Consider the following 55,616-nt stretch of genomic DNA (forward strand, 5'->3'; position numbering starts at 1 on the left):
GTCAAGGTGGTTCCGGCCGCCTGCCAGCCGTCGGCGGTGATGACGCAGCCCACCGCCCGGTCGGTCAGATAGGGCCGATCGTCGGTCCGCAACATCTCCAGGGTGTCGAGGGCGTTCTTGATCACTCCGGAGATCGAGCCGTGATAGCCCGGCGAGGCGACGATCAGCCCGTCGGCGGCGCGCACCGCGTCGGCCAGTTCGATCTGCTCAGGCGTCGGCTCGGCGACCGCCGGATTGTAGATCGGCAGACGGGCCAGGAACGCGCCGCCGAGCAGGCGGGTCTCCCCGCCCCCGGCCTCGACCGCCCGCAGCGCGACGCTCAACGCCCGTTCGGTCGTCGACCCTATCCGGGTGGTGCCGCCGATGCCGACGATCAGCGGCTTGCGCGAACTCATGAGTTCCCCTCGAACAGCTTCTTCAGTTCCGTCTTCACGATCTTGCCGTTGGCGTTGCGGGGCAAGGTCTCGGGCCAGAACCGCACCTCGACCGGCACCTTGAAGGCCGCCAGCCGCTCGCGCACGAAGCCGCGCAGTTCGTCCTCGTCGGCGCGCCCGCCAGGCTTGAGGTGCACCACCGCCACCGGCTCCTCGCCAAGGGTCTTGTGCGGCCGACCGACCAGGGCCGCGTCCATCACGTCGGGATGGTCGTAGAGCACGTTCTCGACCTCGACGCAGTAGATGTTCTCACCGCCGCGGATCAGCATGTCCTTGGCCCGGTCGATGATGAACAGGAAGCCTTCCTCGTCGATCCGCGCCAGGTCGCCGGTGCGCAGCCAGCCGTCGACGAAGGTCTCGGCCGTGGCCTCCGGCTTGTTCCAGTAGCCCTTCACCACCTGCGGGCCCTTGACCCACAGCTCGCCGACGGCGTTCGGCGCGAGCACGCTCACGCCGTCGGCCGGATCGCGGATCTGCATCTCGCCGACCGGGGCGGCGGGCCCCGCGCTGCCCGGCCGGTTCTCGTAATCCTTGCCCAGGTGCGAGGTGAAGGTCGCCGTGGTCTCGGTCATGCCCCAGCCGTTGCCGGGCTGCGAGGCCGGAAACACCTCGACGATCTTGCGCACCAGCTCGGGGGCCGAGGGCGCGCCGCCATAGGCGACCGATTGCAATGAGGACAGGTCGTACTTGCCGCGGGCCGGATGCTCGATCAGCTGCCAGGCGATGGTCGGCACCCCGCCGGTGGAGTTGACCTTTTCCCGCTCGATCAGGGCCATGGCCGGCTCGGTGTCCCAGCGGCGCATCAGCACGATCTTGCCGCCCGCATTCAGGGCCGGCGACAGATTCGCCGACAGGCCGGTGGCGTGGAACATCGGTACGACCAGCAGATTGACCCGCTGCGGCAGCTTGTGCGGGTCGCTCTCGGGCAGCGGCTGACCGGCGCGCAGGAAGTTGCGCGTCGCCGAGATGCCGCTGGCCATGATGTTCGACGTCATGTTGCGATGGGTGCCCAGCGCGCCCTTCGGCTTGCCGGTCGTCCCCGAGGTATAGAGGATGGTGGCGTCGTCCTCCGGCTCCAGCGCCACGTCGGGCAACGGACGGTCGGTCAGTCGGCCCCAATCATTGACCTGGCCGATGACCTCCTCCAGCCGACGGACCTTGTCGTCGGTCGGCGCGGCCGCCAGGCGCGGGACATAGACCTTCTCCAGGTCGGGCAGGTTCGGGAACGAGGCCTGGATGCGCTCCAGCCGCTCGTCGTCGACGATGGCGACCTTGGTTCCGGAATCGGCCAGGCCGTACTCCAGCTCCGGCCCGGTCCACCAGGCGTTCAGCGGGGTGACGATCGCTCCGACCAGGATCCCCGCCCAGAAGGCGACCGGCCACTCGGGGATGTTGCGCATGATGACGGCGACGCGGTCGCCCTTCTTCACGCCGTCGGCCTGCAGCTGGTGGGCCAGCGCGATGGTCGCGCGGGCGAAGCCCTCGAAGGTGGCCCGGTCGTTTTCGTAGACCAGGAATTCGCGGTCCTTGAACGTGCGGCCGTTGAGGAAGATGTCGCGCAGGGTCGGCGGCGCATGCTTCCAGGTGCGGGTCATGATCCCGCGGATCGGCTTTTCTTCGATCTCGAAACGCTGGCCGGGTGCGATAAGCCGGGAATGGGCCTCGGCGAGCGTCATGACGGGCCAGGCGGGCGCCGCAGACGGCGCAGAATCGGTCTGAACGTCGGTCACGAAATCCTCGAAATCGAACAACTGGAATAGGTAGGGCGGCTCCAAATCAGAAGCCGCCCCACACACTAGGCCCTTGCCGTTACGGCGGTATACAGCCGTTAGGCGGTCGCCGCGCTCTTGGCGCGTTCGGCCCGATAGGCTTCCTTCAGCTCCGCCAGCTCCTTGGCGTACTTCTCCTCGGCCGCCTCCTTGAGGCGCGGGATGTGGTAGTTCGGGAACAGGTCGTTGTCGGGCCGGTAGTCCTTCAGCACCTGCTTGGCCAAGGTCACCTTGTGGACCTCGGTGGGGCCGTCGGCGATGCCCATGACCAGCGATGAGGTGACCATGTGCATGAACGGCATCTCGTTGGAGACGCCCAGCGCGCCGTGCAGGTGCGCGGCCTTGGTGGCCACGTCGTTATAGACCTTCGGCATCGCGACCTTGATGGCCGCGATGTCCTTGCGGACCATGTTGTAGTCCTTGTGCTTGTCGATCAGCCAGGCGGTGCGCAGCACCAGCAGGCGGAACTGCTCGACCGCGATCCAGCTATCGGCGATTTGCTCCTGCACCATCTGCAGGTCGGCCAGCTTACCGTCGCGCGTGGTGCGCGAAACCGCCCGACGGCACATCAGGTCCAGAGCGTGCTTGCAGGCGCCGACCGTGCGCATGGCGTGGTGGACCCGCCCGCCGCCCAGGCGGACCTGGGCGATCACGAAGGCTGCGCCCCGCTCGCCCAGCAGCGCGTCATACGGCACGCGGACATTGTTGTAGCGGACATAGCCCTCGTTGCCGCCGCCGATCTCGCCGCCGCCGCCGACGCCGACATTGCGGATGATCTCGACGCCGGGGGTGTCGGTCGGAACCAGGAAGATCGAGGTCCGGCGATAGGGGTCCTTGGCGTCCGGGTCGGTGACCGCGTAGAGCACCAGGACCTTGGAATAGCGGGCGTTGGTCGAGAACCACTTCTCGCCGTTGATCACCCATTCGTCGCCGTCCAGCACCGCACGCGTCTTGAAGGTCAGCGGGTCGGAACCGCCGGTCGGCTCGCTCATCGAGAACGCCGAACGGATGTCGCCGTTCAGCAGCGGCCAGAGGTACTGCTCCTTCTGCTTGTCGGTGCCGTAGTGGGCGATGATCTCTGCGTTGCCGGTGTCCGGCGCCTGGCAGCCGAAGATGGTCGGCGCCAGGCTGTTGCGGCCGAGCTTCTCGTTCATCAGGCCGAGCTTCAGCTGGCCGTAGCCCTGGCCGCCCAGTTCCGGGCCCAGGTGGCAAGCCCACAGGCCCTGATCCTTCACCTTCTGCTGCAGCGGCTTGATGAACTTCTCGCGGCCGAGCGAGCCGCGGACCGCCAGCCCCAGCTGCGAGAGCGGCTCGACCTCCTCGCGCATGAAGTCCTCGATCCAGTCGAGCTTCTTCTGGAACTCGGGGTCGGTTTCGAAATCCCACGCCATCCGGCGCCTCCCATCTTTGCCTACAAATCGCAATTTTTCAAAAAATAGGTATGGCGGACTGCGCGGCCGCTCTGAATTGTTTCGCGCGGACAGCCGCTTAGCCGACCACGCGCACCGGCATTATCAAACGCGCGTTTGCATGACGCAACGGCGCCGATACGGCTCAGGCGTGTTTTTTCAGGCTCGGCCCTACTCGGCCGGGGTCTTGGCCGGAACCGCGTGCCGGGCCGCGTCGTCGAGCGCCTCGGTCTCCTCGGCCACGGCCGGCGGGCTCATGCCGGTGTCGGGGGCTGCGCCCATCGGAATGCCCTCCATGAGCTTGGCCTTGCGCCAGCCGCCCCAGCGATAGTAGCCGGCGGCCAGCACCAGCGACATGATCGACCCGAGCGGGAAGCTCCACCACACCGCGTCCTGACCGAGAACCGGTTCCAGGAAGTGCGCGAACGGAATCCGCACCAGCCACATCGAGATCAGCAGTCCCAGCAGCGGCGGCCAGACCGCGCCGGTGGCGCGGATGATGCCGTTCAGCACGAAGGCCATCCCGAACGGAATGAAGCCCCAGAGCGCAAAGGCGTTGATGTGCATGGCGATCGCCGTCGACGGGCTGCCCGGCGGCAGGAAGGCCATCAGCACCCAGGGCTCGACGAGATAGATCAGCGCCACCGGGATCCCGGTCATGAAGGCGGCGATCAGCACGCCCTGGCGCGCCACCTGTCCCACCCGGTCCATCTTGCCGGCGCCGACGTTCTGGGCCGCCATCGACGACACCGCCGCGCCCAGCGCCATGGCCGGCATCTGGATATAGGTCCAGAGCTGGATCGCCGCCCCGTAGCCGGCCGCCGTGGCCGATCCGTAGGCGTTGACGAAGCGGATCATCATCACCGCCGCCCCGGAGATGACCAGCATCTGCAGGGCCATCGGAAAGCCCTTCACGACCAGGGTCCGGATGATCGCCAGCTCGGGCAAGAACAGCTTCCAGTCGCCGCGCTTGAGGATCAGCACGCTGTCGGTGCGGTAGAGGTAGACGATCATCGCCGCCAGGGTGAGCGTCTGACTGATCAGGGTGGCGGTGGCCGACCCGGCGATGCCCAGCTGCGGGAACGGGCCGAATCCGGTGATCAGCAGGGGGTTCAGGATCACGTCCATCCCGACCGCAGCCACCGAGAACCAGAACGGGGTCTTGGAGTCGCCCGCCCCGCGCTGGGCCATCATCACGAACGAGAAGAAGTACATGAACGGCATCGCCGCGAAGATCACCCGCAGATAGGTGATCGCATCGCGCGTCGCGTCCGGCGGCGTCTGCATGACCCTCAGGATCGCCGGGGTCAGCAGGTAGCCGGCCACCCCGACCGACAGCGACAGCAGCAGGAAGAAGGTCGAGGCCGACCCCACCACCCGCTTGACCGTGGCCACATCCTTGGCGCCCACCGACTGCGAGATCAGCAGGTTGGCGGCCATGGTCATGCCGAACACCGCGCCCAGCATCAGGAAGAAGATGTTGTTGGCGTTGACCGTCGCGGTCAGGGCCGCCTCGCCCAGCACGTGACTGACCCAGATGGCGTTTGCCGAACCGTTCAGCGATTGCAGGATGTTGGAGCCCAGCACCGGCAGCGCGAACACGATCAGCGTCTTGCCGATCGGACCTGTGGTGAGGTCCTGCATTCCGCCGGGACGGCCGGCCCGGGCCGCAGGGGCCTTGTCTACCGCTGAATTCACATCGCTCCCCAGGGCGCTGAAGAATAGGCGCCGTCCGGCCCCCCGACCTCACCCTTGAAATTAGGGCGCTGCTTTGCTTACGCCCCGGGAAGCAGGCGAGGCGACTGTAGGCGTGGGCCTGCGCCGCCTCAAGCACGTGGAGTGAGCTTTCGATGGAAGAGTTGCGCCGCGCGGTGGAAGCGGACGTCCCGGCCCTCAACGCCTTGATGCATGCGTCGCGCGCCTACGACGGCGACTACCGCGCGATGCTGGACGGTTACTTCGTCACGCCGGCCCAGGTCGCCAGGGACCTCGTCGTACTGGCCGAACGCGGCGGCGAGACGCTCGGCTTCTACAGCCTGATCGTGGAGGGCGAGCCCGAACTCGACCTCATGTTCGTGGCCGACGCCGCCCAGGGCCGAGACCTCGGGCGGCGCTTGTTCGACGACATGCGCGACCAGGCCCGCGCGCGCGGCTTCACGAGCGTACGAATCGTCTGCCATCCGCCAGCCCTCGGCTTCTATCGACGGATGGGCGCCGTGCAGGTCGGCGCCACCGAGCCGACCGGGCGCGTCACCTGGGCGCGCCCGATCCTGCAGCTGGCGCCCTAGGCGCTCGCCAGCCGGCTCTTGACCCGGCCATAGGCCAGGTAGGCGACGACGCCGATCGCGTTCCAGATCAGGAAATTGATCAGAGTCGATACCGGCAGGGTGGTGAACAGGTAGAGGCAGCCGGCCACCGCCGCCGGGCCGACGAACCACCACAGCGGCGTGCGGAACGGCCGCGGCAGGTCCGGCGCGCGCCGGCGCATCAGCATCATGGCGATGGCGGTGGCGATGAACGCCAGCAGCGTCCCCGCGTTGGCCAGGGCGGCGATCTCGTCCAGCGGCAGGAAGCCGGCGATGCTGGCGGCCACCACCCCGGTCAGGACGATCACCGGCGCCGGCACCCCGCGCGCCCCGACCTTCGAAAGCCCGCGCGGCAGCAGGCCGTCGCGGGCCATGGCGAAGAAGATCCGGCTCTGGCCGAACATGAACACCATGATCACGGTGGGCAGGGCGACGACCGCCGCGCCGGCGACCACCGCGGCCACCTGCGGGTGGCCGAGGCCGCGCAGGATGGAGGCCAGCGGCTCGGGGCTCTTGGAGAAGACCTCGAACGGCGAGGCGCCCAGCGCCGCCGCCGCCACGATCATGTAGATGGCCGTGCAGATGAACATCGAGCCGATGATGCCAATGGTCAGATCGCGGCCGGGGTTCTTGGTTTCCTCCGCCGCGGTCGAGATCGCATCGAAGCCGTAGAAGGCGAAGAAGATGATGCCGGCCGCCGCCGCCACGCCGCGCTTGACGCCGTCGGCGTCGATCGTCGCGCCGAAGCCGAACGGGGCGAAGGGCTCGAAATGGGCGGCGTCGAACGCCGGGATCGTCAGGGCGACGAAGGCGGTCAGGGCGACGATCTTCACGATCACCAGGATGAAGTTGACGGTGGCGCTCTCGCGGGTGCCGACCAGCAGCAGGGCGCTGACCACCAGGGTGATGAAGATGGCCGGGAGGTTGATGATCCCGCCCGCATGCGGACCGGCCAGCAGCGCCTGGGGCACGGCCCATCCGGCCTGCTGCATCAGCCCGCTGGCATAGCCCGACCAGCCGACCGCCACGGTCGAGCAGACGACGGTGTATTCGAGGATCAGGCTCCAGCCGACGACCCAGGCCGCCAGCTCGCCCATGCCGACATAGGAATAGGTGTAGGCGCTGCCCGCCTGGGGCATCATCGTCGACATTTCGGCGTAGCAGAGCGCGGCGAAGGCGCAGACCGCCCCGGCCAATGCGAAGGACAGGATCACCGCCGGGCCGGCCAGCCCGGCGGCGACGCCGGTCAGGGTGTAGATGCCCGTGCCGATGATCGCGCCGACGCCGAGCGCCACCAGATGCGGCCAGCCGAGCGTCGGGACCAGGCTGTGCCCGTCCTGGGCCGGCGGCTCCATCGACTTGCGGCGCGTCACGAAACTCATGGAACTCCCCCGAGGGCTTTTCTCGCCACGCGACCATCACCCGCCGCGCCCGAGCCTTGAATTGGGATGATTCTTCGCCGCTCGGCGAGCGGTGTTGGCTGAAAATGCCTTGGCGGCCGGCCAGGCAGGCGCCAGCTTTCCTGATCTCATTGTGAAGGTGGACTGATCATGCGTCTTGCGCCCTTGGCTCTCGTTCTCGCCCTGGGCGCCACGCCGGCCATCGCCGACGACACGGCGCTGGATCGGCTGATCGCCGACTACGAGCTCTACGCCCTCGCGCAGAACCCGATCGAGGGCGGGCAACAAGGCGACCGCGGCGCGCTCTCGCGCCTGCCGGACAACTCGCCCGCGGCCGACGCGGCCCGGACGAGCGCCCTGAAGGCCTTCGCTGTGCGCACCAAGGCCATCGCGCCGGCCGAATTGTCTGACGAGGGGCGAATCAACCGCGAATTCCTGGGCTGGACGCTCGAACGCCAGCTGCAGAGCCTGGCCTTCGACGAGGCGCGCATGCCGTTCTCCTCGGACGGCGGGTTTCACTGGACGCTCGGCTATCTCGCCGCCTCGACGCCGATGCGCAGCCTCGCCGACGGCCGCGCCTGGATCAACCGCCTGAACGCCGCGCCGGCCTACTACGCCACCGAGATCGCCAACGCCCGGCGCGGCGTTCGGACCGGCTTCACCCAGCCGCGCGCCACCGTCGAGCAGGTGCTGGCCCGGGCCCGCGAGCAGGCGGCCGTCCCCATCGACAGCGATCCCCTGCTGACGCCGCTCGACCAGCTGCCCGCCTCGATCCCGCCGGCCGACCGCCAGGCCCTGCGCGCCCAGGCGATCGCTGCTATCGGCGAGCGCGTCCGCCCGACCCAGGCCCAGTTCGTGTCCTTCCTTGAGACCGAATACCTACCCAAGGCCCGCCGGAGCCTGGCCGCCCGCAGCCTGCCGGACGGCGAGCGCTACTACGCCTGGCTGGTCGCCGACCACACGACGACCTCGCTGACCCCCGACCAGATTCACGAAAACGGCCTGGCCGAGGTCGCCCGCATCCGCCGCGAGATGGACGCGGTCATCGCCGAGACCGGCTTCAAGGGCGACTTCGCCGAGTTCCAGGCCCACCTGCGCAGCGACCCGCAGTTCTATGCGACCAGCCGCCAGGCCCTGCTTGAAAAGGCCTCGGAGATCGCCAAGCGGATCGACGACCAGCTGCCGAGCTGGTTCGCCACCCTGCCGCGTCTGACCTATGGCGTTCGCCCGGTGCCGGCCGATATCGAGAAGACCTACACCACTGGCCGCTACTTCCCGGGCAATCCCAAGCTGGGCGTCGCCGGCGGCTACATGGTCAACACCTACGACTTGGCGGAGCGGCCGCTCTACGAACTGCCGGCCCTGACCCTGCACGAGGCCGTGCCCGGCCATCACCTGCAGATCGCGCTCGGCCAGGAAGCCGAAGGCCTGCCGTACTTCCGGCGCGAGGCGAACGTCACCGCCTTCAACGAGGGCTGGGGCCTCTACGCCGAGAAGCTGGGCGGCGAGATGGGGATCTATCGCGCCCCCTACGAGCGGTTCGGCCGACTGTCCTACGAGATGTGGCGCGCCTGCCGGCTGGTCGCCGACACCGGCCTGCACTGGAAGGGCTGGAGCCTGGACCAGGCCCGCGAGTGCTTCGCCAGGAACTCGGCCCTGTCGCCGCTGAACATCGAGATCGAACTGGCGCGCTACGTGTCCTGGCCGGGCCAGGCCCTGGCCTACAAGACCGGAGAGATGCAGATCGTCGCCATCCGCGAGAAGGCCAAGGCCCAGCTGGGCGAACGGTTCGACATCCGCCGCTTCCACGACGCCATGCTGCTGGGCGGTCCGATGCCGCTCGACATGCTGGAGCGGCGGATGGACGCCTGGATCGCTGAGCAGAAAGGGCGGTAGGCACACTCAATTCCTCCCCCGCTGGGGGAGGTGGCGCGCGAAGCGCGACGGAGGGGGCCTACTGACCCAGCTATCCCCCTACGTCAGCCATGCGGCTGACAGCTCTCCCGGTGGGGGAGCAATTGACGGTCAGTCCGGCCACAGCTCCTGGACGTCGCCCTTGCGGTTCAGCACCCGCACGGCCCGCTTGACCACCGCCAGCAGCCGCTCCTTGCGGGCCGGCTCGTCATAGGTCATCGCGCCGCGGGCCATGCCCTCGAGCAGGAAGCGACCGAGGTCGCGGCTGGTCTGAAAGCGCGGATCCACGCCGGCCTGGGCCAGGGCCAGGAACCGGTCGCCGACCTGGTTGCGGTCGAAGGCGCTCTGGGCGTCGGCCAGGCGCACACGCAGCATCGCGTCGGTGCGCGCGGCGGCCTCGAGCTCGGCGAAGGCGATGAACGGGATTTCGTGCAGCAGCGCCCAATAGGCGTCGATGGCGTGTTCGGCGGCGTCCACGCCGGGCGCCGTCGGGCCGGATGCCGCCTGTTCAAATAGCCGCGCTCGTTCCACCTCGATGTGGGCGATAGCGGCCTCGACCAGCTCCTCGCGGCTGGCGAAATGATAGAGCATCGCGCCGCGGGTCAGGTTCGCGGCGTCGGCGATCATGGCGTTGGTGGCCGCGTGATAGCCGGTTTCAGCGAACAGCCTCATGGCCGCATCGAGAATGCGCGCACGGGTCCGCCGAGACTTCGGCGTCTCCTTCGCAGGATAGGTTCGGGCGTCCATCGGACCTTGTTTCGGAAGACCTGGGGAGGGTCGGCCTCGACCAAACCCTTAATTCAAAAGGCGCCGCGACAAAAGGGGCGCGGGCGGTTTCATGAGAATGACATGCAAGCAGCCTAACCGATGAGCAGTTCTGGCCGGCCAAGGGGGCACGGAATGGCAGATCTGGCGATCCGCAACTACCGCGCGGTGTTCATCTCCGACGTTCACCTGGGCACCAAGGGGTGCCAGGCCGAGCTGTTGCTCGACTTCATCCGCCACATCGAGTGCGAAAGCCTCTACCTCGTCGGCGACATCGTCGACGGCTGGAAGCTGCGCTCGGGCTGGCACTGGCCGCAGGCCCACAACGATGTGGTGCAGAAGATCCTGCGCCTGGCCCGCAAGGGCGTGAACGTCATCTACGTGCCCGGCAACCACGACGACCGGGTGCGCGAGTTCGTCGGGGTCCACTTCGGCGGCGTGGTGGTGGTCCGCGACGCGATCCATGAGACCGCCGACGGCCGCCGCTTCCTGGTGCTGCACGGCGACGAATTCGACGGCGTGGTCCAGCACGCCCGCTGGCTGGCCTTCGTCGGCGACTACGCCTACCGGGCCCTGATCGCCGCCAACACCCTGTTCAACCGGCTCCGGCGGCGCATGGGCTTCGGCTACTGGAGCCTCTCGGCCTTCCTGAAGACCAAGGTCAAGAACGCCCTGCAGTTCGTGGAGAATTTCGAGTCCGCGGTCGCCGACGAGGCCCGCCGCCGCGGGGTCGACGGCGTCATCTGCGGTCACATTCACAAAGCCGAGATGCGTGACATCGACGGGATCGCCTATATCAATGACGGCGATTGGGTGGAGAGCTGCTCGGCCCTGGTCGAGCATCACGACGGCACGCTGGAAATCCTCCACTGGGCCAAGCTGCGCTCCTGGTCGGCCATCGACCGGACCATCCGGCTGGTCGAACCGGTCGAGCCGCTGCCCACCCCGGCGGCGGCCTGAGCCGCGGATCACCCCTGATTGACAGCCCTGCTGATTTGGTGACAGTCCCGCTGTCATGTTGCCGCCGACCCGCTACGCTTCGAGCCTGCGCGACCGCCAGAAACAGGCGACCCGCGACCAGATCATGCACGCCGTGGCGCGCAAGCTGGAATCCGGCCCGCTCGAGGACCTGAGCTTCGCCGAGATCGCCGCCGAGGCCGAGGTCGGCGAGCGCACTGTCTACCGCCACTTCCCGACCAAGGAAGCGCTGCTCGGCGCCTTCTGGGCCTGGCTGCAGACCCAGGCCCTGGCCCCGACGCGGCCCGCCGCCCGCATCCGCGACGCCATCACCGCCCCGCGCGAGAACGGCCACAAGCCGATGCGCATCCTACTGGTCACCGACGCCTGGGAGCCGCAGGTCAATGGCGTCGTTCGCACGCTCTCGCGCGTGGTCGGCGAGCTCCGGGAGCTCGGCCATTCGGTCGAGGTGATCAGCCCCGACCAGTTCAAGACCTTCCCACTGCCGACCTACCCGGAGATCAAGGTCGCCCTGGCCGCCCACGAACCGGTGCAGGAGCGCTTCAAGGCGTTCGAACCGGAGGCGATCCATATCGCCACCGAGGGCCCGCTCGGCCTGGCCGCGCGCCGCATCTGCGTGGAATGGAAGCTGCCGTTCACCACCAGCTACCACACCCGGTTCCCGGAATACGTCTCGGCCCGGCTGCCTTTGCCGCTGGCCGCCGGCTACGCCTACATGAAGTGGTTCCACAAGCCGTCCGGCCGCATGATGGTCACCACCCCGACCATGAAGGACGAACTGGAACGCCACGGCTTCGGCAACATCTCGGTCTGGTCGCGCGGCGTCGACACCGTGATGTTCCACCCCAGGCGCGAGGACGAGCCCGACGTCTTTGCCGGCTTGGCCCGGCCGATCTTTCTGTCGGTCGGCCGCGTGGCTGTGGAGAAGAACATCGAGGCCTTCCTCGGCCTCGACCTGCCGGGAACCAAGGTCGTGGTCGGCGACGGCCCGCAGCGCGACGAGCTGATGGAGCGCTATCCGAACGCGGTGTTCACCGGCGCCAAGTTCGGCGACGATCTGGCTGCGCACTTCTCCTGCGCCGACGTCTTCGTGTTCCCCTCGCTGACCGACACCTTCGGCCTGGTGATCCTTGAGGCGATGGCCGCCGGCACGCCCGTCGCCGCCTACCCCGCCCCCGGCCCGATCGACATCATCCCCGGCTCGGGCGCCGGCGTGCTGGCCCACAGCGCCACCGAAGGCCTGCGCGAGGCGTGCCTGGAAGCCCTGAAGCTCGACCGCAAGCAGGTCCGCGCCTTCGCCGAGGGCTTCTCCTGGAAGGCCTGCGCCGAGGATTTCGTGAAAAATCTCCAGCCCTATCCTGAGCCGGAGAAGACCCGCTTCTGGCGCAAGCTGCGCCGTCTGGCCCGCGTGCGCCGGCGCCGGCCGGAGGCCGCATAGGGAACCGCCCATGTCCGTCAGCGTCGAACGCGTCGAATTCCCCGGCCATTCGGGGGCGACGCTCGCCGCCCGCCTGGACCGTCCGAACGGGCCGATCCGCGCCTACGCCCTGTTCGCCCACTGCTTCGCCTGCTCCAAGGACCTGCTCGGCGCGCGCCGCATCGCCGCCGACCTGGCGCGCATCGGCGTGGCGGTGCTGCGCTTCGACTTCACCGGCCTCGGCTCCAGCCAGGGCGAGTTCGCCTCGACCAACTTCACCTCCAACATCGAGGACCTGCGCGCCGCCGCCGACTATCTGCGCCGCCATCATCGCGCCCCCTCGGTCCTGATCGGCCACTCGCTGGGCGGCGCGGCCGTCCTCGCCGTCGCCAAGGACATCCCCGAAGTGCGCGCCGTCGTCACCATCGCCGCGCCGGCCGACCCCGCCCACGCGCTGAAGAACCTCGGCGCCAGCCTCGAGCAGATCGAGGCCGACGGCGAGGCGCAGGTCGAGCTCGGCGGCCGCCGCTTCACCATTCGCCGCCAGTTCGTCGAGGACGTCCGCCGCCACAGCCTCCGCGAGGCGATCGCGGCGATGAAGAAGCCGCTGCTGATCCTGCACTCGCCGATCGACCAGACCGTCGGCATCGAGAACGCCACCCGCATTTTCCTGGCCGCCAAGCATCCCAAGAGCTTCGTCTCGCTCGACAAGGCCGACCACCTGCTCAGCGATCCCGACGACGCGGCCTTCGCCGCGCAGGTGATCGGCGGCTGGCTGCCCCGCTACCTGCCGCCCGATACGCCGCAGGGCGAGGAGGCGTTCGAGCACGTCCGGGTCATGGAGACCGGCGACGGCAAGTTCCAGAACGCCGTCCAGGCTGGCCGCCACCGTCTGTTCGCAGACGAGCCGCAGAGCGTCGGCGGCGGCGACACCGGCCCCTCGCCCTACGACCTGATCTCGGCCGCGCTCGGGGCCTGCACCTCGATGACCCTGCGGCTCTACGCCGACCGCAAGAGCCTCGACCTCGGCCGCATCCAGGTCGAAGTCAGCCACGAGAAGGTCCACGCCCGCGACGGCGTGGGCGGCGGCGATTCGCCGGTCCATCCGAAGATCGACTGCTTCACCCGCACGATCTCGGTCGAGGGCGAACTCACCGACGAACTGACGGAAAAGCTCGTCGAAATCGCCGGCAAATGCCCCGTCCACCGCACCCTGGAGAACGGTTCGGCGGTGCGCACCGAAGTGCGTCGGACGCCAGCCTAGCTGCGCGCCGGCGCTCGGCGCTCGTACCAGGCCTTGCTGGCGTTCACGATCGCCACCACCGACAGCATGACCGGGACCTCGATCAGCACCCCGACCACCGTCGCCAGCGCCGCGCCGGACTTGAAGCCGAACAGGCTGATCGCCGCGGCGACCGCCAGCTCGAAGAAGTTGCTGGCCCCGATCAGCGCCGACGGCCCGGCCACGCAATGCGCTTCGCCGACGGCCCGGTTGAGCAGGTAGGCCAGGCCGGAATTGAAATAGACCTGGATCAGGATGGGGACCGCCAGCATGGCGATCACGGCCGGCTGGGCGATGATCTGCCGCCCCTGGAACCCGAACAGCAGCACCAGGGTCGCCAGCAACGCCGCGAGCGCCGCCGGCGAGAGCCTGGCGAGCGCGGCGCTCACCAGGGCGGCCCCGCCGCGGCGCATCAGCGCCGCGCGCAGGCTCTGCGCCAGGATCACCGGCACGACGATGTAGAGCCCCACCGACAGCAGCAACGTCTCCCAGGGCACGCTGATCGCCGACAGCCCCAGCAGCAGCCCGACGATGGGCGCGAAGGCCACCATCATGATCGCGTCGTTCAAAGCCACCTGGCTGAGGGTGAAGTTCGGCTCGCCCCGGGTCAGGTTGCTCCAGACGAAGACCATGGCCGTGCAGGGCGCCGCCGCCAGGATGATCAGGCCGGCGATGTAGCTGTCGATCTCGCCGGCCGGCAGATAGGGCCGGAACAGCCAACCGATGAAGACCGCTCCCAGCGCCGCCATCGAGAACGGCTTCACAGCCCAGTTGACGAGCAGCGTGACTCCGATCCCGCGCCAATGGCGTCCGACGCTGCGCAGGGCCGCGAAGTCGACCTTCATCAGCATCGGAACGATCATCAGCCAGATCAGCCCGGCCAGCGGCAGGTTGACCTTTGCGACCTCGGCCGCGCCGATGGCCTGGAAGACGCCGGGAAACAGGTGGCCGAGGCCGATCCCTGCAACGATGCAGAGCGCGACCCAGAGCGTCAGGTAGCGCTCGAAAACGGACATCGTCACTCGCCCGGCGTGTCGGCGCGTTCGTGGATCTCGCGCAGCTTGGTCTGCAGCGACAGCTGGTCGATGGTCTCCAGCGGCAGGCTGAGGAACAATCGGATACGCGTCCCGAGCTGTCGCGCCGCCTCGGCGAACGCGGCGGCGATCTGCGCCTGCGAACCCTCGACCGCGGCCGGGTCGGGGATCCCCCAATGGGCGCTGACCGGCCGCCCCGGCCAGACCGGACAGACCTCGCCGGCGGCGTTGTCACAGACGGTGATGACGAAATCGAGCGGCGGCGCGCCGGGCCGCGCGAACTCGTCCCAGGCCTTCGAGCGGAAGTCTGAGGCCGCGAACCCCAGTGATTCCACCAAGGCCAGGGCGTGGGGATTGACTTCACCCTTCGGCGCCGAGCCGGCCGAGTAGGCGCGGAAACGGCCGGCCGCCTCCCTGTTGAGCACCGCCTCGGCGATGATCGAACGCGCCGAGTTGCCGGTGCAGAGGAACAGGATGTTGTAGGTCACGCGGAAGGCTCCGTTCAGGGATCAGGCGGCGCAGCAGCCGCTGGCCAGTCTGGCCAGCGGGGCGCAGATTTCGGGCGACCCGGCGCAGCAGTCCTCGACGAGGTATGCCAGCAGCTCGCCCATGGCCTCGTAGTGGGCGCGATAGATGATCGAGCGCCCTTCGCGCTGCGAGGTCACCAACCCGGCCTGGGCCAGGATGCCGAGATTGGTCGAAAGCGTGTTCGGTAGCACCTCGAGGCGGCGGGCCAGTTCCCCGGCCGCCAGCCCGCCGTCGCCGGCCTGAACCAGCAAGCGGAAGGCGGCGAGACGACCCTCATGGGCGAGGGCGGCGAGGCTTGCGACGGCGCTTGTCATTTCCATATTTCCCGAATAGTCGAATTATGTGACAGATGGAAGACGCCTTCCGCATCCGAGAGCGATCCGTGACCGAGTTCCCAGCCCTTGAACCGCAATTCCTCCGCCAGCCAGACCATGGCCAGCTTGAGCCGACCGCCCGCGCGACCCATCCGCCACGGATCCTCCTGCTCTACGGCTCGCTGCGCGAACGCTCCTACAGCCGCCTGCTGACCGAGGAGGCCGCCCGCATCCTGCAGGCGCTGGGCGCCGAGACCCGCACCTTCGACCCGCATGGCCTGCCGCCGCCCGACGGGGCCGACCCCAGCCACCCCAAGGTCCAGGAACTGCGCGCGCTGTCGCTGTGGTCCGAGGGGCAGGTCTGGTGCAGCCCAGAGCGCCACGGCGCCGTCACCGGGGTCATGAAAAGCCAGATCGACTGGATCCCGCTCGAGGTCGGTAGCGTCCGCCCGACCCAGGGCCGCACCCTGGCGGTGATGCAGGTCAGCGGCGGGTCGCAGTCGTTCAACGCGGTCAACACCCTGCGCCTGCTCGGCCGCTGGATGCGGATGATCACCATTCCCAACCAGTCGTCCGTGGCCATGGCCTGGAAGGAGTTCGACGAGGCCGGACGGATGCGGCCCTCGTCCTACTACGACCGCGTGGTCGACGTGATGGAGGAGCTGGTGAAGTTCACCCTCTTGACCCGCGACCGCGCCGACTACCTGGTCGACCGCTACAGCGAGCGCAAGGCGGCCGGCCCCGTCAGCCCGGCCGAGGCGCTGCGCGCCAACGCCGTGGGCTGAAACGCAAAGCGCCGCGGACCTCGAGGGTCCGCGGCGCTCGCCGTCTCTCCTGGGACTGGTCCTTAGGCGGCCGGGCGCGCCATCGGGGTCAGCTTCTGGGCGACGCCCTTCTGGCCCTCGTGCTGACCGGCCGGCAGCGCGATCAGGCCACGGCTCTGCAGGTAGCCGCCCCGGCCCGTCGCCGCATCGGAGACGAACTCGTTGAGGTATTCCTGCAGGCCCTGGGTCACCCCGATGTTGGCCTTCTTGACGTAGATGTAGAGCGAACGGGCCAGCGGATACGAGCCGTCCGCGATCGTCTGGGCGGTCGGCTTCACGCCGTTGACCGAGGCGCCCTTGATCTTGTCCATGTTCTCTTCGAGGTACGACCAACCGAAGACGCCCAGCGAGCCGGGGGTCTTGGTCAGGGTGCCGACGATGGCGTTGTCGTTCTCGCCGGCGTCGACCCAGCCGTCCTTGCGCATCGGGTCGACCAGTTCCTTGAACTTCTTCTCGTTGTTCGAGCGCAGTTCGTCGGCGGTCGGGAACTTGCGGGCGCCGGCCTCGATGGCCAGCTCAACCCACGCGTCGCGGGTGCCCGAGGTCGGCGGCGGGCCATAGACGTTGATGCGGTTGCCCGGCAGGCCAGTGCCGATCTCATCCCAGGTCGTATAGGGGTTCTTCACGAACTTGCCCTGACGCAGGACGTTGGCGGCCAGGCCAAGGTACAGGTGCTCGGTCTTGAAGTTGTAGTCGGCGCCGTCCTTGTCGGTCGCCACGACGATGCCGTCGAAGCCGATCTTGATCTGGACGATGTCCTTCACGCCCTTGGCGGCGCAGGCGTCGAACTCCGACTTCTTCATCGGGCGCGAAGCGTTGGCGATGTCCGGAAAGGCGTCGCCGACGCCGCCGCAGAACAGCTTGATGCCGCCGCCGGTGCCCAGGCTCTCGATCTTGGGAGCCTTCTTGCCGGTCTTCTTGGCGTAGTTTTCAGCCACGCGGGTGGCGAACGGGAACACGGTCGACGAACCGGCGGCCCAGACGTAGTCGCGGGCGGCGTGCGCCGGCGCAGAGATCGCCATGACGGAGGCTGCGGCGGCGCCGAAGGCCAGGAGTTTCTTCACTTGAGGTTGCTCCTCGATAGAAAGGGGGAGCGGGGCGACCGGCCGGCCGCCCCGCTGGGGAGGTCTTAGAAGTCGAACTGAGCGCGGAACTGCAGGGTTTCGACGTCAACGTCGGCGCCGACGGCCTTGTTGTCGTTCTCGGACTTCGTGTAGTTCGCCATGAAGCGGACGTAGGGGTGCACGTACCAGTTCGCGCCGAGCGTCCAGGCGGAGTACTCGCCGGCCGTGGCCGGGATGTTGAAGTTGGTCAGGTCGGTGTTGTCGTAGCGCACCGCCAGCTCCAGCGCGCCGAGGCCGCCGCTGGTGACCGGGTTCAGGATCTTGGTCCGGCCCCACTCGCCCTTCTTGACGTCGAGGTTCTTCATTTCTCCGGTCACGAACCACGAGCCGGCGACGTAGTAGGTCGTGAAGTCGCTGGAGACGTTGGCCAGGCGATCAACATCGGCCTTGGCCCACTCGGCCTGCACGGCGAACGGCCCCTGGATGAACACCCCTTCCAGGCCGACCATGGTGTCGGCGACGCCGACCGCGCCGGTCGAGATGTAGCGGGCGCCGTAGTTGGTGTTGTTGCGGGCCTGATAGTTGAAGTTGGCCTGGTCCTGGCGATCGCGATAACGCGCCCAGGCGCCGACGTGCAGCTTGGTGGCGTCGCCGTTGATCGGAACCCAGGTCACGCGGCCGTTGACGCCCAGGACTTCGCTGCCGCCGGTGGCGGTGGCGGTCGGGTCGGCGTTGTTGAGCGAGTCGCCGGACACCGCGACGGCGGCGGTCCAGTTCTCGCCGTTCGCCTTGACCTGGACGTTCATCACGCGGCCGATGTCGAGCACGTCGTTGAACGGGCCGCGCTCCATGAAGGTGGTGTAGCGCGACGACGAGATATTCTCGAACGACACGGTCTTGAAGTTACCGGCCATGATCGAGACGCTGTCGGTCGGCTTGTATTCGAGGATCAGGTCTTCCCAGTTGGCCGAGCCGCCGGCCACGGTGAACTCGGCCTTGTACGCCCAGTTGGCGTTCCAGGTGCCCTCCACGCCGAGACGCGCGGTCCGCAGGCGGGTGACGTTGGCGTCGAAGTCGGCGCCGGTCTGGCGATCGACCTCCTGGTGCACGAAGTCTTCGTAGACGCGGCCGCGAACCTTGAAGGTCAGCGTGTCGTTCTGGAATAGCGGCGCGCCCTTCCAGGCAGTGGTGGTGTCTTGCGCCTGGGCGCCGCCGGCGATGGCGAGCGCGATCACGCCGAGCGCCGCCCCGGCGCAAAGCGAGGTGTTGATCTTCATTATCAGGATCCTTGTAGAGCTATCCCCGTGAGCCCTTTCAGAGGCTTGCGAGGCGGCTTAACGAGGTCCCGTGACGCTTCCGCCAAGCTTCAGCGACAGCAGATCGTCAGTTTAGTGACGGATTTGCGATGCCCCTCCCGTAGACGCTCGCTAGCGCCCTCGAAAGGCGATCAATGCCTTACATGGCAACGATTTTGTTGAATCCCGCCGCCGACGGCGGCTGCGCGGCGGGGCGCGCGTTCGGCCCCGCCTGCGACATTCTGGTCACGCCTTAGAGCAGGCGTGCACGGATGGTTTGCGACAGCAGGTCGATCAATGTGACAGCGATCACGATGACGATCGCGATGGCCGCGACTCGCGAGTACGAGAACGAGTTCAGGCTGTCGAACAGGATCTGACCGATGCCGCCGGCGCCGATCAGGCCGAGCACGGTGGCCGCCCGGCTGTTGGATTCGAACCGGTAGAGCGCATACGAGGTCCACAGCGGCGCAACCTGCGGGATCACCCCCCAGACAACCTCCTGCAGCGGCGCCGCGCCGGTGGCCCGCACGCCCTCGACCGGGCCCTTGTCGATCGACTCGACCGCCTCGGAGAACAGCTTGCCCAGAACCCCGCCGGTGTTGAGCGCCAGGGCCATGACCCCGGCGAACGGCCCCAGGCCGACAGCGACGACAAAGATGGTGCCGATGACCAGGTCCGGCACCGAGCGCAGCACGTCCATCAGCCGCCGGATCGGCAGCTGAACATAGGGCGGCGTGACGTTTCGCGCGCCCAGCAGGCCGAGCGGCACGGCGATCAGCACGGCGATGGCCGTACCCCATAGCGCGATCTGGATGGTCAGCCACATCTGGCTGACCAGGAACGTCCAGTCGCTGAAGTCCGGATGCAGGAATTCGCGTCCGAACTGCCGCATGTTGTCCGAGTTCGCGAACAGCTTCGGCAGCTTGCTCATCTCGGCGGGGCCGAAGCTGATCACCAGCAGCACGATGATCCCGCCCCAAAGGCCGAGATCGAACAGCTGCTGGCCCAGGGGCCGCGACGGCGGTTTCAGGAGATCGGAATTGGTCACGCTGGCGGTCACGGAAATATCCTACTGGGCCGCGACCGGCTGGCCGGTCTTGGCTTCCAGCGCCGCGCGCTCGGCGGCGATGGCGTCCAGCGACTTCTGGGCCTGGGCTTCCTTGACCTTGTCGCCGGCGTTGCGCGCTTCCAGCAGCTGCTCGGTCGCCTCCATCTCGCGCACCGGCAGCAGGTGGGAGTTGTCGGCCGGGCGGAAGCCGCCGATCGACAGCGCCGCCAGCAGCTTGCGCTGGCGCTCGGCCTCGGGCCCCTCGCCCTGCGCGTAGGTCAGGAAGAACTGCCGCAGCTTTTCCTTCACCGCCGGGTCGAGGTCCGAGCGCCAGATGATCGGGTCCTCGGGCAGCTTCGGGCTTTCCCAGATCACCCGCACCTGGTCGGCGACCGGCGAGCCGCGCTCGCGCTGCAGACGCAGGGCGGTCGAGTTGTTGGTGGCCACGTCCAGCACGCCCTTGGCCACCGAGAACAGGTTGGCCTGGTGGTTGGCGGCGCGCACCTGCTTGAAGCAGGCTTCCGGGCGAATGCCCTTGGGCGCGAACAGATAGGTCATCGGCGCCAGGGTGCCCGAGGTCGACTTCGCGTCGCCGATCCCGAAGGTCAGCGTCTTGTCGCACTTCAGCACGTCTTCCAGCGTCGTCTTCGAGCTGGCCGGGACGATCAGCAGCGACTTGTAGCCGTCCGACCCGCTGGGATCGAAGGTGCGCGCGAACACTTCGCCGTTCGAGCGGCGCACCGCCTCCAGGCCCGACTGGTTGGAGAACCAGCCGGCGTCGGTCTGCTTGAAGCGCAGCGCCTCGATCAGGGCCGTGTAGTTGGACGCAAAGAACGGCTTCACCGGAATGCCGATCGACTTTTCCATGTCGGCCAGGATCGGCTTCCAGAAGGTCTCCATGCTGGTCGAGTTCTCGGTCGCCAGGATCGAGAAGTTGACCACCTTCGGCGGTCCGCCGGCGGGCGTGGTGGTTTCGGACTTGCCGCAGGCCGCAACACTGAGGGCGGCCAGGCTGCTGCCGATAAGCAGGCGACGGTCGATCATTGCGGGGCTCCTTCCCAGAAGACGTCCTCGAATTCCGGGCCGTAGATGTCGATGAGCTGTTTGCGTTCCAACCCTGAGGCCGGCCCGTCATAGACGACCTTGCCGGCCTTCAGGGCGACCACGCGGTCACAGTAGCGCAGGGCGTAGTCGACCTGGTGCAGGGTGACGACCACGGTCAGGCCGTCCTGCTGGTTCAGGTCGCGCAGGATTTCCATCACCCGGCGCGCCGACACCGGGTCGAGCGAGGCGACCGGCTCGTCGGCCAGGATGATCTTGGCCTTCTGGACCAGGGCTCGGGCGATCGCTCCGCGCTGCTGCTGGCCGCCGGACAGGGTGTTGGCGCGCTGGCCGGCGTACTCGGCCACGCCGACCCGGGCGAGCGCGGCCATGACCGCCTGCTTGGTCTCGTCCGGCCAGAAGCCGAACACCCCGCGCAGGAACGGAATGCGGCCTAGCGAGCCCAACGCCACGTTCGAGAATAGGGTCAGGCGGCCGACCAGGTTGAACTGCTGGAAGATGAAGCCGATGCGGATGCGCGCTTCGCGCACCTTGCCGCTGATCTTGCCGTCCGACTGCACGACGCCGCCGAACGCCTCGATCCGGCCGGCGCCGGCGTCGATCGTCTGCAGGCCGCTGATCGAGCGCAGCAGAGTCGACTTGCCGGACCCTGAGGGGCCGATCAGGGCGATCATCTCGCCCTTGCTGACATTGAGGGACACGGAATCAAGGGCGCGCCGCGAGCCGAAGCTCTTGGAGGCGTTCCGCACGGACAGTACGGCGGCTTCAGACATAGATGGCGAGGCTTCCCCGGATCAGCGCGCGCACGGACTGGCTGTGATCGCCGACCCTTGCGACGGCTTCATGACATAGGGCCACGCTTTCGGTCCAGCGCGCGATAGTATCATCGGCTGTCACATGTCTTCGAATGCACGGCTGCGGTCAGTACCGCCCGTCCCCGATCAGCGCCGAAAGCTCATCCCAGACGAGGACGATATTGTCCGAAGGCCAAAGCGGTCCCGGATCGGTGAAGCCGCCGGCCCGGCGCCCGCCCAGCCGCTCGTAGAACAGCATCGCCGGCGCGTTGCCGACCACCACCGCCAACGCGCAGCCGCCATAGCCCCAGTCGGCGAGTTGGCGCGACAGCGCCGACATCAGCCGCCGGCCGACGCCTCTCCCCTGCGCGGCCGGGTCCACATGCAACCAGCGAACCTCGCCGCGCCCACCGAACACCGCCTCGGTCGGCGCGCAGGCGGTGCCGAAGCCGATGATGCGCCCGCCCTGCTCGGCGACCAGAGTCGTGCGACGCGGATGGTCTTCGCCCAGCACCTCATCCCAGCGCGCGCGACGCACCGCCTCGGTCAGCGCCTCCCACGCCGCCGGAGTCGCCAGGTCGCGATAGGTGGCCCGCCAGACCTCGTCGTGCAGCCTGGCGATGTGCGCCGCATCCCCGCAAACCGCTATGCGCAAAGTGATCGGGGCATCCGTAAAATCCCTCGAAACCATGTTGCGTCCGCCCCCTCGCAAGTCCTGACCCGGCTTGGCTTTGATGACAATTTCTGGGCGAAGGAACAAACCCCTTTACATCGGAGATCATCGCCCCTATTTCGCACGGCTCCGGCGGACCCGATGTCCTCAAAAGCGCTGCTAACGCCGGTCTGGGTTCAACTGCCAATGGGGGCTACGTGAATTGCGCACGTACCATACGCCCCTGGACCTGGTCCGTGAGCGGCCACCGGAACGCCCTGTCGCCATTGCGCGACCGGACGCGGTGGCGGTAGCGGCGCGCTGGTTCCAGGAAAATTTCAAAGGCGACGTCTTCTACGCGGTGAAGGCCAATCCTTCGCCGTGGGTCATCAAGGCCCTCGTTGAAAACGGCGTGACGTCCTTCGATGTGGCCTCGGTCCCCGAGATCGAGCTGGTCGCGCAGCACGCGCCGGGTTCGCGCATGGCGTTCATGCACCCGGTCAAGAGCCGCGCGGCGATCGCCGCCGCCTATTTCGATCATGGCGTGAAGACCTTCTCCCTCGACACGCACGAGGAGCTCGAGAAGATCCTCGCCGCGACCCAGGGCGCCAAGGACCTCAACCTCATCGTCCGCCTCGGCGTCGCCGCCGAGGGCGCGGCCTATTCGCTGGCCGGCAAGTTCGGCGTCGATCAGCACCAGGCTCCGGGCCTGCTGCTGGCCGCGCGCCGTGCGACCCAGGACCTGATGGGCGTCTCGTTCCACGTCGGCAGCCAGTGCATGCGGCCGACCGCCTATCAGGCGGCGATGACCCAGGCCTCGCGGGCGCTGGTCCGCGCCGGCGTGTTCGCCGACGTAGTGGACGTCGGCGGCGGCTTCCCGTCGGTCTATCCCGGCATGGTTCCGCCGGACCTGGCCGACTACGTGGACTCCATCGACCGCGGCTTCGCCGAGATGATGGTGCACGAGACGACCGAGCTGTGGTGCGAACCCGGCCGGGCGCTAGTCGCCGAAGGCTCGTCGATCCTCACCAAGGTCGAACTCAAGAAGGGCGACGCGCTCTATCTGAACGACGGGTCGTACGGCTCGCTGTTCGACGCCGCGCACACTAAATGGCCCTTTCCGGTCAAGCTGCTCCGCAGCGAGAACGGCGAGGCCAAGGAAGTCCAAGGCACGCTGAAGCCGTACCGCTTCTGGGGTCCGACCTGCGACTCGCTCGACCACATGCCCGGCCCGTTCTGGCTGCCTGAGGATGTGCGCGAGGGCGACTATGTCGAGATCGGCATGCTCGGCGCCTATGGCGTGGCGATGAACACCCGCTTCAACGGCTACGGCGACGCCGAAACCGTCGAGGCGTCCGATGCTCCTATGGCCTCGATGTACGGCCTGGCCCGTCGGTCCATTCCGGTTCCCCGCCAGGAGAACCAGAATGTCGTGAAGCTGTCGCGTGCGCGCGGAAAGAAGCGTCGGCGGAAATAAGCCGACCGTTTCGCAGTTCCGACCATTTCCAGCCGAAGAGGCCTCCGGTTCGGCGAAGGAAATGGTCTGATCTCTAGCTTTGAGCGTTTCCCTGATGGGAAACGCTCGGGGCGCGGCCGGTCGCTCCGTCCCGGTCGCGCCTTTTCCATTTTGGACGGGCGCTCAAACCTCAAGGGATCTTGAAGAATGAACGCTGACGTTCAGAAGTCGAACCGCAAGGCCGAGCTGCTGGCCAACACCGTCGAGCACGTGGCCATCGACCAGTACGACGCCCGTCCGGTCATCGACGCCATGCGCAAGATGAGCTTCACCAGCCGCGACACCGCGCGCGCCGCCGACATCTGGTCGATGTCGCTGGAAGACAAGGACTGCTCGACCTGGCTGACCCTCGCGGGCTCGACCAGCGCCGGCGGCTGCATGCACATCTACCGCGACATGGTGAAGTACGGGATGATCGACACGATCGTCGCGACCGGCGCCTCGATCGTCGACATGGACTTCTTCGAAGCCCTCGGTTTCAAGCACTACCAGGCCCAGTCGAACGTCGACGACCGCGACCTGCGCGACCTCTATATCGACCGCATCTACGACACCTATATCGACGAAGAAGAACTCCAGAACTGCGACGGCACGATCTACGAGATCTGCAACCTGCTGGAGCCGCGCCCCTACTCGTCGCGCGAGTTCATCTGGGAGATGGGCAAGTGGCTGGCCGAGGGCAACGCCAAGAAGCCGGACTCGCTGATCGAGACCGCCTATCGCGAAGGCGTGCCGATCTTCTGCCCGGCCTTCGTCGATAGCTCGGCCGGCTTCGGTCTGGTCAAGCACCAGGTCGAAAAGATGAAGGAAGGCAAGCCCTACCTGACCATCGACGCGGTCGCCGACTTCCGCGAACTGACCGACATCAAGCTGGCGGCCGGCACCACCGGCCTGTTCATGGTCGGCGGCGGCGTGCCGAAGAACTTCGCCCAGGACACCGTGGTCTGCGCCGAGATCCTCGGCCACGAAGCCGAGATGCATAAGTACGCGGTGCAGATCACCGTGGCCGACGTGCGCGACGGCGCCTGCTCGTCCTCGACCCTCAAGGAGGCCTGCTCCTGGGGCAAGGTCGACGTGACCTGGGAACAGATGGTGTTCGCCGAAGCCACCACCGTCGTGCCGCTGATCGCCTCGGACGCCTGGCACCGCGGCTCGTGGAAGACGCGCACCAAGCCGCGCTGGAACAAGCTCTTCGAAAAGAAGGCCTAAGACGTCAAACGGCGCCCCTCGGGGCGCCGTTTTTCTTTGCGGCTATTCGCCGGCCATGAAGCGGTCGAAGCGCTCCTTCCAGTCGGGATGCCAGCGCGACAGCGCCGGGCGGTTCTCCACGATGTCGCCGGCGGTCCACAGCACCCGCTTCTCGTCCACCGCGCGCGGGGTCTCGTTGTCCTCGCACCACAGATAGAACTCGCCGCGGGCGATCCCCTCGAACATCCGCTCGACCACCTGTTCGGAGGTCCAGGCCGAGGGCGGTCGCTCGGGGATCCGGCTGGCGACCATCCCGGTATAGGTGAAGCCCGGCACCAGCAGGTGGGCGCTCACTTGGCAGCCGGCCGTGTTGCGCAGCGTGTGCGCCAGCCCCTCGGTCAGCGCCTTCACCCCGGCCTTGGAGACGTTGTAGGCGGTGTCGCCCGGCGGCATGGTCACGCCCTGCTTGGAGCCGGTGTTGACCACCAGTCCCGGCGCGCCGCTGGCCGCCATCGCCGGGACGAAGGCCTGGACGCCGTGCAGCACCCCCATCAGGTTGACGCCCAGCACCCGCGCCCAGCCGTCGGGGTTGGAGAGCGCATCGCCCCCGCCGCCGACCCCGGCGTTGTTCATCAGCACCGAGACCGGCCCCAGCCGATCGGCCACCTCGCGCGCCAGCGCCTCCACCGCGGCGCGGTTGGAGACGTCCAGCGTCACGGCGATCGCCTGGTCGCCGAGATCAGCCTGCACCCGCGCCAGCCGCTCGGCGTCGAAATCGGCCAGGCAGACGCGCATCCCCTCGCCCGCCAGGCGGCGCGCGGCCGCCTCCCCGATGCCATTGGCCGCGCCGGTGACGACGGCGACGTTTCCAGGGGCGATGGCGGGATGCATGGCGTTCTCCAGGGCTGCGGACTTGTCCGCGTCACCTTAGCGGCAAATCTACCGCTTGAACCGCGCACGCGGCTCCGCATGATCGGTCGCCAGTTCGGGAGGGTCGTCATGAACCGCATCGTCGTCAGTCTGGCCGCCGTGGCCGCGCTCGCCGCCGTCGGCGGAACCGCGCTCGCGCAGCAACAGGCCAAGCCCGCGCCGAGCGGCTATCTCGGCGAAGCTGCTCCCGACAGCTACAAGATCCTGCCTCCGGCCCCGACGCCGGGTACGATCCGCTATCAGGCCGACCGTTCGGCCTTCCTCGCCACCCGTTCGTTGAAGGACAGCCCGCGCTGGTCGCTCGCCGCCGCCGACGCCGACGAGGCCGCGATCGTCAAGGACATGAGCTGCGCCATCGGCATGGAGCTGACCCCGCAAGCCGCGCCCAAGCTGACCAAGATCCTGATGACCGCCCGCTACGACGTGCGCCGTGCGGTCAATCACCCGAAGGACATCTACAAGCGCCAGCGCCCCTACCTGATCGACGAGGGCGACATCTGCGTGGCCAAGACCGACGGCCTGGCCAAGAGCCCCGACTACCCCTCCGGCCACACCACCTGGGGCTGGACCGTCGGCCTGATCCTGGCCGAACTGGTTCCCGAACGCTCCACCGAGATCCTCGCCCGCGCCCGCTCGTTCGGCGAAAGCCGGCTGATCTGCGGCGTGCACAACATGAGCGCGGTCGAGGCCGGCCGCACCAACGGCTCGATCGTCGTCGCCGGCCTGCACGGCTCGGCCGCCTTCCGCGCCGACATGGACGCCGCCCGCAAGGAGCTGGCGGCTCTGCGCAAGTCCGCCAAGGCGCCTGACGGCGCAGCCTGTGCAGCCGAGGCCGAGCTGATCGGCGCCTCGCCCTACAACTGAAGCCTAGAACGGAAAGCTGGTCGCCGCCTGCAGGCCGACCAGCGCCAGCATGGCCGCTAGGCTGATCAGGTGATCGCGATAGACGTTCACCGCCAGCCTGGTCTGCACCTCCGGCGTGTCCACCGCCTGCCCCAGCCGCACCGCGCTGCGCCAGGTGCGCCACAGCGCCAGCCCGATGACGACACCCGCCAGCGCCAGCGAGGCGCCGCTGACCCAGATCGGCTGCACCCGCTCGACCGCCTGCACCAGGATGGCCGCCAACGTCAGGGCTAGCACCGACGGCGTCAGCCAGTTCATCGGCCAGGCCCCGGTCGTCACCCGCCGGTAATAGGGCGCGATCGAGGCCAGCACCTCGTCGGGGGCGCGATCCGCCCCCCGGCGCTGCACCTGCACGTCGAACGTCAGGTCGATCCACAGCACCGCGGCGAGAAAGCCGGCGCCTGCAGCGATCACGGCGTTCATGGTCATCGTCCTGCTGGCAGGGCCCGTCCCCGCAAGGCGCAGTTCGGGATTTTCCGGCGCCGATGTCAATTCCGCGGCTCAGATGCCCGCGTACCACTCATAGCCGCGGTCTTCCCAGAACCCGCCCTTGCCGCCGCCGATCCCGGCCAGGTCGGCCACCGCCTCGATGCGCATGACGTACTTGGCGTGCTTGTAGCCGAGCTGGCGCTCGACCCGCAGCCGCACCGGCGCCCCATGCTTCACCGCCAGCGGCGCACCGTTCATGTCGTAGGCCAGGATGCTCTGCGGGTGATAGGCGTCGATCAGGTCGATGCTCTCATAGTAGCGGCCCAAGGCCGCCGGCGCGTTCGGGTCCAGGGTGTCGGCGCAGTGGAAGACGATGAAGCGCGCAGTCTCCTTCAGCCCGGCGCGGTCCAGCAGCGGCCCCAGCCGCGCGCCGCTCCACTCGCCGATCGCCGACCAACCCTCGACGCAGTCGTGGCGGGTGATCTGGGTTCGGGCCGGCTGGGCCCGCAGTTCGGCCAGGCTCAGCGACAGCGGCCGCTCGACCAGTCCGTCGATCACCAGCCGCCAGTCGGCGAACCCGGCCTCGACCAGCGCCCGGTAGTCCGGGTCGCCAGGCGATGTCGAGCCGTTGGCGCGGAAGTCGGGCGAGATCTCGGCGCGGCTGAACTCGCGGGCCAACGCCTTGCGGTCGACCACCAGCCGCTGCGCGCGGCGGGTCAGCCCCTCGGCCCGCGCCAGGCCGCGCTGCACGCCGGCGTTCATGGTGAGCTTGTCGCAGGCCCCGAGCACCGCGCCGGCCGCGGCGACGGCCAGCCCCGAGAGCCATCGGCGGCGGTCCATCATCGCGCGTCCTCCGCCACGGCGTACTTGCCGGTGATCATCGCCCGGAGGCCGTTCAAGGGACCGGAGACCAGCACCATCGCCACGTGCACCAGTACGAACAGCACGATCAGGCTGGCGCTGATGAAGTGCAGCGTACGCGCCGACTGCCGGCCGCCGAACAGCTCCGGCAGCCAGGGGAAGCCGGCGTTCATTCCCGGCGACATCGACAGCCCAGTCAGCACCATCATCGGCAGCAGGACGAAGATCACCGCCAGGTAGGTCAGCTTCTGCAGCAAGTTGTAGCGCCGCGACGCGGCGAACCGCAGCCGTGCATGGTCGGCGATCTCGCGCGCCAGATGGCGCGGCGTCAGCTGATCGCGGGCCGGCAGCAGGTCGCGCCGGACGTGGCCGCCGATCAGGCCCGCGCTCAGATAAACCAGGCCGTTCAGCACGAAGAGCCACGCGAAGGCGAAGTGCCAGCGGCGCCCGTCGGCCAGGCTGCGATAGCTGGGCAGCGTCGCCCAGGCCGGAAACCCGCGCACCTCGTTCCCGGAAAAGCCGAGCACGCCGGTGGTCTCGACATAGGTCGATCCGATCTTGGTGATCCCGACCGCCTCGCCGCCCCGTTCGGCGGCGAACATCGCCACCCACGGGCGGGCGAAGCTCGAGACCTCGCCCCAGTACAGCGCCGGGTGCGCGTTGAAGATCTGCAGTCCGCTGAGCAGCAGTACGATCAGCGCCGCCAGATTGATCCAGTGCGTCGTGCGCGTCACCAGGCCGTGCCGGTGGACGAGCAAGCGGGCGGGCGGCGGCATGCGGCGTTCTCCGGAGACGTTCGACCTTGCCATGCAGTCGTTACGTCGGCCACCGGCGCGCGGATGCCGGAACGCGAAGCCGCCTCGGAGAATTTTCCAGTCAGCCCTGGAGAACCCCGATGTCCCATCCCCGCGACGACCACCTCAAGCCCCAGGCGCACGGCCGCGCCCGCCCCAAGGACGACGCCGCCCACGCCGACGACCGAATGCCCGACGAAAGCCGCAGCTTCGACACCGACGCCCCGCCCGGCGGCCACATGGGCTCGGCGGGCGACCCGGCCGAAGGCAAGCGCGACTAGACCTTGCGGACGAACTCGGCGCGCAGCACCAGGCCCTTGATGGTTTCGTGGCGGCAGTCGATCTCCTGGTCGTCGCCAGTCAGCCGGATCGACCGGATCACCGTGCCCCGCTTCAGGGTCTGGCCCGCGCCCTTGACCTTCAGGTCTTTCACCAGGGTGACGCTGTCGCCGTCAGCCAGCAGGTTGCCGACCGAATCGCGGACCTCGACCTGGCCCGCCGCCTTGGCGTTGGCGGCCGCTTCGGCGGCGCTGACCCATTCGCCGGTGGTTTCGTCATAGACGAACTCGTCGCCGCTCATTTGCGCCTCGCATTGTCTCCGATGCCCCGCCCTAGGGTCTGTACTCAATAGGGTCTAGCGCGGCGTTGGCGTTGCTGATTCAAGGATTCCGGAAGGAGCCTTGGATATGGCGAAGCAGGTTCAGTGGCTTAGCGACGAAGAATGGGCTCGGATCGAGCCGTTGCTTCCGCGAGGTCGTAAGGGCGCCCATCGGGTGGATGATCGCCGGGTGATCTCGGGCATTGTCCATATGCTGAAGAGCGGAGCTCGCTGGCGCGATTGCCCACCGGAGTTCGGGCCCTACACGACCGTCTACAACCGTTTCAACCGCTGGAGCCGCCAGGGGCTCTGGCTGCAGATGTTTGAGGCGCTGACGGGCCACACCGGCATCTATGGCGCGGCGATCGACGCTACCCACGTCAGGGCGCACCGGTCGGCGGCGGGCGCAAAAGGGGGGCCTTCCTCCAAGCCATAGGCCGCTCGCGTGGGGGCCGCACCACCAAGATCCATGGCCTGGTCGACGAGCGCGGCCGGCCCAGGGTGCTGCTGCTCAGCGCCGGAAACATCAACGACATCAGCATGGCTCACGCCCTGATCCAGGCCACAGGCCCCTTCCAGAAGCTCCTGGCTGACAAAGGCTACGACGCCGACCATCTGCGCAGGCGGCTCGCCGAGCGCGGGGCCGAGGCGGTGATCCCTTCCACCACCTCTCGCCGAACTCCAATCCCCTACGACGCCAACGCCTATAAGGACCGAAACCGCGTCGAGCGCATGTGGTGCAGGCTAAAAGACTTCCGACGCATCGCTACCCGCTACGACAAGCTCGCAAGGAACTACCTCTCGGCCGTCCTGCTCGCCGCAACCTACGCATACTGGCTCAATTGAGTCCGGACCCTAGCGCCTCGCGGCCGCCAGGGCCAGCCTCCTGGCGCCCGCGGCCCTCTCCCCCTAAGGTTCGCGCCGTTTTTCGAGTGTCGGGGGAGCGTGCAAGTGTCCGAACAAGGCGTCGAGGTCTGGAGCGGCGGCGTTAACACCTGGGAATGCGACGAGATGGGGCACATGAACGTCCGCTTCTGGGTCGCCAAGGCCCAGGAAGGACTGGCCGGCCTCGCAGCGCGATTGGGCATGCCGCGCGCCTTCGCCCGCGACGGCGAATCGACCCTGGTCGTACGTGAGCAGCACATCCGCTTTCTGCGCGAGGCCGAGGCCGGCGCGGCGCTGCACATGACCGGCGGGGTCGTGGAGCTCGGCGAATGCGACGCGCGGCTGCTGCTGGTCATCCGCCACCTCGACGGCCAGCCGGCCGCGACCTTCCAGCTGGTCGTCGATCACGCCACCGCGCGTGAGTTGCGCCCCTTCCCCTGGCCCCAGCGCCTGCGCGAGGCGGCGCGTGCGCTGACGGTCGAGGTTCCGGGCTTCGCCGCGGCGCGCAGCGTCGACCTCGCGCCGGTCGTGGCCACCGCCTCCCTGGGACGCGCCGACGCACTCGGCCTCCAGCGGATCGGCCTTGGCGTCATCGGGCCGGCCGAATGCGACGTCTTCGGACGGATGCGGCCCGAGATCTTCATAGGCCGCGTCTCGGACGGGGTGGGGCGGCTGTTCGGAGAGGTCCGGCCCGGGCCGGCCGACGGCACCCCCGACGCCCGGATCGGCGGGGCCGTGCTCGAATACCGGGTCCTGCACCTCGACTGGCCGCAGGCCGGCGACGGGATCGAATTGCGCTCCGGGTTCGCCGGCTGCGACGCGCGCACCCGCCGGGTCATGCACTGGATGGTCGACCCGCAGAGCGGCCGGCCCTGGGCCAGCGCCGAGGCGGTCGTCGTCTCGTTCGACCTCGACAAGCGCAAGGTCGTCGACATCTCGGAGGAGGCGCAGGCCGCCTACCGCGCCGCCTCGCCGGCGGGGCTGGCGCTCTAAAATCAAAGTGTCCTGAGCAAAATCCGATCAGATCGGACTTTGCTCTAGGCCCGCGCCGCCCGCAGCTCCGCCTGTACCAGGTCCGGCCGCTCCATCGGCAGGAAGTGGCTCGTGCCCGCGACCGTCTCGACCTGGATGCGGCCGGCGGCCACCAGGGCGTCGAGCTTGGGATCCTCGCGGCAGGTCGAGCCTTCCTCGGCGCGCAGGATCCGAATCGGAACCTTGGCCTGCTCGAACGCACCCCAGGTGTCGTGGGCGTGCGAAGCGAAGTTGGACGCCTCCCACTCCGGCGCGCAGGACAGCTCGACCTGACCGTCGTCGCGCTCGCGGAAGCCGTCTGCGACGTAGTCGGCCAGCATCTCGCCCTGCCAGGTCCGGAACGCGCCGCGGCCGGTGTAGGCGCTCACCACCGTGGCCTTGTCGGGGAACACCGACCGTCGGCGCAGCGCGCCCTGCACCAGCGGCGAGTTGCTCAGCTGCTCGGGATCGACCGGCCCGGCCGCCGGCATCACCACCGGATCAAACAGCACCACGCGGCGCACACGGTCGGCCGCCAGCGCCTGGGCCAGCACGCAGGCGGTGCCGCCCATCGAGTGACCGGCCAGCACGACGTCGTTGAGGTCGAGCGTCTGCAACAGCGCCAGCAGGTCGTCGCGCAGACCGTTCCACGAGGTCCGCCCCACGGTCTCGGCCGGCAAGGTCGAGCGGCCGTGCCCGCGCTGGTCCACGGCCAGGATGCGCAGGTCCTCGGCCAGCGGCTCGAGGATGGTGCGGTATGTTCGCGCATTGAAGCCGTTGGCGTGCACGAAGACGATGTCGACCGGCCGGCCGGGATCGCCGAAGTCGAGCGCCGCCATCGCGCCGCCGCGCGCCTTCAGGTCGATCAGCCGCGCACGCGGCGCCTCCGCCAAAGCCGAATCCATCGCAAAACCCTCCGCCGACCACCGATCCGGGCCGGACCATCCTTCGAAACCACATTGACGCGAGGTTCGACAACACCCGCGAACGCCTTGGTTTTCGGGCGAATGGGGGGAAGGGTTGCAAAAGTGATCACGAGGGCGTGAATTAAAGCCTTGCCCTGAGCGCCAAGCCGGGCATATTCCGAAACAGCACAGCGATGTTCCCCGTCAGGGGCGCCTCGTTGGGCGCCTTCTAAACTCTGTTTCCAGGGGACCCAGACATGACCACCGAAATCCTCCGCAAGCTGCTCGTCGCCGGCGCCGCCGTCGCCGCTCTGTCCGTCGCCGCCTGCGGCAAGCCGGCCGAAAAGGCCGCTGACGCTGCCGAAGCCACCGCCGAAACCGCGACCGACGCCGCCGCCACCGCGACCGACGCCGCCGCCACCGCCGCTGACGCCGCTGCCGACGCCACGAAGGCCGCTGGCGACGCGACCGCCGCTGCCGCCGCCGCTCCGGCCGACGCCGCTGCCGCCGCTGCTGCTCCGGCTGCCGCTCCGGCCGCCGACGCCGCTGCCGCTCCGGCCGCGAAGTAAGTCTTACGAACGCATCCGCGTTCTTAAGCGAAGGGCCGTCCCTCGGGGCGGCCCTTTTCTATTGCGCGTTATAACGGCGCGATGAGCGACGAATCCCCCCTAGCCTGGACCGACGACGGCCAACCGCGGTCGCGCCTGTATGGCGACGTCTACTTCTCGGCCGAAGACGGCCTGGCCGAAACCCGCGCGGTGTTCCTGCAAGGCTGCGGGCTGCCGGAGGCCTGGGCCGGCCGCGACCGATTCACGGTCGGCGAGCTGGGCTTCGGCACCGGCCTCAACATCCTGGCCCTGCTCGACCTCTGGCGCGCCGCCGGCCCGCCCGGCGCCCATCTCCACATCTTCAGCGTCGAGGCCCACCCGATCACCGCCCACGAGGCCGCCCGCGCCCTGTCGCGGTGGCCGGAACTGGCCGACCTGGCGGGGCTGCTGACGGCGCGCTGGCCCGGACGCGCCCGCGGCTTTCATCGCATCGATCTACCCGAGGTCGGCGCGACCATCGACCTGGCGGTGATGGACGTCGAGGCCGCGCTCGCCGAGTGGCCTGGCCCAGCCGACGCCTGGTTCCTCGACGGCTTCTCGCCCGCTCTCAACCCGGCCATGTGGCGCGAGGAGATCCTCGCCCTGGTCGCTGCCCGCTCGGCGCCCGGCGCCCGGGTCGCCACCTTCACCGTCGCCGGGGCGGTCCGCCGTGGCCTGGCCGCCGCCGGCTTCGCCGTCGACAAGCGCCCCGGCTTCGGCCGCAAGCGCGAACGCCTGGAGGCGCGGCTGCCGGGCGAGCTGCAAGCCGCCGGCCGCCCGCGCGTCGCCGTCGTCGGCGCCGGGATCGCCGGGGCCGCCGCCGCCCGCGCCCTGCGCGCGCTCGGCTGCGATCCGGTCGTGCTCGACGCCGAGGGACCAGGGGCCGGCGCCTCCGGCAACCCGGCCGCACTGGTGACGCCGCGCCTCGACGCCGGCCTGGGACCGCTGGCCCGCCTGTTCGCACAGGCCTTCGCTCGCGCGACCCGGCTCTATGAAACCCTGCCCAGCGCCGTCCTGGCCCGCAGCGTGCTGCAGATCGCCGGCGGGGATCGCGACGTCGAGCGCTTCGCCAGGATCGCCGCTTCAGACATCTTCGAGCCGGGCGCCTTGGAGCCGATCGATACGGTGACGGCAAGCGCCCGCCTGGGCGAGCCTGCGCCCGGCCCCGCCCTCGACATGATCCCCGCCCTGGTCGTCGAGCCGGCGAGCATCCTGGCCGCCTGGACCGGCCCCGTGCGCCGCGCGCAGGTCGCCCAGCTTCGCCCCGGCCCAGGCGGCTGGGTGCTGCTCGACGCCGCCGGCGGCACGATCCTGGAAGCCGAGGCGGTAATCCTGACGATAGGGCCAGCTATCGGCGGCTTGCTGGACGGGCTGCCGATAGCCCCGGTCCGCGGCCAGGCCAGCTGGACGGACGCAGCGACCACGCCCCAGGCCGCCGCCTGGGGCGGCTACGCCGTCCCCACCCGCCAGGGCCTGCTGTTCGGCGCCACCCACGACCGCGGCGAGACCGGGACCGACCTGCGTCCGGGCGATCACGACCGCAACCTCGCCGCCCTGGCCGCCGCCCTGCCCCGCCTCGCCGTGCGTGTTGGTGAGGCTGAACTGAATGGCCGCGCCTCGGTCCGCGCCACGACGCCCGACCACCTGCCGCTGGCCGGTCCGGCGCCGGACCTGGACGGCGTCTACGTCCTCGGAGGCCTTGGGTCGCGCGGCTTCTGCCTGGCGCCGCTGCTGGCTGAGCACGTCGCCGCCCAGGCGCTCGGCGCGCCCTCGCCCCTGCCTGCGCCGCTGGCCGAGCTCGTCGCGCCCGACCGATTCCGCAGGCGCGCCGCTCGCAGAGATCGTAGCCTCGTCACCGAGACCGGCAAGGGAGAGTGACCATGATCAAGGCTTTCGTCGGCGTGACGGGCGCGTTCGCCCTGGCCGCCTGCACCACCCCGCCGGCGTCGGACGCCGCTGTCGCCGCCAGCAACTCGGCCCGCAGCTGCTTCTGGGCCAATAGCGCCAACGGCTTCAACGCCGTCGACGAGCGCACGGTCTATGTCCGGGTCGGGGTTCGCGACGTCTACAAGCTCGACCTGTTCGCCCGCTGCCCCGACATCGACTGGAACCAGGCCATCGGCCTGGTGTCACGCGGCGGCAATTCGATCTGCTCGGGCCTCGATGCGACGATCATCACCAAGGGCCCGTTCGGGCCCCAGCGCTGCGAAGTGCGCACGGTGACCAAGCTGACCCCCGAGGAAGCTGCGGCCCTGCCGCCGAAGTCCAAGCCCTGACACAAAAAACGGGCGCCGCCTTCGAGGGGCGACGCCCGCAGTTCGGCTCTACGCGTCGCCGCGTCGGCCGGAGGCCCTGATCAGAAGCGCTTCTTCAGCGCCACTGCGTAGACGCGGCCCAGCGGGTTCCCGCTGCCCGGGTCGTAGTTGTACTGGGTGCCGATCGCGAACGGCGGATCCTCGTCGAAGATGTTTTGGACCGTCAGCGTCGCCGTCGTCTCCCACGGCAGTTCGACCCGATAGGTCAGATCGTGCTGCCAGTACTCCGAGATCTTGATCGGCTTCTTCAGCGCCGCGGCCAGGGCGATGGAGTTGGTCTCCACCTGGGTGGTCGAGGAGATGAACCGCGTCTGCCAGCGCAGGTTATGGATGCCGCTGGACCAGTTCAGATAGCCGTTCGCCCGCAGCTTGTTGTAGCCGGTGAACAGCGAGGCCCGGTAGGTGCCGGCCCGCTCCTGCACGCCCGCCGCGTTCGAGGGGAAGCCCTCGATCATGTAGGGCTCCTCGTCGAACTTCAGCAGGTAGGTCCCGTCGAAGCCCGCCGTGAACACGCCGCCCAGCACTTCGCCCACATCCAGGTTGGCCTGGAAGTCGACGCCCGAGGTCTTCACCCCGCCGCCGTTGATGTACTGGGTCCGGTACGACAGGATGTTGGCGCGGCTGCACGCCCCGGCGAAGGTGAACCGCGCCTGGACCGCGGCATAGGCCGGGTTGCCGCAATTGCCGGTCGCCGAGCCGCCCGGGAACATCACGTTCAGCAGGTCGGCGGTGGCTTCCGAGGTCAGCGGATCCTCGAAGTCGAAGTTCCAGTAGTCGAGCGTCGCCCGGAAGTTCGAGAAGCTGAACGCCGCGCCGAGGTTGTAGGTGAACGCGGTCTCCGGCTCGAGGTCCGGGTTGCCGTACAGGTCGTTGGCCCGGTAGGTGCCGTTGGCGTTGGTCAGGTTGCGCGTGAAGTTGTCCGTGGTGATCGTCGCCGCCGGCGCCCGGTAGGTGGTGCCCACCGAGCCGCGCAGGGCCAGCCAGTCCACGACCTGCCAACGCAGCGAAGCCTTCGGATTGAAGGTCTCGCCCTGGCTCTCGTAGTACTCATAGCGGCCGGCCAGGCTCAGCTCGATGTTCTCGGTGAACGGGATCTTGGTCTCGGCGAAGACCGAGCTGATCTTCCGGTTCACGTCATACGGACGCAGGTTGGCGTTGAACAGGAACGGACCATTCGAGGTGGTCGGACAGTAGGGCGAGCCGTCGCCGTATGGCGGGGAATCGACGCACGGCGTCGCGTTGGCGTCGTAGTACACGTCCGGATCCTGGATCGTGCGGTCATAGCGGTACTGCGCACCGGCCGCCCAGGCGACGTTGCCGCCGCCGAGGTCCCAGGGCAGTTCGCCGTTCACCACCAGGTCGGCGACGAACAGCTCGGACGAGATCTCGTTGCGCTGCTTCTCGTCCATCCAGGCGACCACCGCCCCGCGGTTGGCGGCCGCGTCGTTGAAGCCGGGGATGGTGCTGTTGGCCACGTAGAACGGGTTGGGCCCCACCCGCGCCAGACTCTCGTCGAAGGCGTTGGTGAAGGGGTTGAAGTAGAAGCAACCCATGGCCGCGTTGCCGGCGTTGGTCGTGAAATTGTTGGTTTCCGCGGCCGTGCACTGGTCGGCATTGCCGTCACGGCTGCCGAACCCTCGCAGGGCCAGCTGCAGCCGGTTAACCGACAGATCCTCGAGGTTATAGTTGTAGTCCTGCTTCTGGTAGGTCATCGCCACGTCGAAGCCGATGCCGTTCTCGAACTGGCCCTTGAAGCCGCCCGACACCCGCGCGGTGTCGACCTTGTAGGTGTAGTGGGCGTGCTCGTCGTCGGTGTACGGGTTGCCGCCGAAGCCGATCGGCCGCCAGATGCTCTGGCTCGCCGCCACGCCGTTGGCGGCCGCGCTGGCCACGCCGGCCCGCGCCATCGCCAGTCCCGTCGCGCAGCTGGCCGCATCCACCCCATAGGGCAGGTTCGGCCCCGCGCAGCTCGCCGCGTTGATCTGAGAGATCAACGCCAGCAGGCCGGGGTTGGTGTTGGGAATGTAGAACCGCGACTGCTCGCCGGTGCCCGTGGCCGGGATCGGCGACACCCCGCCGCCGGGCGAGGCGCCCGAGGCCAGCTGCGGCGCCGGGAACTGGTTCGGCCCGGTCACGGCCCAGCTCTGCAGCGGGGTCTCGTGCATGGCGTACAGCACTTCGATGTTGGCGGTGATGTTGTCCGTCACGTCGAAGTTGAACTTGCCGTAGGCCTGGTAGTGGTGCTCGTCCTCCACCAGGTTGTCGAAGCTCGTGTACTGGAAATTGCAGACGCCGGAGTCGGGCACGACCGCCCGCGCCCCGATCAGGGTCGTCAGGCTGTAGGGCGCCCCGCCGTTGGCCGCGCAGCCGATGTCCGGCAAGGCGCCGGTGAAGCTGGCGGAGGTGAAGCCGCTCGTCGGCGAGCCCACCGGCGCGGTGAGCGCATAGTTATAGCCGCCTGGGTTGCCGGTGCCGGCCCAGCCGCCGAGCGGATTTTCCAGGAAGCCGTCGACGCCGGTGCGGATCGCCCAGTCGCGCTCGAAGATCGGCATTTCGGAGCGGGCGCGATAGCCGAGCGTGATCAGCGCGTCGGCCCGTTCCCACTTCTTGCCCCAGGCTAGCGAGGCCTCGTAGTCGCCGTCCGAACCGTCGATGAACTGGTACTGGCCGCTGAACTCGAAGCCGTCCAGATCGGTGCGGGTGATGAAGTTCACGACCCCGCCGATGGCGTCCGAGCCGTAGGTGGCGGCCGCGCCGTCCTTCAGCACCTCGACCCGGCCGATCGCCGCCGACGGCAGCAGGTTGATGTCGACCGAGTTCAGGCCCTGGGGCGAGACCGGCACCCGCCGGCCGTTGAACAGCACCAGGGTCCGCGCCCCCGTGACCGTCGAATTCAGGCTGCGCAGGTTGACCGTCGCCGCGCCGGACCCCGAGCCGAAGCGGTTGTTCTCGCCGATCACCGCCCCGGACGACGGGATGGTCTTGATGAACTGGACCATGGTCGGCGACCCGCGGGCCTCGAGCTCCTTGGAGCCGATAACGTCCACCGGCAGGGCGGCGTCTTCCGGCGTGCCGGCGATGAACGAGCCTGTCACCACCACCTCTTCGACGGTGGAGGCCTGGGCATAGGCTGAACTGTTGGCTGAAATTGCCAGGACGACGGCCAGCAGCGAGCCGCCGCAGAAATATCTGCTCTTCAACATAGGTTTCCTTCCCCCTCGAGAGCCGCCCCCATCTGATGCGGGGGCTTTTGACTCATGAGCAGAAAGATCATCGAACGGGCCTTCGGGCCGCGCCACTATTTTTCAGGCCCGCAATATACTGTTGTCTTGAACCCGGCGGCGCCCGGCCTGCGGTAGTGAACAGCGTTCATAAACCCCTGATACAGCACCCATATTGCCGATCGAAGAACGTCGATCCCTTATGCTGCCAGGGTTTCGTAACATTTCAGGCCGACGCGCGGCGATGGCGGCCAGAACGGCCCGCCCAGGGCCTTGGAGAGCCCCCGCCCAGCTGACGTCACGGCAATTTGAGCCGTAACTGTTGCATGAATGGCCCGGATTGCGGGTGATCCGGGGGCTCTACAGTGACGCGTACCCCATGCAAGACAAAACGCCGCCCCCTCTCGGGGACGGCGCCTGCCTACGCGTACTGAAGCTGAAGCCTAGAAGCGCTTCTTCACGGCCACCGCGAAGACGCGGCCCAGCGGGTTGGCGCTGGAGGGGTCGTAGTTGTACTGGGTGCCGATCGCGAACGGCGGCTCTTCGTCGAAGATGTTCTGCACGGTCGCGGTCAGCGTGGTGTCCCACGGCAGTTCGGCCCGATAGGTCAGGTCGTGCTGCCAGTATTCCGGGATCTTGGTCGTGGTCTTGGTGGCGATCGCCAGACCGATGGAGTTCGACTCCGTCTGGTTGACCGAGCTGATGAAGCGGGTCTGCCAACGCAGGTTGTGGATGCCGCTCGCCCAGTTGACGTAGGCGTTGGCCCGCACCCGGTTGTAGCCGGTGAAGATCGACGCGCGGTAGGTGCCCGCCCGTTCCTGAGTGCCGCGGGTCGGAGCCGGGACGCCTTCGATCAGGTAGGGGTCTTCGTCGTACTGGATCAGGTAGGTGCCGTCGAAGCCGGTGGTCAGTTGGCCGTCGAACAGGTCGCCGACGTCGAGGCTGGCCTGGAAGTCGACGCCCGAGGTCTTCACCTTGCCGCCGTTGATGTACTGCGTGCGGTACGATTGGACGTTGGCGCGGCCGCAGCCCAGGTCGGTGAAGGTGAAGCGCGAACGCAGCGCCACATAGGCCGGGTCCGTGCTGGTGCAGACGTTCGCGCCCGTCGACGGGAACGCGGCGGCCAGCATGTCGGTGGCGCTTTCGAGGATCAGCTGGTCTTCGAAGTCGAAGCTCCAGTAATCGACCGTGGCGCGGAACGCCCCGATCTTGGCCATCGCGCCGACGCTGTAGGTGAAGGCGGTTTCCGGATCGAGGTCTGGGTTGCCGTACTGGTCGTTGGCGCGCCACGTGCCGTTGGCGTTGGTCAGACCGCGGGTGAAGTTCGTGGTCGTGATGATCGCCGACGGGGCACGGTAGGTGGTGCCGACCGAGCCGCGCAGGGCCAGCCAGTCCAGGGCCTGCCAGCGCAGCGACGCCTTCGGATTGAAGGTCTCGCCCTGGCCCGCATAGTACTCGTAGCGGGCGGCCAGGGTCAGTTCGAGGTCGTCGGTGATCGGCAGCAGGGTCTCGGCGAAGACCGAGCTGATTTCACGCGAGACGTCGTACTGGGCCAGGTTGGCGTTGAACAGGTACGGCCCGGTGGGCGTCAGGCAGTAGGGCTGGCCGTCGCCGAACGGCACGGAGTCGACGCACGGCGTGGCGTTGACGTCGTGCAGCACTTCCGGGTTTTGCTTGTACTGGTCGTAGCGGTACTGGGCGCCCGCGGCCCACTTCACCGCACCGCCCCCCAGCTCCCACGGCAGTTCGCCGTTCAGGACGATGTCGGCGACGAACAGGCGGGTCGACATCTTGTTGACCAGCCGCTCATCCATCCAGTCGACCACCTCGTTGCGGGCGGCGACAGCTTCGTTGAAGCCGGGGATGGCGCTCGAGCCGACATAGAACGGGTTGGCCGGGACGTCCGACAGGCTCTGATCGAAGCCATTCGAGAACGGATTGAAGTAGTAGCAGCCCATCGCCGCGTTACCGGCGTTGGTCGTCCAGTTCGCGGTTTCGGCGGCGGTGCACTGATCGGCCGCGCCGGCCCGGCTGGCGAAGCCGCGCAGGCCCTGCTGCAGGCGATTGACCGACAGGTCTTCCTGAACGCGGGTGTAGTCCTGCTGCTGGTAGGTCAGCGCGCCGTCCCAGTTGATCCCGAACGGCAGCTCGCCCTTGAAGCCGCCCGACACGCGGAAGGTGTCGACCTTGTAGGAATAGTGGGCGTGCTTGTCTTCGGTGTACGGGTTGCCGCCGAAGCCGATCGGACGCCAGGCCGTCTGGCTGGCCGCCACGCCGTTGGTCGCCGCCGTGGCCACCGCCGTGCGCGCCGCGTTGAGCGCGGTCTGGCAGCTGGCCGCATCGATTCCGTAGGGCAGCACCGTGCCGTTGCAGTTGGCGCTGTTGACCTGATTGACCAGGGCCATCAGGCCCGGGTTGCTCGCCGGGATGTAGAAGCGGCCCTGATCGGACGGGCTGAGCGCCGGGATCGGCGAGGTGCCGCCGGCCGACAGCGGGGTCGGGAACTGATTCGGCCCGGTCACCGCCCAGCTCTGGTTGGGCGTGTCGTGCATGGCGTAGAGCACTTCCACATTGGCCGACAGGGTGTCGGTGATGTCGAAGTTGAACTTGCCGTAGGCCTGGAAGTGCTCTTCTTCCTCAACGAGGTTGTCGAACACCGTGTACTGGAACTGGCAGGAGTTGGCGTCGGGATTGAGCTGACGCAGGCCGATCACGGCGGAGATGTTGTAGGGCGCGCCGCCGTTGGCCGCGCAGCCGATATCCGGCAGGCCGGCGCCCAGCGTCGCGGAGGTGAAGCCGGTGTTCGGGCTGCCCGCGAACGACGAGATGACATTGTACTGGCCGGGATTGCCGGTGCTGGCCCAGCCGCCGAGCGGATTTTGCAGGAAGCCGTCGACGCCGGTACGCAGCGCCCAGTCGCGCTCCTGGATCGGCAGTTGCGAGCGGTGGCGATAGCCGAGGGTGATCAGCGCGTCAGCATTGTCCCACTTCTTGCCCCAGGCGAGGTTGGCTTCGTAGTCGCCGTCCGATCCGTCGATGAACTGGTACTGGCCGCTGAACTCGAAGCCGTCCAGATCGGTGCGGGTGATGAAGTTCACGACGCCGCCGATGGCGTCCGAGCCGTAGGTGGCGGCCGCGCCGTCCTTCAGCACTTCGACCCGGCCGATCGCGGCCGTCGGCAGCAGGTTCACGTCGACCGAGTTGAGGCTCTGCGGCGAAACCGGCACGCGCCGGCCGTTGAACAGCACCAGGGTGCGCGAGCCGGTGGTCGGCGAGTTGAGGTTACGCAGGTTGATGGTCGCCGCGCCCGACCCCGAGCCGAAGCGGTTGTTTTCGCCGATCACCGCCCCGGACGACGGGATGGTCTTGATCAGCTGGACCATGGTCGGCGACCCGCGCGCCTCCATTTCCTTGGAGCCGATGACATCGACCGGCAGGGCGGCGTCTTCAGGCGTCCCGGCGATGAATGAGCCGGTGACGATCACCTCCTCTACCGTGGCGCCGCCATCCTGGGCGGCGGCCGTACCCGACACGCCGAACGCCAGGGCGACGGCCAATAGCGACCCGCCGCAGAAATATCTGCTCTTCAACATAAGTGTTTCCTTTCCCCCTCGAGCGCGCGCGGCGATTGAAATGCCGCGTTTATCTATGCCCGAGTATGGCGATCATCGACGTAGATGCGCCAAGACGCCAGTGCGTTGTCACCATCATTGCAAACTTGAAATGCGAGACAGATCAGCGCATATTTTTGACAGAACCGAGAGTTTTCAGGTTCAACCACATACCGCGGTGAGTAAATTTTGATCACCCAGGAATAATACTTACTAAGCTATTGGTTTCACGTATTTTCCGGACTTTTGGACCGATCCAAACGACGCCCGGATCAAACCGGAGCTTCGAATAATTCGCCGCGCGCCGGAATCGGCGCTGCGAAGCGCCTGCCGACAGGTGTGGCGCCGGCGCCGCGCCCATAGAAAAAGGCGCCGCGGGGGAAGCCCGCGGCGCCTTCAGGTCACATTCGGAGCCGGCTGCGAGACTCAGTTCGCAGCCGTCCCGTAAGCGTCAGAACTTCTTTTTGACCGCCAACTTGTAGGTCCGCCCCAGCGCATTGCCGGTGAACGGGTCATAGTTCAGGTCGAGGCGGGCGAAAGACGGCTCGGTGTCGAAGAGGTTGTCGATCGACACGTTGACCGTCACGTCCCACGGCAGGAAGACGCGATAGTCGAGCTCGTGCACCCAGCTCTCATCGATCTTCGCCCCGTCCGGCTGGATCGCTCCATTGACCGGGTTCGCCGCGAAGATCGAGGCGCGCTGATCGACATAGGAGTCGATGTAGTTGACCGTCCAACGCAGGTTGTGCGCCCCGTGGGTGTACTCGGCATAGACCGAGCCCTTGAGCTGCGGCAGCGAAGTCGCAGTCAGCTGGTAGTTGAGGTAGCCGGCCGCATCGAACTCCTTCTCGACCGTCACGTCGCCGATCTTGAACGGGTCGACCTTGTATTCCAGCGTATAGGTGACCGAGCCGCCGATCCGCAGGTCGCCGCCCCAGACGTCGCCGGCGTCGTAGTCGGCGAGCACGTCGATGCCCGAGGTCTTCACGCCCGGACCGTTGGTCCAGTTGGTCCGCACCCGCGAGATCGTCGCGATGCTGCAAGCGCCCTGGAACACGAAGCGGGCCTGCAGATCGGCATAGGCCGCCTGGCCGCAGTTGGTCGAAAGACCGCCCGGGAACATCGTGTTGACCATCGAGGCCGAGGGCTCGGCGACGATCGGGTTCTCGAAGTCGAAGTTCCAGTAGTCGACGCTGCCCTTGAAGTTGCCGACGTTGAGGATGGCCCCGACGCTGTAGGTGGTGGCTTTCTCCGGCTCCAGATCCGGGTTGCCGAAGATGTCGATGGCGCGGAAGGCGCCGCCGATGAACGACAGCGCCGTCACGCTCGACGTGGTCAGCTGGGTCAGCGGCGGACCGCGGAAGGTCGAACCAGCCGAGGCGCGGAACGCCAGGGCCTCGGTGGCCTGCCAACGGACGGCGATCTTCGGATTGAGGGTCGAACCGGTCTCGCCGCCGTAGTCCTCATAGCGAGCGGCCAGCTGGACTTGCAGGTCGTCGGTGACCGGCAGCGCCATTTCGGCGAACAGCGCGTAGACGTCGCCCTCGAGATCGGCCTCCTCGCCGGTGCCCAGGAACATCAGCGGCCCGTTGCGCACCGAGCACGAGGTCGAGCCGTTGAACGGCGTATCGATGCAGGGGTTGGCGTCGATGTTGCTGAGGTCGTTGTACGATGAGGTGAACAGGCTGCGGCGGAACTGCGCCCCGGCCGCCCATCCGACCGCGCCGCCGCCCAGCTCCCAGCCGAGCTCGCCGTTGAACACCGCGTCGGCGACGAACAGCTTCGAAGTCTGCTTGGTCGAGACTTCCTGGAAGAACCAGCGCACCAGCTCAGGATTGTTGGCCAACGAGGCGTTGAAGCCCGGATTGGTCTGACCGGTGATGGTGTTGTTGGCGATCGCGTTGGAGAACGGGTTGAAATAGTAGCAGCCAAGCGCGGTGTTGCCGGCGTTGGTCGTGAAGTTGTTGGTTTCGGCCGCCGTACAGCCCCCGGCCGTGCCGTTGTTCAGCGAGCCGTAGCCGCGCAGGGCCATCTGGAAGCGCGACACGATCGTGTCGTAGCCGGTCCGCACCCCGGTCTCCTGGCCGTAGGTCAGGGCGAAGTCATAGCCGATAGCGTCGTTGAACTGCCCCTTGATGCCGCCGCTGACGCGGAAGGCGTCATAGTGACGGCGGCCTTCCGACGGCCCGTAGTCGAAGGCCGGGTTGCCGCCGAACGACAGCGGCCGGTAGCGGACGCCGGGAATGTGGACGCCGGTCGCAAAGGCCGGGATCTGCGTCGGATTGGCGTTGCGATAGGCGATGAAGCCCGGGTTGCTGGCCGGGACGAAATAGCCGGCCAGCACCGAGGCCGGCAGTTGGCCGACGGTCGGATTGGTGGCGGCCGTCGGGGTCTGCAGCGCCAGGTAGGACGGCGACGTCTTCCACTCGGGCACGTCGGTCTCGGAATAGAAGACCTCGACGTGCAGCTGGGCGTTGTCGCCCAGGTCGGCGTTGGCTTCCCCGTAGAGCTGGAAGCGGTCCTCTATCTCGACGAGGTTGTCGTAGGGGATGAAGTTGAAGAAGCATGCCGGCAGCGCGCCGCCCTGGACCACCCCGCCCAGCGGGGCGCAGCCGTTGTCGAGCGCGAAGCCCGCCGCCGGAATGAAGGCGCCCGTCGCCGGGTTGTTGGTGACCGGCAGGAACGGCGCGACGGCGTTGCCCGCCGACCAGCCGCCTTCCGGGTTGTTGAAGTAGGACTGGGCCGCCCAGTCGCGTTCGGTGGTCGGCAGCTCCGAGCGATGCTGGTAGCCGGCGCTCAGCAGGACGTTGCCGTTCTCCCAGGTGTGGCCCCAGATGATGCTGCCGTCATAGTCGCCGTCGGAGCCGTCGATGTAACGGTAGCTGCCGTTCAGCTCGAGACCATCGAAGTCCTTGCGGGTGATGAAGTTCACGACCCCGGCGATAGCGTCCGAGCCGTAGGTGGCGGCCGCGCCGTCCTTCAGCACCTCGATCCGGCCGACCGCGGCCGAAGGAATGATGTTGGTGTCGACGATCCCCGCGCCGCCTTGGCCGAACGGGTTCGGCGCCATGCGGTGGCCGTTGATCAGCACCAGGGTGCGCTGGGCCCCCAGACCCCGCAGGTTGACCGAGCCCGAACCTTCCGAGCCCTGGGCCCGCGGGTCGAACTGGTTGGTGTCGCCCAGCACGCCGCTGGAGACCGGCAGCGCCTTCAGAAGCTCGACGGTGCTCGGCGAGCCCTGTTTAGCCAGGTCGTCGGCGCCGATCACGTCCACGGGCAGAGCCGCGTCCTCAGGCGTGCCACGAATGAAGGACCCGGTGACCACCACCTCCTCGACGGTGCTGGCCTGTTGGGCATAGGCCTGGCCGCCGAGGGCCAGAGCGACGGCCATGACTGAGCCGCCGCAGAGATACCTGCTCTTCAACATCATTTTCCTCCCCCTCGACGGACGCCGTTTTCGATCTGACGCGATGGTCGCCCGTGGGTGAGAGGATCAGACGCGAGTTCGCAGCCCCCGCGCTAGGTGAATTTTGCAGCCCCGCAATAAAGCATTCGAACTGCGTTCAAATCGCAACACCGTTATTCGGCAAGGTTTTTTGACATCCGACAACAAAATCGGACCCTTCGCACGGGTTGACGCAGCGTCCCATGGACATCGGCTTCGACCCGGACCAGCTCCTCGGGGTTTCGCCCCATAGGCGCGGCCGGAAGGCCTCGCTCTACTGCGCCCATGAGGTGGGCGGCATTCTCGCATGAAGTACGGCTGACCGCGGCGCTGGGCGTCGCCCTGGGCGCCGCCAGCGGCGCGGCGCAGGCTCAGGAGCTCCGCGTCGGGGCCGGGTATTCGCCGCACGGGCCGGAAGAGGGCGCCTCGGTGATCGTCGAGTACCTGTTCCCGCCGGTCCAGGCCCTCAAGGCGGTCGGGACGCCGCGGCCGTTCCTCAGCACCCAGCTGAGCCTCGACGGCTACACCAACTACGCCCAGGGCGGACTGATCTGGCGGTTCGAGCGCCAGCAGGCCTATCTGGACCTGGGGGCCGGGGTCGCGGTGCATGACGGCTCGCTCTACCTGGCGCGCCCCGAGCCCGGCCAGCCGCATGAGGAGAACCTGCGTCGGCGGGCGGCGCGCGACGAATATATCGAATTCGACAAGCGCTGGGTGTTCCATGCCACCTTCGCGGTCGGCTACCGGCTCAACGAGCGCTGGGCGGTCGAGTTCGAGGGCCAGCACTGGAGCAACGGCCAGTTCGGCAGCGACACCCACGACGGGGCCGACAGCCTGGGCCTGCGGGCCGCCTATCGCTTCTGATAGCGAACAGGCGTTCGCGCGCAGCAGCTAGGCGGCGAGGGCTTGGAACCAGCTTGTTAGGAGGATGGTGGCGTGGGCAGTGTGTGAGGGACTGGTCTCCACTTTCCAAGCGCCCCGAGCCCTTATTGGCTTAGCTTTACGGGAAGGCCTCTTGTGGGGAGCAATTGATCAGAACGGATAGGGCGCTTCTTCGAGGAAGACGTTGGGAGCCGGCACGCCGAGATAACCGCTAAAGTCACCGAAGAACCCCAAGCGTCCACTTCGATAGAGATCAGAGCCGTAGAGAACCGCAGCCAACCCCTTTAGAGCCAGGGACAGCGCCTGGAGGCTCGTTTCGCCTTGGACATCGAGCAAAGTCTCGATGCCCCCCATGATCTCGAACCGGCATATCCAGGTGCCTGCACCATCATTTTGCCGAGGCGCATAGACCCTCACGACTACCTTTTCGTGGGCGTCCGAAATGTCCAGCGAGTGCTCGGCGATGACAGTCATCGTGGGGCGTCTGGGTGCGTGAATAACCTCGGGTGGCCGACTTCACCCTTGGATTTGATGCAGTAGGTATAACGTTCCATAGCGCTCTCACGACACATTGCTCGCGCGACATTGTTCGGCTGGCGCCCGCAGGTCTCCGTATCATTCCGATGCTGGATGTCACACTGTTTCGGTGGTCCCTTTGGCGGCTCGCCACGAGGAGTGCTCGGTGCATCCCTCATGGGAGGAGGCATTGGCCGAGCGGGCCAAGGAAACACCGGGGGCGGCGGAGGGGCGCGGCCGTGGCAACTCACGCAATCGTGGAGGCCTGGTCTCTGAGGAGCTGGCGCTGTCGCGGCGGAGCGCCATCCGGCCCTCTGACCTCTGAGGGGGCTCACCGCTGCGGCTGCTGGCCGCGCTGCTATTGTTGGCTTCGGCTGCCCGGCGGAGCCGAAATCGTTTCAGATGCAAGGGTGTTAGACGAGCAGGCGGACGTCGTGGCGGCGTCACCGAAATTGGAAATCGCTGATAATTTCGCTGTTGGCAGCGATATCCAGAGTGGCTCGCGGACCGAAACCTACACTTCTGGAATGGCCCTGGAGAAAACCGGGCGAATTGCGAGCGTCGGCGCCGGTTGGCGACTCTCTGAGAGCCAGGCGTAGGGATGCGTGGCCGCCTAACCGGCGGACTTCTCGGAGGTATTCGTGGGGAAGGAATTCACGCCGGTTCAGCGGCTGAAGGAATGGTGGACGTGACAGGGATTGAACCTGTGACCCCCTCGATGTCAACGAGGTGCTCTCCCGCTGAGCTACACGTCCGAACCAGTCGGCTCCCTTTCGGGAACGGGAGGCGGCGGTATAGCGGCGAGGGCGGGCTTACGCAAGCGCCCAAAGCCGCATTTTCACACCTTATGCAGCGGCCATCATCCGCTCCACCTCGGAGACGATCTCGCGCAGGTGAATCGGCTTGGACAGCACCTTGGCGCCGGGAGGCGCGCTCTCGCCCGCGGCCAGCGCCACGGCCGCGAATCCGGTGATGAACATGATGCGCAGACCCGGGTGCCGGGCCGCGGCCAGGCGCGCCACCTCGATCCCGTCCATGCCGGGCATGACGATGTCGGTCAGCAGCAGGTCCCAGTCCTGGTCGAGCACCGCGGCGGCTTCCTCGCCGTCGGCGCAGGAGGTCACCTCATAGCCGGCCCGCTCCAGAGCGCGGGACAGGAAGCCGCGCAGCGAGTCGTCGTCTTCGGCGAGGAGAATTCGGGGCATGGGAGCTCGCAAGGCGTAGTCGTAAGGCTCGATATTAGCTGGGCAGACGTAAATCGCCGATGAACCTACCCCCCAAAAGGCTCTGGGCGCATCGGGGCCAGCGCGCGGCGTGCGATCTGTTTGACCCACGCGGAGACGCACCGTCATATGGCGGCGATGAACGCCTGGGAGCCCCTCGCCGCCGATCGTCCCGCGCCGGCGCTCGCGCCCTTCGAGGTGCGGCGTGCAGCGGCCGACGCCGCCCCTGCGCCGACGCCCCTGGTGTTCGCCTCGCCGCACTCCGGGCGGCTTTATCCCGACGACATGATGGCCGCCGCCGCGCTCGACGCCCTGGCCATTCGCCGCTCCGAGGACGCCTTCGTCGACGAGCTGATCAGCTCGGGCCCGGCCCAGGGCGCGGCGCTGATCTGCGCCAATCTGGCGCGGGCCTATATCGACGTGAACCGCGAAGCGTTCGAGCTGGACCAGGCGATGTTCGCCGACGAGCTGCCGGACTTCGCCCGCGCTCGCACCGCCCGCGTCGCCGCCGGCCTGGGCGCCATCGCCCGGGTGGTCTCCGAGGGCCAGGAGATCTATGCCCGCAAGCTGACCTTCGCCGAAGCCCGGCGGCGGATCGACGGCGTTCACGCGCCCTATCACGCCGCCCTGGCGCGGCTGCTGGGCGAGGCGCACGCCGCCCACGGTTATGCGATCCTGATCGACTGGCATTCGATGCCGGCCGCAGCCGCCAGGGCCGGCGGCCGTGACGGCCCCTGCGACATGGTGCTGGGCGACCGCTTCGGCGCTTCCTGCTCCAGCCTGGTGACCCAGAAGGTCGAGCGCGAGCTGGAAGCCCGCGGCTACAAGGTGGCCCGCAACGCCCCCTATGCCGGCGGCTACACCACCGAGCATTACGGCCGCCCGAACCGGCGCACCCACGCGCTGCAGATCGAGATCAACCGCGGGATCTATCTGAACGAGGGCACGCTGGAGCCGACCAAGGGCTTCCAGCGACTGAAGGCCGACCTCGACGAGGTCATCGCCACGCTCGGCGCCGCCGACTGGTCGGGCCTGAATAGAGCCTAGGCCGGCCGCCGCGCGCGCATGGCCTGGTTGATGGTGCCGTCGTCGAGCCAGTCGAGCTCGCCGCCGACCGGCACGCCCCGCGCCAGCATGGTGACGCTCACCCCCGCCCCTTCGAGCCGTTCGGCCAGGTAATGGGCCGTGGTCTGGCCGTCGACCGTCGCCGGCAGCGCCAGGATGACTTCGCGCACCCCCGCATCGGCGGCGCGGGCGACCAGGGGCCCGATCCGCAGCGCCTCGGGGCCGACGCCGTCCAGCGCCGACAGCAGGCCGCCCAGCACATGATAGCGGCCCCGGAAGGCGGCGGCCCGCTCCATGGCCCACAGCGCGCCGACCTCCTCGACCACGCAGATCAGCGCGCCGTCGCGCTGGGGATCGGTGCAGATCGCGCACGGGTCCTGGGTGTCCAACGAGCCGCAGACGCCGCAAGTCTTCACCCTCGCGGCCGCGGTCGACAGGGCCTCCGACAGCGGCAGCAGCAGCTGGTCGCGACGCTTCAGCAGCGCCAGGGCCGCACGCCGGGCCGAGCGCGGGCCGAGGCCCGGCAGCTTGGAGAGCAGTGAGATCAGCCGTTCGATCTCGGGGCCGGCGGATGCAGCCAAGTGAACTCCGTCCAGGATGGGCGCCACGCCCGAAAAACGACACTCTGCCGCGAAGCAGCAACGCGGGGGAGGATGGAGATACGGCCGTGACAGGACAAGAGGCGCCGCTCTCAGGCCTCGATATCGAACCCATAGTCGATCCCGACGTCGACGCCGTCGTCGCCCTGTGGCGCGCCTGCGGCCTGACCCGGCCCTGGAACGATCCATACGCCGACATCGCCCTGGCCCGCCGCACCGCCAGCGCGACGGTCCTGGTCGGCCGGGCCGCCGGCGAGATCACGGCCACGGCCATGGCCGGCTCGGACGGCCATCGCGGCTGGGTCTATTATGTGGCGGCCGCGCCCGACGCCCGAGGACGCGGCCACGGGCGCGCGATCATGCTCGCGGCGGAGGCCTTCCTGCGGGCTCAAGGCGTGCAGAAGGTCGAACTGATGGTGCGCGCCGACAACCTCTCCGCCCGCGACTTCTATGATCGGCTCGGCTACGTCACGGAGGAGGTCACGGTGATGAGCCGCCGGCTCGTCGACGCCCCCCATTCAGATTCCGAGGAAGCCGCTCGCCATGGTCGTTTCTGATCTTCCTCAAGTCGAGGGCGCGCAACTCGCCCTGATCTCGGGGAGCGCGGTCGCCGAACTGCAGGAACTGCTGGAGCGCTGCGCCGACTTCGAAGTGATGGTCACCGGCTCACCGCCCGACGCGCACGCCGCCGCCGACCTGCTGGTCGAGGTCCCACCGGACCATGCGCTGCGCGACAAGCTGGTGATCGGAGTCTGGACGGACCAGGGACTGACGGCGGCCATCGACCTGCTGCGGGACTTTCCCGATCCGCACGCCTGGTATCTGGGGATGCTGCTGGTCGCGCCCGAAGCGCGCAGCCGCGGACTGGGCGCAGCCATTGTCGCGGCTCTGCGGCGATGGGTGGTGGCCCAGGGCGGCTGGACGATCCGGCTGATCGTCCAGGAGCAGAACCCCGCCGCCTTGCGGTTCTGGAGCCGCCAGGGGTTCGTCGAGGTCGGCGCGGCGGTCCAAGAGCTGGAGGACCGCACCAACCAGGTGCGCCGCCTGGAGCTGCGGCTCTGATCTAGAGGCCTAGAACTTCGGCATGCCCGGCAGGCCCATGGCCGCCAGCGGGCCGGCGGCCTCGCGCATCAGCTCGGACTGCTGGGCGTCGAGCTTGCGCTTGGCGTCGGCGTGAGCGGCCACGATCAGGTCCGAGATCACCTCGCCCTCGCCCGGCGCCAGCAGGCTCTCGTCCAGCTCGACGCCGGCCATCTCGCCGGTGCCTTTCAGGGTCACCTTGACCATGCCGCCGCCCGAGGTGCCCTCGACCACGATCTCGGCGATGCGCGCCTGGGCGTCGGCCAGCTTCTGCTGCATGGCCTGGGCCTGCTTCATGATGGAGCCGAGGTCTTTCATCGCAATCTCACTCTTCGTCTTCGTCGTCTTCCACGCCCTCGGTGATAGGCGCGACATCCGGCTGCGGCAGGTTGCGCACGCCGACGATCTCGGTCCCCGGGAAGGCCTGCATCACCGCCAACACGAAGGGATCGGCCTCGATCTCGGCGCGGACCTCCTGGGCCTCACGCTTCTGACGCTCCCAGGCGCTCTCGGTTCCGCCGCCGCCGCGCGCAGCGATCAGCCAGGGCTGGCCGGTCCACTCCTTGAGCCGCGCCACCAGGCGCTGGGCCAGGTTGTTCGGCGCGCCCTGGACGGGTTCGTACTCGATCGCGCCCTGGCGGAAGCTGATCGGGCGCACGAAGCGCTCGACGTCGAGCTGCAGGACGATGTCCCGCTTGGCCTTGATCAGATTCAGGACGTCGGCGAACGAGTTCAGGGTCGGGACCGCGTCGGCCTGCTCCTGCGGGGCCGCCATGACGCGCGCCTGCGCGGTCACGCCGCCGCCGCCCATCGCCGCAACACCGCCGCCCCCGCCGCCGCCGCCGCCAGGCGCAGGACCGCCCGGAAGCTGGTCGCCGGCCGCCAGGCGCTTGAGCGCCTCCTCAGGACCGGGCAGGTCGGCGGCATAGGCCAGACGGATCAGCGCCATGTCGCAGGCCGCAGCCGCGTCGGGGGCGCGGCGCACCTCCTCGTGGGCCTTCAGCAACAACTGCCAGATGCGCGAGAGATTGCCGGCCGAGACCGAGGCGCCCACCGCCGCCAACCGCGCGGCCTGTTCCTTGGGCAGGGTCAGGGCCTGCGGACCGATCGCCTTGGCGACCGACGCGCCGTGCGTGTGGTCCATCAGGTCCAGCATGATCTGGCCCGGCTCGGCGCCGAAATTGTAAAGCCCGCGGAAGGTCTCGACCGCCGGCCCGGCCTGGCCGCGCATCACCTGCTCGAACAGGCTGATGGTCTGGGCCCGGTCGGCCAGGCCCAGCATGTCGCGGATCGAGGCGGCGGTGACCGACTGGCCGGCCTCGGCCTGGACGATTGCCTGGTCTAGCATCGACTGGGCGTCGCGCATCGAGCCTTCGGCGGCGCGCGCGATCAGCAGCATGCCCTCGGCCTCGACCCGCGCGCCCTCCTTCTCGGCGATCATCTCAAGGTTCTTGATGATGACGTCGGGCTCGACGCGGCGCAGGTCGAAACGCTGGCAGCGCGACAGGATGGTCACCGGGACCTTGCGGATCTCAGTGGTCGCGAAGATGAACTTGGCGTGGGGCGGCGGCTCTTCGAGGGTCTTCAGGAGCGCGTTGAACGCCCCTGTCGAGAGCATGTGCACCTCGTCGATGATGTAGACCTTGTAGCGGGCCTCGACCGGGGCGTAGCGCACCCCGTCCAGCAGCTCGCGCATGTCGTTGACGCCGGTGCGGCTGGCGGCGTCGAGCTCCAGCACATCCATGTGCCGGCCCTCGATGATGGCGCGACAATGCCGCCCCTCTTCCGAGAGATCGAGATTCGGCTCGTGGACGGTGTCGGTGTCGTAGTTGAGGGCCCGGGCCAGCAGGCGCGCGGTGGTGGTCTTTCCGACCCCGCGCACCCCGGTCAGCATGAAGGCGTGGGCGATCCGGCCGCTGGCGAAGGCGTTGCGCAGCGTGCGCACCATCGCCTCCTGACCATAGAGGTCGGCGAAGGTGCGCGGGCGGTACTTGCGCGCGATGACAGTGTAGGCGGCGGATTCTTCGGTCGGCGCAGGCGGCGGCGCCGCAGGCGCGCCGAACATGTCGCTCGTGTTGGGGTCGCGCTCGAGAATCTCGGGTTCGTCGTCTTCTGCCATTGGCGCCCGAGGATGGAGGCTTGAGCCTTGTGGGGCTGGGTGGAGACCGAACGACGACCCGGAGCGAAACTCGTTGTGGCTGCTTCCTTCCGGACCTGACCAGGTTGGCGAGGCGTCCGCCCGTCGCCGATCTCCGCCCCCTATATCGCGACCTTGGCGCTCGCGCGCAAGCGCCAGCGCAGCTACAACTCCGCCCATGCCGCTTTCCGCCCATCAAAACACCTTCGCCGGCAACCCGCTGAACCGCGCCAGCGAAAGGCGCGGCGACGTTTCCTGGCTGGCCGAAAAACTTCTCGCCCAGGACTCGCTGGCCATCGCGCTCTGGAACGGCCAGCCGTTCGTGGAGACCGCTCCGGATGGCGGCGTGCAGATCGCCTACCTGCCCTCGCGCATGGCCGAGGACCTGGCGGGCGGGGCCGAACGCCTGCTGTTCATGGGCCTGTGGCAGGAGACCGCGGTCTTCGCCGTCGACCTCGAGGGTGGCCACGATCCGGCCGACGGCCCGCTGGCCGGGCTCGGGCGATTCGAGGACCTGCGGGCCATGGCCCTGCGGCTGCCGGCCACCGACGCGGCCATCATGGCCACCGCCAAGTCAATGTTTGAATGGCGGCGGCGTCACCGGCACTGCTCGTCCTGCGGCGAACACACCGACGTCGTCGACGGCGGCTGGAAGCGCGCCTGCCCGGCCTGCAAGGCCGAGCACTTCCCGCGCACCGACCCCGTGGTGATCATGCTGGCCGTGCACGGCGACCGCTGCATGCTCGGCCGCCAGGAGATCTGGCCGAAGGGAATGTTCTCGGCCCTGGCCGGCTTCCTGGAGCCGGGCGAATCGATCGAGGAGGCCTGCGCCCGCGAACTGGAAGAAGAGGCCGGGCTGAAGACCCTGTCGGTCGAGTACCACTCGACCCAGCCCTGGCCCTATCCGTCGTCGTTGATGATCGGGCTGATCGCCCAAGTGGCCAGCGACGAGGCGACCCCCGACCAGACCGAGCTGTCGGAAGTGCGCTGGTTCACCAAGGCCGAGGCCCGCGACGTCTTGGCCGGCAAGGTCGAGGGCACGTTCGCCCCCGGGGCCATGGCCATCGCCCACCAGCTGCTGAAGACCTGGGCCGAGAGCCCAGACTAGAAGTCCCTAGGCGCCGACCTTCAGGCTGACCTCGACGTCGTCGCCGCGCCGGCGGCGACGTTCGACCCGCGCCTGGCCGATGGCGTTGGACAGGTCGGCTGCGAAAGCCCGCACCTCCGGCCGCAGGTCGCCCAGTACGACGATCCGGTAGGGCGGCGACAGCTCGCTCATGGTCCCGAACACCATCGAGTCCACGAAGGCCTCGACGCTGGAGCCATGGCCGGGCAGCGCCTGGATGGTCTCCTGCAGCAGCTTGGCGAATTCCTTGCGGTTCCAGCAGCCGCTGGCGTCGATCTCGATGGTGGTCATCAGCCGGCTCGCGAACGGAAGGGGTCGGCCGGATAGACGCCGAGGATCTCGAAGCGTTCCGAGAAGAACTTCAGCTCGTCGAAGGCCAGGGCCAGGCCGCGATCCTCGGGCCGGCCGTCGACCTCGGCGTAGAAGAAGGTCGCGGTGAAGGCGCCGTTCTCCATGTAGCTCTCGAGCTTGGTCATGTTGACGCCATTGGTCGCAAAGCCGCCCAACGCCTTGTAGAGCGCGGCCGGAAGGTTGCGGACCCGGAAGATGAAGCTGGTCACGCACGGGGTGGTGAACGGCGGCGGCGGCGGATCCTTGTCGGCCGTCATCACCAGGAAGCGCGTGGTGTTGTTGTGCTCGTCCTCGATGTCGCGGGCGACGATGTCGAGGCCGTAGAGCTCGGCGGCCAGGGCCGGCGAAACCGCGCCGCGGGTCGGGTCCGGATGCTCCGACAGCAGCTTGGCGGCCAGGGCGGTGTCGCCCACCGGCTCGGTCTTCAGGCCCATGCGGCGCAGGGACTTGCGGCATTGGCCGAGCGCGATCGGCATGGAGGCGACGATCTTGACGTCCTCCAACTTCACGCCGGGATTGACCATCAGCTGGAAGTGGATCGGCTTGAACCGCTCGCCGATGATCTTCAGGCCCGAGGACGGCAGCAGGTGGTGGACGTCGGCGACGCGGCCGGCGATCGAGTTCTCCACCGGGATCATGCCCAGCTGGCAGTCGCCGTGCTTCACCGCGTCGAACGCCTCCTCGAACGAGGCGTGGGGGACCGGCTCCATGTCCGGAAACGCCGCGACGCAGGCCTCGTGGCTGTTGGCGCCGAGCTCGCCCTGAAAGGCGATGCGTCCCTTGGTCATGCGTGGTCCCTTGCGTATTTGCGCGCGCGTTCGAGGTCGGCCGGGTTGTCGACCGAGATCGGGGCTTCGTCGATCACCGCGGCCCAGATGGACATGCCCATCTCCAGGGCCCGCAGCTGCTCCAGCCGCTCGCGGATCTCCAGCGGCGACGGCGGGGCGGCGCAGAAGCGCGCCAGCGCCTCTCGGCGATAGCCGTAGACCCCGTGGTGCAGCCACACCGGCGCGTCGCCATAAAGCACAGAGCGGGTGAAATAGAGCGCCCGGGCGCTGCGCCCGTCGGGGGCCATCGCCGCGACGACCTTGGGAATGTCGGGATTGCTGCGCTCGGCGACGTCGGCCTCGGCGACCATCACCGTGG

The 55,616-nt window shown here is 68.2% G+C and carries 50 protein-coding genes, 1 tRNA gene, 1 other RNA gene and 3 pseudogenes (2 of these 55 cut by a window edge); 21 read left to right on the top strand and 34 right to left on the bottom strand.

Going from position 1 to position 55,616, the window contains the following annotated elements:
- The 4 genes from O4N75_RS19650 to O4N75_RS19665 form a co-directional block, all read right to left on the bottom strand.
- A protein-coding gene (locus O4N75_RS19650; protein WP_269627105.1) for an NADPH-dependent FMN reductase crosses the window boundary here: on the bottom strand, positions 1 to 395 show its 5' portion. 181 nt of this gene lie to the left of the window's left edge; 395 of the gene's 576 nt are visible here — the first part of the coding sequence; the start codon lies at positions 393 to 395; its stop codon lies beyond the left edge, outside the window.
- Positions 392 to 2,110 carry a class I adenylate-forming enzyme family protein gene (locus O4N75_RS19655; RefSeq protein WP_269629395.1) on the bottom strand — a complete coding sequence of 573 codons (1,719 nt, stop codon included), beginning with the start codon at positions 2,108 to 2,110 and terminating at the stop codon, positions 392 to 394. The genes O4N75_RS19650 and O4N75_RS19655 overlap by 4 nt, the downstream gene beginning before the upstream one ends.
- 152 nt (positions 2,111 to 2,262) lie before the next feature.
- Positions 2,263 to 3,594 carry an acyl-CoA dehydrogenase family protein gene (locus O4N75_RS19660; RefSeq protein ID WP_269627106.1) on the bottom strand — a complete coding sequence of 444 codons (1,332 nt, stop codon included), beginning with the start codon at positions 3,592 to 3,594 and terminating at the stop codon, positions 2,263 to 2,265.
- Positions 3,595 to 3,783: 189 nt separating this feature from the next.
- Positions 3,784 to 5,310, bottom strand: coding sequence for an MATE family efflux transporter (locus O4N75_RS19665; RefSeq protein WP_269627107.1), 1,527 nt, complete (start codon positions 5,308 to 5,310; stop codon positions 3,784 to 3,786).
- Positions 5,311 to 5,462: 152 nt separating this feature from the next.
- Here O4N75_RS19665 and O4N75_RS19670 point away from each other — a divergent pair, with 152 nt between their 5' ends.
- A complete protein-coding gene (locus O4N75_RS19670) occupies positions 5,463 to 5,900 on the top strand; it encodes a GNAT family N-acetyltransferase (protein ID WP_269627108.1) in 438 nt (145 codons plus the stop codon).
- Here the strand turns inward: O4N75_RS19670 and O4N75_RS19675 are convergent.
- Positions 5,897 to 7,300, bottom strand: a complete 1,404-nt coding sequence (locus O4N75_RS19675) for an amino acid permease (protein ID WP_269627109.1) — start codon at positions 7,298 to 7,300, stop codon at positions 5,897 to 5,899. The two genes, O4N75_RS19670 and O4N75_RS19675, sit on opposite strands and share 4 nt — an antisense overlap.
- Positions 7,301 to 7,468: 168 nt before the next feature.
- On the opposite strand from O4N75_RS19675, the gene O4N75_RS19680 reads away from it, so the two are divergent.
- Positions 7,469 to 9,214, top strand: coding sequence for a DUF885 family protein (locus O4N75_RS19680; RefSeq protein WP_269627110.1), 1,746 nt, complete (start codon positions 7,469 to 7,471; stop codon positions 9,212 to 9,214).
- A gap of 129 nt (positions 9,215 to 9,343) precedes the next feature.
- Here O4N75_RS19680 and O4N75_RS19685 read toward each other — a convergent pair whose 3' ends face one another.
- Positions 9,344 to 9,979: a TetR/AcrR family transcriptional regulator gene (locus tag O4N75_RS19685; protein ID WP_269627111.1), complete on the bottom strand. Its 636-nt coding sequence runs from the start codon at positions 9,977 to 9,979 to the stop codon at positions 9,344 to 9,346.
- Positions 9,980 to 10,132: 153 nt separating this feature from the next.
- Here O4N75_RS19685 and O4N75_RS19690 point away from each other — a divergent pair, with 153 nt between their 5' ends.
- The 4 genes and pseudogenes from O4N75_RS19690 (at position 10,133) to O4N75_RS19705 (ending at position 13,656) form a co-directional block, all read left to right on the top strand.
- Complete coding sequence (locus tag O4N75_RS19690; RefSeq protein ID WP_269627112.1) at positions 10,133 to 10,957, top strand: UDP-2,3-diacylglucosamine diphosphatase; 825 nt, start codon at positions 10,133 to 10,135, stop codon at positions 10,955 to 10,957.
- 124 nt (positions 10,958 to 11,081) lie between these two features.
- Positions 11,082 to 11,204: pseudogene (locus O4N75_RS19695) on the top strand (TetR family transcriptional regulator); the annotation flags it as partial.
- Positions 11,205 to 11,315: 111 nt separating this feature from the next.
- On the top strand, positions 11,316 to 12,413 hold the full coding sequence (locus tag O4N75_RS19700; RefSeq protein ID WP_269629396.1) for a glycosyltransferase family 1 protein: 1,098 nt from the start codon (positions 11,316 to 11,318) through the stop codon (positions 12,411 to 12,413).
- 10 nt (positions 12,414 to 12,423) lie between these two features.
- On the top strand, positions 12,424 to 13,656 hold the full coding sequence (locus O4N75_RS19705; protein WP_269627113.1) for a bifunctional alpha/beta hydrolase/OsmC family protein: 1,233 nt from the start codon (positions 12,424 to 12,426) through the stop codon (positions 13,654 to 13,656).
- Here O4N75_RS19705 and arsB read toward each other — a convergent pair.
- Genes arsB through O4N75_RS19720 form a run of 3 tightly spaced genes read right to left on the bottom strand, consistent with a single transcriptional unit; the run spans position 13,653 to position 15,556 of the window.
- Positions 13,653 to 14,690: an ACR3 family arsenite efflux transporter gene (gene arsB, locus O4N75_RS19710; RefSeq protein WP_269627114.1), complete on the bottom strand. Its 1,038-nt coding sequence runs from the start codon at positions 14,688 to 14,690 to the stop codon at positions 13,653 to 13,655. The two genes, O4N75_RS19705 and arsB, sit on opposite strands and share 4 nt — an antisense overlap.
- A gap of 2 nt (positions 14,691 to 14,692) precedes the next feature.
- Positions 14,693 to 15,196: an arsenate reductase ArsC gene (locus tag O4N75_RS19715; RefSeq protein WP_269627115.1), complete on the bottom strand. Its 504-nt coding sequence runs from the start codon at positions 15,194 to 15,196 to the stop codon at positions 14,693 to 14,695.
- Positions 15,197 to 15,217: 21 nt separating this feature from the next.
- Positions 15,218 to 15,556, bottom strand: coding sequence for a metalloregulator ArsR/SmtB family transcription factor (locus tag O4N75_RS19720; protein ID WP_269627116.1), 339 nt, complete (start codon positions 15,554 to 15,556; stop codon positions 15,218 to 15,220).
- Positions 15,557 to 15,618: 62 nt separating this feature from the next.
- On the opposite strand from O4N75_RS19720, the gene arsH reads away from it, so the two are divergent.
- Positions 15,619 to 16,335, top strand: coding sequence for an arsenical resistance protein ArsH (arsH, locus tag O4N75_RS19725; protein WP_269627117.1), 717 nt, complete (start codon positions 15,619 to 15,621; stop codon positions 16,333 to 16,335).
- A 62-nt stretch (positions 16,336 to 16,397) separates the two neighbouring features.
- Here the strand turns inward: arsH and O4N75_RS19730 are convergent, their stop codons facing one another.
- The 6 genes from O4N75_RS19730 to O4N75_RS19755 form a co-directional block, all read right to left on the bottom strand.
- Positions 16,398 to 17,438: a substrate-binding domain-containing protein gene (locus O4N75_RS19730; protein WP_269627118.1), complete on the bottom strand. Its 1,041-nt coding sequence runs from the start codon at positions 17,436 to 17,438 to the stop codon at positions 16,398 to 16,400.
- Positions 17,439 to 17,503: 65 nt separating this feature from the next.
- Entirely contained in the window at positions 17,504 to 18,715 is a 1,212-nt protein-coding gene (locus tag O4N75_RS19735) for a porin (protein WP_269627119.1), read from the bottom strand.
- Positions 18,716 to 18,986: 271 nt separating this feature from the next.
- Positions 18,987 to 19,784, bottom strand: coding sequence for a phosphonate ABC transporter, permease protein PhnE (phnE, locus tag O4N75_RS19740; protein WP_269629397.1), 798 nt, complete (start codon positions 19,782 to 19,784; stop codon positions 18,987 to 18,989).
- Positions 19,785 to 19,805: 21 nt separating this feature from the next.
- On the bottom strand, positions 19,806 to 20,828 hold the full coding sequence (phnD, locus tag O4N75_RS19745) for a phosphate/phosphite/phosphonate ABC transporter substrate-binding protein (protein WP_269627120.1): 1,023 nt from the start codon (positions 20,826 to 20,828) through the stop codon (positions 19,806 to 19,808).
- Positions 20,825 to 21,619 (bottom strand): phosphonate ABC transporter ATP-binding protein, encoded by a 795-nt coding sequence (gene phnC, locus O4N75_RS19750; RefSeq protein WP_269627121.1) that lies wholly within the window; start codon positions 21,617 to 21,619, stop codon positions 20,825 to 20,827. Before phnC ends, phnD begins: the two co-directional genes overlap by 4 nt.
- 148 nt (positions 21,620 to 21,767) lie before the next feature.
- On the bottom strand, positions 21,768 to 22,295 hold the full coding sequence (locus O4N75_RS19755; RefSeq protein ID WP_269627122.1) for a GNAT family N-acetyltransferase: 528 nt from the start codon (positions 22,293 to 22,295) through the stop codon (positions 21,768 to 21,770).
- 220 nt (positions 22,296 to 22,515) lie between these two features.
- Here O4N75_RS19755 and O4N75_RS19760 point away from each other — a divergent pair, with 220 nt between their 5' ends.
- Both O4N75_RS19760 and O4N75_RS19765 read left to right on the top strand, forming a co-directional pair.
- Positions 22,516 to 23,769, top strand: a complete 1,254-nt coding sequence (locus O4N75_RS19760; protein ID WP_269627123.1) for a type III PLP-dependent enzyme — start codon at positions 22,516 to 22,518, stop codon at positions 23,767 to 23,769.
- A gap of 186 nt (positions 23,770 to 23,955) precedes the next feature.
- Positions 23,956 to 25,017, top strand: coding sequence for a deoxyhypusine synthase (locus O4N75_RS19765; RefSeq protein WP_269627124.1), 1,062 nt, complete (start codon positions 23,956 to 23,958; stop codon positions 25,015 to 25,017).
- A gap of 42 nt (positions 25,018 to 25,059) precedes the next feature.
- On the opposite strand, the gene O4N75_RS19770 is transcribed toward O4N75_RS19765, so the two are convergent.
- Complete coding sequence (locus O4N75_RS19770) at positions 25,060 to 25,887, bottom strand: SDR family NAD(P)-dependent oxidoreductase (RefSeq protein WP_269627125.1); 828 nt, start codon at positions 25,885 to 25,887, stop codon at positions 25,060 to 25,062.
- Between the two features lie 108 nt (positions 25,888 to 25,995).
- Here O4N75_RS19770 and O4N75_RS19775 point away from each other — a divergent pair, with 108 nt between their 5' ends.
- Complete coding sequence (locus O4N75_RS19775; RefSeq protein ID WP_269627126.1) at positions 25,996 to 26,790, top strand: phosphatase PAP2 family protein; 795 nt, start codon at positions 25,996 to 25,998, stop codon at positions 26,788 to 26,790.
- Between the two features lie 3 nt (positions 26,791 to 26,793).
- On the opposite strand, the gene O4N75_RS19780 is transcribed toward O4N75_RS19775, so the two are convergent.
- From O4N75_RS19780 to O4N75_RS19790, 3 genes are all read right to left on the bottom strand, one after another.
- Positions 26,794 to 27,252 carry a hypothetical protein gene (locus O4N75_RS19780; protein WP_269627127.1) on the bottom strand — a complete coding sequence of 153 codons (459 nt, stop codon included), beginning with the start codon at positions 27,250 to 27,252 and terminating at the stop codon, positions 26,794 to 26,796.
- A 78-nt stretch (positions 27,253 to 27,330) separates the two neighbouring features.
- Positions 27,331 to 28,101 carry a molybdopterin-dependent oxidoreductase gene (locus O4N75_RS19785; RefSeq protein ID WP_269627128.1) on the bottom strand — a complete coding sequence of 257 codons (771 nt, stop codon included), beginning with the start codon at positions 28,099 to 28,101 and terminating at the stop codon, positions 27,331 to 27,333.
- Positions 28,098 to 28,895 (bottom strand): cytochrome b/b6 domain-containing protein, encoded by a 798-nt coding sequence (locus O4N75_RS19790; protein WP_269627129.1) that lies wholly within the window; start codon positions 28,893 to 28,895, stop codon positions 28,098 to 28,100. Before O4N75_RS19790 ends, O4N75_RS19785 begins: the two co-directional genes overlap by 4 nt.
- A 119-nt stretch (positions 28,896 to 29,014) precedes the next feature.
- Between O4N75_RS19790 and O4N75_RS19795 the strand changes: the two genes are divergently transcribed.
- A complete protein-coding gene (locus O4N75_RS19795) occupies positions 29,015 to 29,194 on the top strand; it encodes a hypothetical protein (protein ID WP_269627130.1) in 180 nt (59 codons plus the stop codon).
- Here the strand turns inward: O4N75_RS19795 and O4N75_RS19800 are convergent.
- A pseudogene (locus O4N75_RS19800) lies at positions 29,191 to 29,400 on the bottom strand (alkylphosphonate utilization protein); the annotation flags it as partial. The gene O4N75_RS19795 and the pseudogene O4N75_RS19800 overlap by 4 nt on opposite strands.
- 199 nt (positions 29,401 to 29,599) lie before the next feature.
- On the opposite strand from O4N75_RS19800, the pseudogene O4N75_RS19805 reads away from it, so the two are divergent.
- A pseudogene (locus tag O4N75_RS19805) lies at positions 29,600 to 30,357 on the top strand (IS5 family transposase).
- Positions 30,358 to 30,462: 105 nt separating this feature from the next.
- Positions 30,463 to 31,389, top strand: a complete 927-nt coding sequence (locus tag O4N75_RS19810; protein WP_269627131.1) for a thioesterase family protein — start codon at positions 30,463 to 30,465, stop codon at positions 31,387 to 31,389.
- Positions 31,390 to 31,433: 44 nt separating this feature from the next.
- On the opposite strand, the gene O4N75_RS19815 is transcribed toward O4N75_RS19810, so the two are convergent.
- Positions 31,434 to 32,312, bottom strand: coding sequence for an alpha/beta hydrolase (locus tag O4N75_RS19815; RefSeq protein ID WP_269627132.1), 879 nt, complete (start codon positions 32,310 to 32,312; stop codon positions 31,434 to 31,436).
- 257 nt (positions 32,313 to 32,569) lie between these two features.
- On the opposite strand from O4N75_RS19815, the gene O4N75_RS19820 reads away from it, so the two are divergent.
- The 3 genes from O4N75_RS19820 to O4N75_RS19830 all read left to right on the top strand — a co-directional run bounded on the left by O4N75_RS19820 (position 32,570) and on the right by O4N75_RS19830 (position 35,175).
- The gene (locus O4N75_RS19820) at positions 32,570 to 32,881 is read left to right on the top strand and encodes a hypothetical protein (protein ID WP_269627133.1); all 312 of its coding nucleotides are present in this window, start codon (positions 32,570 to 32,572) and stop codon (positions 32,879 to 32,881) included.
- Positions 32,882 to 32,962: 81 nt separating this feature from the next.
- Positions 32,963 to 34,777: an FAD-dependent 5-carboxymethylaminomethyl-2-thiouridine(34) oxidoreductase MnmC gene (gene mnmC, locus O4N75_RS19825; RefSeq protein ID WP_269627134.1), complete on the top strand. Its 1,815-nt coding sequence runs from the start codon at positions 32,963 to 32,965 to the stop codon at positions 34,775 to 34,777.
- Between the two features lie 2 nt (positions 34,778 to 34,779).
- Positions 34,780 to 35,175, top strand: coding sequence for a DUF6491 family protein (locus O4N75_RS19830; RefSeq protein WP_269627135.1), 396 nt, complete (start codon positions 34,780 to 34,782; stop codon positions 35,173 to 35,175).
- Between the two features lie 80 nt (positions 35,176 to 35,255).
- On the opposite strand, the gene O4N75_RS19835 is transcribed toward O4N75_RS19830, so the two are convergent.
- From O4N75_RS19835 to O4N75_RS19845, 3 genes are all read right to left on the bottom strand, one after another.
- Positions 35,256 to 38,417 (bottom strand): TonB-dependent receptor, encoded by a 3,162-nt coding sequence (locus tag O4N75_RS19835; RefSeq protein ID WP_269627136.1) that lies wholly within the window; start codon positions 38,415 to 38,417, stop codon positions 35,256 to 35,258.
- Positions 38,418 to 38,878: 461 nt separating this feature from the next.
- Entirely contained in the window at positions 38,879 to 42,028 is a 3,150-nt protein-coding gene (locus O4N75_RS19840) for a TonB-dependent receptor (RefSeq protein WP_269627137.1), read from the bottom strand.
- A 469-nt stretch (positions 42,029 to 42,497) separates the two neighbouring features.
- Positions 42,498 to 45,473, bottom strand: coding sequence for a TonB-dependent receptor (locus tag O4N75_RS19845; RefSeq protein ID WP_269627138.1), 2,976 nt, complete (start codon positions 45,471 to 45,473; stop codon positions 42,498 to 42,500).
- 303 nt (positions 45,474 to 45,776) lie between these two features.
- Between O4N75_RS19845 and O4N75_RS19850 the strand changes: the two genes are divergently transcribed.
- Positions 45,777 to 46,355: an acyloxyacyl hydrolase gene (locus O4N75_RS19850; protein WP_269627139.1), complete on the top strand. Its 579-nt coding sequence runs from the start codon at positions 45,777 to 45,779 to the stop codon at positions 46,353 to 46,355.
- Between the two features lie 168 nt (positions 46,356 to 46,523).
- Here the strand turns inward: O4N75_RS19850 and O4N75_RS19855 are convergent, their stop codons facing one another.
- From O4N75_RS19855 to O4N75_RS19865, 3 genes are all read right to left on the bottom strand, one after another.
- On the bottom strand, positions 46,524 to 46,847 hold the full coding sequence (locus O4N75_RS19855; protein WP_269627140.1) for a hypothetical protein: 324 nt from the start codon (positions 46,845 to 46,847) through the stop codon (positions 46,524 to 46,526).
- A gap of 722 nt (positions 46,848 to 47,569) precedes the next feature.
- Positions 47,570 to 47,644 (bottom strand) — tRNA-Val (locus O4N75_RS19860).
- Between the two features lie 90 nt (positions 47,645 to 47,734).
- A complete protein-coding gene (locus O4N75_RS19865) occupies positions 47,735 to 48,094 on the bottom strand; it encodes a response regulator (RefSeq protein WP_056023153.1) in 360 nt (119 codons plus the stop codon).
- 156 nt (positions 48,095 to 48,250) lie between these two features.
- Here O4N75_RS19865 and O4N75_RS19870 point away from each other — a divergent pair, with 156 nt between their 5' ends.
- Complete coding sequence (locus O4N75_RS19870; RefSeq protein WP_269629398.1) at positions 48,251 to 49,159, top strand: N-formylglutamate amidohydrolase; 909 nt, start codon at positions 48,251 to 48,253, stop codon at positions 49,157 to 49,159.
- Here the strand turns inward: O4N75_RS19870 and recR are convergent.
- Entirely contained in the window at positions 49,156 to 49,758 is a 603-nt protein-coding gene (recR, locus tag O4N75_RS19875; protein ID WP_267231776.1) for a recombination mediator RecR, read from the bottom strand. The genes O4N75_RS19870 and recR overlap by 4 nt on opposite strands.
- An 86-nt stretch (positions 49,759 to 49,844) precedes the next feature.
- On the opposite strand from recR, the gene O4N75_RS19880 reads away from it, so the two are divergent.
- Both O4N75_RS19880 and O4N75_RS19885 read left to right on the top strand, forming a co-directional pair.
- Entirely contained in the window at positions 49,845 to 50,333 is a 489-nt protein-coding gene (locus tag O4N75_RS19880) for a GNAT family acetyltransferase (protein WP_269627141.1), read from the top strand.
- Positions 50,320 to 50,838, top strand: a complete 519-nt coding sequence (locus O4N75_RS19885; protein WP_269627142.1) for a GNAT family N-acetyltransferase — start codon at positions 50,320 to 50,322, stop codon at positions 50,836 to 50,838. Before O4N75_RS19880 ends, O4N75_RS19885 begins: the two co-directional genes overlap by 14 nt.
- Before the next feature lie 9 nt (positions 50,839 to 50,847).
- Here the strand turns inward: O4N75_RS19885 and O4N75_RS19890 are convergent, their stop codons facing one another.
- From O4N75_RS19890 to ffs, 3 genes are all read right to left on the bottom strand, one after another.
- Positions 50,848 to 51,174 (bottom strand): YbaB/EbfC family nucleoid-associated protein, encoded by a 327-nt coding sequence (locus O4N75_RS19890; RefSeq protein WP_267231773.1) that lies wholly within the window; start codon positions 51,172 to 51,174, stop codon positions 50,848 to 50,850.
- Positions 51,175 to 51,181: 7 nt separating this feature from the next.
- Positions 51,182 to 52,975: a DNA polymerase III subunit gamma/tau gene (locus O4N75_RS19895; protein ID WP_269627143.1), complete on the bottom strand. Its 1,794-nt coding sequence runs from the start codon at positions 52,973 to 52,975 to the stop codon at positions 51,182 to 51,184.
- A gap of 37 nt (positions 52,976 to 53,012) precedes the next feature.
- Positions 53,013 to 53,111, bottom strand: an RNA gene (gene ffs / locus O4N75_RS19900) — signal recognition particle sRNA small type.
- A 60-nt stretch (positions 53,112 to 53,171) separates the two neighbouring features.
- Between ffs and nudC the strand changes: the two genes are divergently transcribed.
- Complete coding sequence (gene nudC, locus O4N75_RS19905; RefSeq protein WP_269627144.1) at positions 53,172 to 54,101, top strand: NAD(+) diphosphatase; 930 nt, start codon at positions 53,172 to 53,174, stop codon at positions 54,099 to 54,101.
- Positions 54,102 to 54,107: 6 nt separating this feature from the next.
- Here nudC and O4N75_RS19910 read toward each other — a convergent pair whose 3' ends face one another.
- The 3 genes in view from O4N75_RS19910 to O4N75_RS19920 are tightly spaced (each overlapping or abutting the next) and all read right to left on the bottom strand, a layout consistent with a single transcriptional unit that may run on beyond the window.
- Entirely contained in the window at positions 54,108 to 54,410 is a 303-nt protein-coding gene (locus O4N75_RS19910; protein WP_269627145.1) for a hypothetical protein, read from the bottom strand.
- On the bottom strand, positions 54,410 to 55,258 hold the full coding sequence (locus O4N75_RS19915; protein WP_269627146.1) for a prephenate dehydratase: 849 nt from the start codon (positions 55,256 to 55,258) through the stop codon (positions 54,410 to 54,412). Before O4N75_RS19915 ends, O4N75_RS19910 begins: the two co-directional genes overlap by 1 nt.
- Positions 55,255 to 55,616, bottom strand: the 3' end of a protein-coding gene (locus tag O4N75_RS19920; protein WP_269627147.1) for a 3-deoxy-manno-octulosonate cytidylyltransferase. Its footprint extends 376 nt past the window's final position; 362 of the gene's 738 nt are visible here — the last part of the coding sequence; its start codon lies beyond the right edge, outside the window; its stop codon occupies positions 55,255 to 55,257. Before O4N75_RS19920 ends, O4N75_RS19915 begins: the two co-directional genes overlap by 4 nt.

It is taken from the genome of Phenylobacterium sp. NIBR 498073 (assembly GCF_027286305.1).
Taxonomy (GTDB): Bacteria; Pseudomonadota; Alphaproteobacteria; order Caulobacterales; family Caulobacteraceae; genus Phenylobacterium.

Coding starts and splice junctions, on each gene's coding strand:
- O4N75_RS19655 (WP_269629395.1), bottom strand. CDS start 2,110: ATGACGCTCGCCGAGGCCCATTCCCGGCTTATCGCACCCGGCCAGCGT.
- O4N75_RS19660 (WP_269627106.1), bottom strand. CDS start 3,594: ATGGCGTGGGATTTCGAAACCGACCCCGAGTTCCAGAAGAAGCTCGAC.
- O4N75_RS19670 (WP_269627108.1), top strand. CDS start 5,463: ATGGAAGAGTTGCGCCGCGCGGTGGAAGCGGACGTCCCGGCCCTCAAC.
- O4N75_RS19675 (WP_269627109.1), bottom strand. CDS start 7,300: ATGAGTTTCGTGACGCGCCGCAAGTCGATGGAGCCGCCGGCCCAGGAC.
- O4N75_RS19680 (WP_269627110.1), top strand. CDS start 7,469: ATGCGTCTTGCGCCCTTGGCTCTCGTTCTCGCCCTGGGCGCCACGCCG.
- O4N75_RS19685 (WP_269627111.1), bottom strand. CDS start 9,979: ATGGACGCCCGAACCTATCCTGCGAAGGAGACGCCGAAGTCTCGGCGG.
- O4N75_RS19690 (WP_269627112.1), top strand. CDS start 10,133: ATGGCAGATCTGGCGATCCGCAACTACCGCGCGGTGTTCATCTCCGAC.
- O4N75_RS19700 (WP_269629396.1), top strand. CDS start 11,316: ATGCGCATCCTACTGGTCACCGACGCCTGGGAGCCGCAGGTCAATGGC.
- O4N75_RS19705 (WP_269627113.1), top strand. CDS start 12,424: ATGTCCGTCAGCGTCGAACGCGTCGAATTCCCCGGCCATTCGGGGGCG.
- arsB (WP_269627114.1), bottom strand. CDS start 14,690: ATGTCCGTTTTCGAGCGCTACCTGACGCTCTGGGTCGCGCTCTGCATC.
- O4N75_RS19720 (WP_269627116.1), bottom strand. CDS start 15,556: ATGGAAATGACAAGCGCCGTCGCAAGCCTCGCCGCCCTCGCCCATGAG.
- O4N75_RS19735 (WP_269627119.1), bottom strand. CDS start 18,715: ATGAAGATCAACACCTCGCTTTGCGCCGGGGCGGCGCTCGGCGTGATC.
- phnD (WP_269627120.1), bottom strand. CDS start 20,828: ATGATCGACCGTCGCCTGCTTATCGGCAGCAGCCTGGCCGCCCTCAGT.
- phnC (WP_269627121.1), bottom strand. CDS start 21,619: ATGTCTGAAGCCGCCGTACTGTCCGTGCGGAACGCCTCCAAGAGCTTC.
- O4N75_RS19765 (WP_269627124.1), top strand. CDS start 23,956: ATGAACGCTGACGTTCAGAAGTCGAACCGCAAGGCCGAGCTGCTGGCC.
- O4N75_RS19770 (WP_269627125.1), bottom strand. CDS start 25,887: ATGCATCCCGCCATCGCCCCTGGAAACGTCGCCGTCGTCACCGGCGCG.
- O4N75_RS19775 (WP_269627126.1), top strand. CDS start 25,996: ATGAACCGCATCGTCGTCAGTCTGGCCGCCGTGGCCGCGCTCGCCGCC.
- O4N75_RS19780 (WP_269627127.1), bottom strand. CDS start 27,252: ATGAACGCCGTGATCGCTGCAGGCGCCGGCTTTCTCGCCGCGGTGCTG.
- O4N75_RS19785 (WP_269627128.1), bottom strand. CDS start 28,101: ATGATGGACCGCCGCCGATGGCTCTCGGGGCTGGCCGTCGCCGCGGCC.
- O4N75_RS19790 (WP_269627129.1), bottom strand. CDS start 28,895: ATGCCGCCGCCCGCCCGCTTGCTCGTCCACCGGCACGGCCTGGTGACG.
- O4N75_RS19795 (WP_269627130.1), top strand. CDS start 29,015: ATGTCCCATCCCCGCGACGACCACCTCAAGCCCCAGGCGCACGGCCGC.
- O4N75_RS19815 (WP_269627132.1), bottom strand. CDS start 32,312: ATGGATTCGGCTTTGGCGGAGGCGCCGCGTGCGCGGCTGATCGACCTG.
- O4N75_RS19820 (WP_269627133.1), top strand. CDS start 32,570: ATGACCACCGAAATCCTCCGCAAGCTGCTCGTCGCCGGCGCCGCCGTC.
- mnmC (WP_269627134.1), top strand. CDS start 32,963: ATGAGCGACGAATCCCCCCTAGCCTGGACCGACGACGGCCAACCGCGG.
- O4N75_RS19830 (WP_269627135.1), top strand. CDS start 34,780: ATGATCAAGGCTTTCGTCGGCGTGACGGGCGCGTTCGCCCTGGCCGCC.
- O4N75_RS19835 (WP_269627136.1), bottom strand. CDS start 38,417: ATGTTGAAGAGCAGATATTTCTGCGGCGGCTCGCTGCTGGCCGTCGTC.
- O4N75_RS19840 (WP_269627137.1), bottom strand. CDS start 42,028: ATGTTGAAGAGCAGATATTTCTGCGGCGGGTCGCTATTGGCCGTCGCC.
- O4N75_RS19845 (WP_269627138.1), bottom strand. CDS start 45,473: ATGTTGAAGAGCAGGTATCTCTGCGGCGGCTCAGTCATGGCCGTCGCT.
- O4N75_RS19850 (WP_269627139.1), top strand. CDS start 45,777: ATGAGGTGGGCGGCATTCTCGCATGAAGTACGGCTGACCGCGGCGCTG.
- O4N75_RS19855 (WP_269627140.1), bottom strand. CDS start 46,847: ATGACTGTCATCGCCGAGCACTCGCTGGACATTTCGGACGCCCACGAA.
- O4N75_RS19865 (WP_056023153.1), bottom strand. CDS start 48,094: ATGCCCCGAATTCTCCTCGCCGAAGACGACGACTCGCTGCGCGGCTTC.
- O4N75_RS19870 (WP_269629398.1), top strand. CDS start 48,251: ATGAACGCCTGGGAGCCCCTCGCCGCCGATCGTCCCGCGCCGGCGCTC.
- O4N75_RS19885 (WP_269627142.1), top strand. CDS start 50,320: ATGGTCGTTTCTGATCTTCCTCAAGTCGAGGGCGCGCAACTCGCCCTG.
- O4N75_RS19890 (WP_267231773.1), bottom strand. CDS start 51,174: ATGAAAGACCTCGGCTCCATCATGAAGCAGGCCCAGGCCATGCAGCAG.
- O4N75_RS19895 (WP_269627143.1), bottom strand. CDS start 52,975: ATGGCAGAAGACGACGAACCCGAGATTCTCGAGCGCGACCCCAACACG.
- nudC (WP_269627144.1), top strand. CDS start 53,172: ATGCCGCTTTCCGCCCATCAAAACACCTTCGCCGGCAACCCGCTGAAC.
- O4N75_RS19910 (WP_269627145.1), bottom strand. CDS start 54,410: ATGACCACCATCGAGATCGACGCCAGCGGCTGCTGGAACCGCAAGGAA.
- O4N75_RS19915 (WP_269627146.1), bottom strand. CDS start 55,258: ATGACCAAGGGACGCATCGCCTTTCAGGGCGAGCTCGGCGCCAACAGC.